General features: G+C 34.5%; 39 protein-coding genes, 10 pseudogenes and 4 other annotated features (1 of these 53 running past the window's edge). Of the genes and pseudogenes, 38 read left to right on the top strand and 11 right to left on the bottom strand.

Going from position 1 to position 57,671, the window contains the following annotated elements:
• Positions 1–462: the end of a sensor histidine kinase gene (locus tag J4P91_RS11125; RefSeq protein ID WP_017149822.1), read on the top strand. Its footprint begins 969 nt before the window's first position; only the last 462 of its 1,431 coding nucleotides appear in the window; the start codon falls outside the window, past its left edge; it ends in the stop codon at positions 460–462.
• 235 nt (positions 463–697) lie between these two features.
• Here the strand turns inward: J4P91_RS11125 and J4P91_RS11120 are convergent, their stop codons facing one another.
• The gene (locus J4P91_RS11120; protein ID WP_207994191.1) at positions 698–1,606 is read right to left on the bottom strand and encodes a LysR family transcriptional regulator; all 909 of its coding nucleotides are present in this window, start codon (positions 1,604–1,606) and stop codon (positions 698–700) included.
• Between the two features lie 183 nt (positions 1,607–1,789).
• Between J4P91_RS11120 and J4P91_RS28855 the strand changes: the two are divergent.
• The 4 genes and pseudogenes from J4P91_RS28855 to J4P91_RS11105 form a co-directional block, all read left to right on the top strand.
• Positions 1,790–1,999, top strand: a pseudogene (locus J4P91_RS28855) (IS6 family transposase); the annotation flags it as partial.
• A gap of 289 nt (positions 2,000–2,288) precedes the next feature.
• Positions 2,289–3,281 (top strand): DUF4046 domain-containing protein, encoded by a 993-nt coding sequence (locus J4P91_RS11115; RefSeq protein ID WP_207994186.1) that lies wholly within the window; start codon positions 2,289–2,291, stop codon positions 3,279–3,281.
• Positions 3,282–3,626: 345 nt separating this feature from the next.
• On the top strand, positions 3,627–4,871 hold the full coding sequence (locus J4P91_RS11110; RefSeq protein ID WP_207994185.1) for an NAD(P)-dependent malic enzyme: 1,245 nt from the start codon (positions 3,627–3,629) through the stop codon (positions 4,869–4,871).
• Between the two features lie 659 nt (positions 4,872–5,530).
• Positions 5,531–5,881 (top strand): DoxX family protein, encoded by a 351-nt coding sequence (locus tag J4P91_RS11105; protein WP_207994184.1) that lies wholly within the window; start codon positions 5,531–5,533, stop codon positions 5,879–5,881.
• A 273-nt stretch (positions 5,882–6,154) separates the two neighbouring features.
• Here J4P91_RS11105 and J4P91_RS28850 read toward each other — a convergent pair.
• A pseudogene (locus tag J4P91_RS28850) lies at positions 6,155–6,414 on the bottom strand (IS3 family transposase); the annotation flags it as partial.
• A 504-nt stretch (positions 6,415–6,918) separates the two neighbouring features.
• On the opposite strand from J4P91_RS28850, the gene proC (J4P91_RS11100) reads away from it, so the two are divergent.
• From proC (J4P91_RS11100) to J4P91_RS28845, 4 genes and pseudogenes are all read left to right on the top strand, one after another.
• Complete coding sequence (gene proC, locus J4P91_RS11100) at positions 6,919–7,737, top strand: pyrroline-5-carboxylate reductase (RefSeq protein WP_017149814.1); 819 nt, start codon at positions 6,919–6,921, stop codon at positions 7,735–7,737.
• Positions 7,738–7,939: 202 nt separating this feature from the next.
• Complete coding sequence (gene brnQ5, locus J4P91_RS11095) at positions 7,940–9,292, top strand: branched-chain amino acid transport system II carrier protein BrnQ5 (protein ID WP_207994183.1); 1,353 nt, start codon at positions 7,940–7,942, stop codon at positions 9,290–9,292.
• Positions 9,293–9,630: 338 nt separating this feature from the next.
• Positions 9,631–11,046 (top strand): amino acid permease, encoded by a 1,416-nt coding sequence (locus J4P91_RS11090; RefSeq protein WP_207994182.1) that lies wholly within the window; start codon positions 9,631–9,633, stop codon positions 11,044–11,046.
• 408 nt (positions 11,047–11,454) lie between these two features.
• Positions 11,455–11,583 (top strand): annotated as a pseudogene (locus J4P91_RS28845) (IS6 family transposase); the annotation flags it as partial.
• A 174-nt stretch (positions 11,584–11,757) separates the two neighbouring features.
• Here J4P91_RS28845 and J4P91_RS11085 read toward each other — a convergent pair.
• Together J4P91_RS11085 and J4P91_RS11080 are read right to left on the bottom strand one after the other, a co-directional pair.
• The gene (locus J4P91_RS11085) at positions 11,758–12,534 is read right to left on the bottom strand and encodes a GIY-YIG nuclease family protein (RefSeq protein WP_017149811.1); all 777 of its coding nucleotides are present in this window, start codon (positions 12,532–12,534) and stop codon (positions 11,758–11,760) included.
• Between the two features lie 896 nt (positions 12,535–13,430).
• Entirely contained in the window at positions 13,431–13,625 is a 195-nt protein-coding gene (locus J4P91_RS11080) for a hypothetical protein (protein ID WP_017149810.1), read from the bottom strand.
• Between the two features lie 159 nt (positions 13,626–13,784).
• Between J4P91_RS11080 and J4P91_RS11075 the strand changes: the two are divergent.
• The 4 genes and pseudogenes from J4P91_RS11075 (at position 13,785) to J4P91_RS11060 (ending at position 16,773) form a co-directional block, all read left to right on the top strand.
• Positions 13,785–14,337: pseudogene (locus J4P91_RS11075) on the top strand (tyrosine-type recombinase/integrase).
• A 301-nt stretch (positions 14,338–14,638) separates the two neighbouring features.
• The gene (locus tag J4P91_RS11070) at positions 14,639–15,055 is read left to right on the top strand and encodes a hypothetical protein (protein WP_017149807.1); all 417 of its coding nucleotides are present in this window, start codon (positions 14,639–14,641) and stop codon (positions 15,053–15,055) included.
• 72 nt (positions 15,056–15,127) lie between these two features.
• Positions 15,128–15,667 carry a hypothetical protein gene (locus J4P91_RS11065; protein WP_207994181.1) on the top strand — a complete coding sequence of 180 codons (540 nt, stop codon included), beginning with the start codon at positions 15,128–15,130 and terminating at the stop codon, positions 15,665–15,667.
• The gene (locus J4P91_RS11060; protein ID WP_207994180.1) at positions 15,664–16,773 is read left to right on the top strand and encodes a S8 family peptidase; all 1,110 of its coding nucleotides are present in this window, start codon (positions 15,664–15,666) and stop codon (positions 16,771–16,773) included. The genes J4P91_RS11065 and J4P91_RS11060 overlap by 4 nt, the downstream gene beginning before the upstream one ends.
• Before the next feature lie 123 nt (positions 16,774–16,896).
• Here the strand turns inward: J4P91_RS11060 and J4P91_RS11055 are convergent.
• Positions 16,897–17,568, bottom strand: a pseudogene (locus J4P91_RS11055) (IS6 family transposase).
• Positions 17,569–17,795: 227 nt separating this feature from the next.
• Between J4P91_RS11055 and J4P91_RS11050 the strand changes: the two are divergent.
• A complete protein-coding gene (locus tag J4P91_RS11050; protein ID WP_207994179.1) occupies positions 17,796–18,569 on the top strand; it encodes a ZinT family metal-binding protein in 774 nt (257 codons plus the stop codon).
• A 385-nt stretch (positions 18,570–18,954) separates the two neighbouring features.
• Here the strand turns inward: J4P91_RS11050 and J4P91_RS11045 are convergent.
• Positions 18,955–19,278 (bottom strand): annotated as a pseudogene (locus J4P91_RS11045) (IS4 family transposase); the annotation flags it as partial.
• Positions 19,279–19,451: 173 nt separating this feature from the next.
• On the opposite strand from J4P91_RS11045, the pseudogene J4P91_RS11040 reads away from it, so the two are divergent.
• Positions 19,452–19,955, top strand: a pseudogene (locus tag J4P91_RS11040) (dihydrofolate reductase).
• A 453-nt stretch (positions 19,956–20,408) separates the two neighbouring features.
• On the opposite strand, the pseudogene J4P91_RS11035 reads toward J4P91_RS11040, so the two are convergent.
• From J4P91_RS11035 to proC (J4P91_RS11030), 3 genes and pseudogenes are all read right to left on the bottom strand, one after another.
• Positions 20,409–21,613, bottom strand: a pseudogene (locus J4P91_RS11035) (IS3 family transposase).
• 730 nt (positions 21,614–22,343) lie between these two features.
• Positions 22,344–22,553 (bottom strand): hypothetical protein, encoded by a 210-nt coding sequence (locus tag J4P91_RS29705; protein ID WP_017149798.1) that lies wholly within the window; start codon positions 22,551–22,553, stop codon positions 22,344–22,346.
• Between the two features lie 829 nt (positions 22,554–23,382).
• Positions 23,383–24,201: a pyrroline-5-carboxylate reductase gene (proC, locus tag J4P91_RS11030; protein WP_207994178.1), complete on the bottom strand. Its 819-nt coding sequence runs from the start codon at positions 24,199–24,201 to the stop codon at positions 23,383–23,385.
• Between the two features lie 504 nt (positions 24,202–24,705).
• Positions 24,706–24,912 (top strand) — a binding site (T-box leader).
• 139 nt (positions 24,913–25,051) lie between these two features.
• On the opposite strand from proC (J4P91_RS11030), the gene proB reads away from it, so the two are divergent.
• The 11 genes and pseudogenes from proB to J4P91_RS10975 all read left to right on the top strand — a co-directional run bounded on the left by proB (position 25,052) and on the right by J4P91_RS10975 (position 36,774).
• Entirely contained in the window at positions 25,052–26,155 is a 1,104-nt protein-coding gene (gene proB, locus J4P91_RS11025; RefSeq protein ID WP_207994177.1) for a glutamate 5-kinase, read from the top strand.
• Positions 26,156–26,335: 180 nt separating this feature from the next.
• The gene (locus J4P91_RS11020) at positions 26,336–27,583 is read left to right on the top strand and encodes a glutamate-5-semialdehyde dehydrogenase (protein ID WP_017149795.1); all 1,248 of its coding nucleotides are present in this window, start codon (positions 26,336–26,338) and stop codon (positions 27,581–27,583) included.
• 209 nt (positions 27,584–27,792) lie between these two features.
• A pseudogene (locus tag J4P91_RS11015) lies at positions 27,793–28,988 on the top strand (IS3 family transposase).
• A 226-nt stretch (positions 28,989–29,214) separates the two neighbouring features.
• Positions 29,215–30,366, top strand: a complete 1,152-nt coding sequence (locus J4P91_RS11010) for an ATP-binding cassette domain-containing protein (protein WP_207994176.1) — start codon at positions 29,215–29,217, stop codon at positions 30,364–30,366.
• A 242-nt stretch (positions 30,367–30,608) separates the two neighbouring features.
• Complete coding sequence (locus J4P91_RS11005) at positions 30,609–30,863, top strand: hypothetical protein (protein ID WP_017149788.1); 255 nt, start codon at positions 30,609–30,611, stop codon at positions 30,861–30,863.
• A gap of 523 nt (positions 30,864–31,386) precedes the next feature.
• Positions 31,387–32,514 carry a conserved virulence factor C family protein gene (locus J4P91_RS11000; RefSeq protein ID WP_017149787.1) on the top strand — a complete coding sequence of 376 codons (1,128 nt, stop codon included), beginning with the start codon at positions 31,387–31,389 and terminating at the stop codon, positions 32,512–32,514.
• Between the two features lie 4 nt (positions 32,515–32,518).
• On the top strand, positions 32,519–32,902 hold the full coding sequence (locus J4P91_RS10995) for a thiol-disulfide oxidoreductase DCC family protein (RefSeq protein ID WP_207994175.1): 384 nt from the start codon (positions 32,519–32,521) through the stop codon (positions 32,900–32,902).
• An 82-nt stretch (positions 32,903–32,984) separates the two neighbouring features.
• Positions 32,985–33,419 carry a BrxA/BrxB family bacilliredoxin gene (locus J4P91_RS10990; protein WP_017149785.1) on the top strand — a complete coding sequence of 145 codons (435 nt, stop codon included), beginning with the start codon at positions 32,985–32,987 and terminating at the stop codon, positions 33,417–33,419.
• Positions 33,420–33,467: 48 nt separating this feature from the next.
• The gene (locus J4P91_RS10985; protein WP_207994174.1) at positions 33,468–34,244 is read left to right on the top strand and encodes a class I SAM-dependent methyltransferase; all 777 of its coding nucleotides are present in this window, start codon (positions 33,468–33,470) and stop codon (positions 34,242–34,244) included.
• 40 nt (positions 34,245–34,284) lie between these two features.
• Positions 34,285–34,499 (top strand) — a binding site (T-box leader).
• Between the two features lie 45 nt (positions 34,500–34,544).
• On the top strand, positions 34,545–36,233 hold the full coding sequence (argS, locus tag J4P91_RS10980) for an arginine--tRNA ligase (protein WP_207994173.1): 1,689 nt from the start codon (positions 34,545–34,547) through the stop codon (positions 36,231–36,233).
• Positions 36,234–36,369: 136 nt separating this feature from the next.
• Entirely contained in the window at positions 36,370–36,774 is a 405-nt protein-coding gene (locus J4P91_RS10975) for a PH domain-containing protein (RefSeq protein ID WP_207994172.1), read from the top strand.
• Between the two features lie 195 nt (positions 36,775–36,969).
• Here J4P91_RS10975 and J4P91_RS10970 read toward each other — a convergent pair whose 3' ends face one another.
• The gene (locus J4P91_RS10970; RefSeq protein ID WP_207994171.1) at positions 36,970–37,302 is read right to left on the bottom strand and encodes a hypothetical protein; all 333 of its coding nucleotides are present in this window, start codon (positions 37,300–37,302) and stop codon (positions 36,970–36,972) included.
• A 257-nt stretch (positions 37,303–37,559) separates the two neighbouring features.
• Between J4P91_RS10970 and J4P91_RS10965 the strand changes: the two genes are divergently transcribed.
• The 4 genes from J4P91_RS10965 to J4P91_RS10950 all read left to right on the top strand — a co-directional run bounded on the left by J4P91_RS10965 (position 37,560) and on the right by J4P91_RS10950 (position 45,255).
• Complete coding sequence (locus J4P91_RS10965) at positions 37,560–38,441, top strand: methyltransferase domain-containing protein (protein WP_207994170.1); 882 nt, start codon at positions 37,560–37,562, stop codon at positions 38,439–38,441.
• Between the two features lie 279 nt (positions 38,442–38,720).
• The gene (locus J4P91_RS10960) at positions 38,721–39,548 is read left to right on the top strand and encodes a DegV family protein (protein WP_207994169.1); all 828 of its coding nucleotides are present in this window, start codon (positions 38,721–38,723) and stop codon (positions 39,546–39,548) included.
• 476 nt (positions 39,549–40,024) lie between these two features.
• Positions 40,025–40,264: a binding site (T-box leader), on the top strand.
• 54 nt (positions 40,265–40,318) lie between these two features.
• Entirely contained in the window at positions 40,319–43,420 is a 3,102-nt protein-coding gene (gene ileS / locus J4P91_RS10955) for an isoleucine--tRNA ligase (RefSeq protein ID WP_207994168.1), read from the top strand.
• Between the two features lie 326 nt (positions 43,421–43,746).
• On the top strand, positions 43,747–45,255 hold the full coding sequence (locus J4P91_RS10950) for a M36 family metallopeptidase (protein ID WP_207994167.1): 1,509 nt from the start codon (positions 43,747–43,749) through the stop codon (positions 45,253–45,255).
• A 66-nt stretch (positions 45,256–45,321) separates the two neighbouring features.
• On the opposite strand, the gene J4P91_RS10945 is transcribed toward J4P91_RS10950, so the two are convergent.
• Positions 45,322–45,801, bottom strand: coding sequence for a hypothetical protein (locus tag J4P91_RS10945; protein WP_207994166.1), 480 nt, complete (start codon positions 45,799–45,801; stop codon positions 45,322–45,324).
• A gap of 216 nt (positions 45,802–46,017) precedes the next feature.
• Positions 46,018–46,230 (top strand) — a binding site (T-box leader).
• Positions 46,231–46,335: 105 nt separating this feature from the next.
• Here J4P91_RS10945 and aspS point away from each other — a divergent pair.
• From aspS to J4P91_RS10905, 8 genes and pseudogenes are all read left to right on the top strand, one after another.
• Positions 46,336–47,634: an aspartate--tRNA(Asn) ligase gene (gene aspS / locus J4P91_RS10940; protein WP_207994165.1), complete on the top strand. Its 1,299-nt coding sequence runs from the start codon at positions 46,336–46,338 to the stop codon at positions 47,632–47,634.
• Positions 47,635–47,885: 251 nt separating this feature from the next.
• Positions 47,886–48,650 carry a vWA domain-containing protein gene (locus J4P91_RS10935; protein WP_207994164.1) on the top strand — a complete coding sequence of 255 codons (765 nt, stop codon included), beginning with the start codon at positions 47,886–47,888 and terminating at the stop codon, positions 48,648–48,650.
• Positions 48,651–48,661: 11 nt separating this feature from the next.
• On the top strand, positions 48,662–49,435 hold the full coding sequence (locus J4P91_RS10930; RefSeq protein ID WP_207994163.1) for a protein phosphatase 2C domain-containing protein: 774 nt from the start codon (positions 48,662–48,664) through the stop codon (positions 49,433–49,435).
• Positions 49,436–49,462: 27 nt separating this feature from the next.
• A complete protein-coding gene (locus J4P91_RS10925; protein WP_017149772.1) occupies positions 49,463–49,828 on the top strand; it encodes an EsaB/YukD family protein in 366 nt (121 codons plus the stop codon).
• 33 nt (positions 49,829–49,861) lie between these two features.
• Positions 49,862–53,872 carry a type VII secretion protein EssC gene (gene essC / locus J4P91_RS10920; RefSeq protein WP_207994162.1) on the top strand — a complete coding sequence of 1,337 codons (4,011 nt, stop codon included), beginning with the start codon at positions 49,862–49,864 and terminating at the stop codon, positions 53,870–53,872.
• Positions 53,873–53,991: 119 nt separating this feature from the next.
• A complete protein-coding gene (locus J4P91_RS10915; RefSeq protein ID WP_207994161.1) occupies positions 53,992–54,261 on the top strand; it encodes a WXG100 family type VII secretion target in 270 nt (89 codons plus the stop codon).
• An 82-nt stretch (positions 54,262–54,343) separates the two neighbouring features.
• On the top strand, positions 54,344–57,019 hold the full coding sequence (locus J4P91_RS10910) for a tetratricopeptide repeat protein (RefSeq protein ID WP_207994160.1): 2,676 nt from the start codon (positions 54,344–54,346) through the stop codon (positions 57,017–57,019).
• 26 nt (positions 57,020–57,045) lie between these two features.
• A pseudogene (locus tag J4P91_RS10905) lies at positions 57,046–57,671 on the top strand (hypothetical protein); the annotation flags it as partial.

The raw sequence follows: 57,671 nt of genomic DNA, 5'->3' as shown, positions 1-57,671 counted from the left end.
TCTGAATTTATTCGTGAAATAGCTGCCGAATATTATGGACTATTTGAAGAAAAACACTTTCGATTTCAATTTGAAATCCCTCCTCAGGAAATACTCGTTTCTTTTAACTATACATTGTTATATCGAGCCATTTCTAACGTACTGTCCAACGCCTTAAAATACAACCCAGAAGGAACAAATGTCTTCGTTTCGCTTATCGAAGATACTCAAAAGGTACATATTAATATCATCGATGATGGCATTGGTATTCCTAATCCTATAAAAGAAAAAGTATTTGAAGCATTTTTCAGGGGAGACCAATCAAGAAAAAGTGATGGGGGAACAGGTCTCGGTTTAACTATTTCAAAACATATTGCGGAGAAACATGGAGGTCAAATTTATTTACATACAGACGAAGGGAAAACGAAATTTCAAATCATTTTGCCTAAAGCTGGTTACAATAAGAATCTCGTACAAGATTAAAAAGACTTATGTGCTTTATTCGCATAAGCCTTTTATTTTTATTTAGTATCCTTAGATTCATATGTTAAAGTACATAAATGGTTATTCCAAAATCCCATTAATTTCAAGTGAATCTGTAGTGGCTTCTCTGATACATGGGTTAATGACAATTTTACGTACCTAGTTGTTAATCAATTGTGCATTTTTTGCTTTACGAGTCCTTCCTAATCTTATGGAATAGGAATTTCCACTGCATTCATGAATTACCTGTTACCAAATTTAAATCAATTGTGGTGGCTTTTAACTGTTCAACAAAAATATGTGTAGCAGTACTCATATACTTATCCTTTCTATAGATAATTCCCACTTCTCGAGAAAGATTAGAATTTAGAATAGGAATAATTCTTATTTTATTATTATTAAGACACTCTAAGTAAGGCCTAGGTAATATGGTTATGCCTATTCCTTTTACGACCATGTTAATTAAAGATTCCATAGTTGTTATTTCAAGGATTGGCCGAGGTAGAAATCCCAATTCATTACAAGATTTATTGATAAGTTGTCTTATAAAGTAGCTTTCAGGAAGTAAAATGGAAGGCGTTGTACGCAATACTTCCAAACTTACCATATCTTTGACCTCTAATGGATGCTCATTAGGTACAGCGAGGGCAAGATCCTCTTTATACAATGAGATAGTTTCTAATTCATTATTATTCATAGGTAAAAAAACAATACCTATATCTAACTTATTTTCTAACAAATTTTTCATAATATCTCCTGTGCGTAACCCAAGCACGGATACCTCAATATTAGGGTATAAATGATGAAAACTCAGTAATGCTGGTGGAATTAAGTAGTTTTCAACTGTTAACAATGTTCCGATAGATATACTTCCTCTCTGGAGTCCGTTTAATTCCTTTATAGCAGTTTGTGCTTGTTCTAATTCATCAAAAATGTTCTGGGTGTGCCTCAGAAGTAGTCTTCCTGATTCTGTAAGTGCCGTCTTTTTACCAATTCGATTAAATAAAGGTGTTCCAATCTCATACTCTAATAAACGAATTTGTTGGCTTAAGGCAGGTTGGGAACTTCCAACCTTTTCTGCAGCTCTCGTGAAGTGAAGTTCCTCGCATACTGCACGAAAATATTCAAGTTGTCTTAATTCTATCCTAATGCCTCCCGATTTTATTATTTAAAATTTATTATGCTTAGAGGAATAAAGTAGTTTAGTAATCTCTTTCTAGGTGAATTTTTATAAAAGTTCACTTATGGAGATATGTAGCATATCATAGTTTTAACCTATTATTATCGTATAAATAATTGAATTGTATTATGATTTGAAATATTAATATACCTCAATAATCTCATTGAGCAAGCACGTCGACACGTGAAGCTCCGTTTCGCTCGTTCCTTAGGATTTCAAATTCCTCGTCATACCTCACGTAAGATAAAAGGGATAGAAACACTTCGTGTCATATGCAAACAAAGACGAAGTCTTCAATCAGACTCCGTCTTTTCAGCGTATAACGAATTACAAAAATTTATTAACAAATACATATAAATTGACCATAATCTTCTCATGTTACTATGTGTTAAAAAACTTTGCATCAGAACCTTAGTTACAAAAATTTTAAATTGAAAATTTTTGTAACTTTTTGTTTTTTCATGTCATCTTTATTATAAATTAGAGAAATGATTCTATTAAATGTTTGTTCTTTCTTCATCATATGCAACGCTTCTACTCCATAAAGTAAATAACAGCAGTTAATAAGGGTGTTTTATTTTGCATTAGGGGAGAAAGGGATATCGCCAAATGTCCTTTACTAGTTTAAATAGGAGGAAGTTTTGAAGTGCAAACAAGAGCAGTGAAAATAGAGGAAATCTATCAAGAAGTATTAGACGGTAAAAGAAGTAGGTTCCCGGCGAATACATGGAAAGAAGATGACAATAGAGATCTATCTAGAAGAGTAACAAAATATTTAATTGAAACAATTTTAAAGTGGAATGAAGAGGATATTAAACAAAAATGGAATACGCCTTTAATTATAAAATATCGATTACTCGGTGCGCTCAAACATGGTTATGATAATAGTCCCTATAAAATGATTACAGACTTATATCCCAATAGATTTAAAGAGTGGGAATTTGGTATGGCACCTTTAAATTTTTGGACTAAAGAAAAAGCTCTTGAAGTATTAAAATGGACTATTGAAGAAAAAGAACAGCTAAGTAAAGTACAACTACTAAAGATATACGGAAAAAAATGGATAAAAGAAAATAAACTCAGTGCGCCATTAGTTATGTATTGGAATGGTAGCCCTTATGCAATGATAAACGCTTTATATCCTAATAAATTTAAAGAATGGGAATTTAGTATGACTCCAAACAAGTTTTGGACCAAAGATAAAGCATTAGAGGCACTAAGATGGACTATTGAAGAGAAAGAAAAGTTAACTCCTGCTCAATTATTACAAGTTTACAGTGTAAAATGGCTAACTATTCATAAATTAATCTCTCCTTGTCAGATATTATGGAAGAACAGTCCGTACTCTATGCTCAATGAATTATATCCGGGTCAAAATAAAGAATGGGAATTTAAATTTACACCTACCGGATTTTGGACCGAAAAAAAAGCATTAGAGGCGCTGAAATGGACTATTGTAGAAAAGGAAAAACTAACAGAGGAGCAATTACTATCTACTTACACACAAAGGTGGTTAATAAAACATAAATTATGGACGCCATTAAGAAGGTATTGGAATGGTAGTCCATACGAGATGTTAAATGCTTTATACCCAAATCACTATTCAAAAGATATGTTAAAAGGTTATAAAAATAAATAATGATTACTAATACATAGGAACGAGCAAAAAGACCATCGCTATCAACCTAACGAAATTGAATACCTCAAAAACAAAAAATTTGAATCTGTTAATAAGGATTAAAAAAGAAATATTAATAAATTTTAAAACGTTAGTTTGTGTCTTTTTTTGTAGCTATTAATATAAACTGAAATTGAATTTTTAGAAGAATATGAAATCAATCAAAAAGAAATGATGGTTATATTAGAAGTCCCACGTATAGTCATAAACTATCAAGTTTAAGATGAGTTAACAAAAAATTTGCTTTAAACAATTCCTAACTTAATTATAGGAAAATAAAAAACTTAATTAGAGGAGCGAAATTATATGTCACCTTTACGCGATGAAGCATTAAAAATGCATAAAGAAAAACAGGGCAAGATCGGTGTTTATCCTAAAGTTAAAGTGCAAAATTCGACAGATTTAAGTCTTGCTTACTCACCAGGCGTTGCTGAACCATGCTTAGAGATTTATAAAGATGAAAGTAAAGTATATGATTATACAATGAAAGGGAATCTCGTTGGAATTATATCCGATGGAACTGCAGTACTAGGTCTTGGGAATATTGGGCCTAAAGCAGCTATGCCAGTAATGGAGGGAAAAGCTTTACTTTTCAAGTCGTTTGCTGAGATTGATGCTTTTCCTATTTGTTTAAACACTAATAATCCAGATAAGATTGTTGAGGCTGTTAAATTATTAGAACCAAATTTTGGGGGGATAAATTTAGAAGACATTGCAGCACCTCAATGCTTTGAAATTGAGGAGCGCTTACGAAGATCTAGTGATATTCCTATTTTTCATGATGATCAACACGGTACAGCTATTGTAACTATTGCTGGCCTAATTAATGCTCTTAAGTTAGCAAATAAAAAAATTGAAGATGTACAAATCGTTGTAAATGGCGCTGGTGCTGCTGGGATAGCTATTGTTAAGCTGTTACTTCATATGCATGTAAAAAATGTTATTTTATGTGACACAAAAGGGATAATATATGAAAACCGACCTGTTGGCATGAATACACTAAAAGAAGAAATAGCTCGTATTACCAACATAGAACAGAAGCGGGGAACATTAGCAGACGCCCTTATTGGTGCTGATGTATTTATTGGGGTATCAGCTGCAGATGTAGTTGATGAGGAAATGATTCGTTCTATGAATAATGATCCTATTATTTTTGCTATGGCTAACCCTACACCTGAAATTATGCCTAATAAAGCAAAAATAGCTGGAGCACTAGTAGTTGGTACAGGTCGTTCTGATTTTCCTAATCAAGTAAATAATGTACTAGCATTCCCTGGAGTTTTTCGTGGAGCTTTAGATGTACAAGCAAAAGAAATTAATGAAGAAATGAAGCTAGCAGCTGTTTATGCAATAGCTGAGTTAATTTCAGAAGAAGAGCTTCATGTAAACTATGTCATTCCAGATCCGTTTGATCCTAGAGTGGTGCCGCATGTAGCATATGCTGTTGCGCGTGCTGCAATGGAAACTGGTGTTTCAAGAAAAAATATCAGTATGGCTGAAATTAAAAACAACCTATTAAGATTAACAGAAGAGGCAAATGTATTGAAATAAGTATTTGTCTTGAGAAAAGAAAATGTCATGGAGCAAAGATTGCATGTATTTGAAACAGGCTATCCCGACTAAGATAGCCTGCTATATTTTTAAAATTTTTTAATTGTTAATGCAGTTATCTTGAAGTTTTGACACCAAGATGATTTTTCTAATACTTAATATTTTTTGTAAAATCATGTACTTTTTGATTAGATTTTGTAGTATTAATTATAAATTAAAGATACGTTTCTATTAGAATAGGTTTGAAAGCGTTTCGACTCCCCTTATAAAGAAATTGCCAATTTCTTTATAAGGGGAGTTTGCATGATGGTTTTTTATTAGCTTAGATTCTTTTACTTACAGGCTATTTATATAGATTAGTAGTGAAAAAGCGGATAAATCCATGTTCTTAAGAAATTTAACAAAAAAGCACTTAATGACTATTGATTATTATCAGAGTGGATTTTTGCAAACATGTAAAGGACGTGTTTATAACTTTGGTTTAAATCAACAAACCCTTATTTTAATAGATGAATAGCAAAAGGTCTTCTACTTAGTTCTTAGCGTATAAAACGTTAAAACATGTATGTTACTCTTTCTATTATCTATAAAATACATATATATCTAGTTATTTGTAAATAAAATGGAAACGAACAAAATCTTAAAAGGAGCGAACTTGAATGATGATTGTTCTTCAGGTAGTTTTAGCAATTTTTATTTTAGTAGGGGGATTCATAAAACTTTTCCGTATACCTTTTCAGATTGAACATTGGCAACACTATCAATATCCATTATGGTTCATGTCTATAATCGGTTTTGTTGAAATTGTTGGGGCAATAGGAATAATCGGTGGTATCTGGAATCAATACTTAGCACTGGGATCAAATATATTATTAGTCGTTCTCATGGTCGGAGCCATTCATGCTCATATTTTTCGGGCACATCAATCTATCTTAATGATTATTCCTGCAACACTCTGTTTAATATTATCTACGACGATAATTATTTGGAACTTAAATGTATTTTCTTAAACTTAATTATAAACTTCCACTTCAAATAATGGGAATTATATAAATAACAATTTTGATTGAATAAATATAATTTTAAAATAAATAATTATTAAAAAATATTATATAAGATTTATTTAAAATGGTGATTAGTTAAAGAGTATTAATGCCGAAAAAATTATCACCACTTTACTTCTTCTTTTAATGATTATGTGAATGGAAAGCCCCTTTATTTCTTAAAATGTACCCTTGTAAAGGACATGCAAAAGCCTAGGCAACTTTAAGAAGGTGATCTCTTTATTGCATAGGGGTGACCTTTTTAAATTCCATTGGTATATGTAGTAAATCATATATTGTTTATTTTCTTTTTTTATTCATCTAGAGTCTTTAATAGAGACTTCATCTTTCAGAGGGCCTAAGAAAGATTCTTTGAGAGAGTTATCCCAACAGTTTCCTCTTCTTGACATAGATTATTGTAACCCTAGTTTCTTAACTGTTTTTTGGATATTAGGAGGCATATAGTGAACTTCTTGATCTGAGTGAATCAATACACCTTTTGCCCGATACTTACTTGTTCGTTACAAAAAGCTAACATCTCTCGCGAAATCTCATAAGGTATTTGAAGATAAAAGATTTTGAATCTCTCGAGCAAATAATTGTAATTCATCAGATACAAAAATAGACATACTAAAACGCCATCCTTTCCTATAATTCTACAGAAAGAATATCGTATTTTTTATTTTAGGGGGGAGTTTGTGTTATTGGCTTGATGGTGATGGGGTAAGATTAAATCAGTCTGTCCAAAATCAGAAAGAATTTATTCACCAATTGTTTGGGCTTACAGCATAAGATACGATTCCGTTAGGAATATATGCGTTTTATTCTCTTTCGTGTTATTTTTGTACCAGAACTCTAATGGGTGGGTTGAACAAGAAATAAGATACTAGTCTCGATATAGTTTACAATGTTTATTTCTACTGTACGGGATATCAACAAATTTTTTCAGAATAATAATTTCAAACCGATAAAATTTATGATAAAAGGAGCAAAAGCGAGTTATTATGAACAAACAAATAGGATTCATCGGATGCGGAAACATGGGTATCGCTATGATAGGTGGGATGATTAGCAAAAATATAGTTCCTTCGGATAAAATAATTTGTTCAGATTTAAATGTCATTAATTTAAAAAGTGCTAGTGAAAAATATGACATAGCTACAACTACTGACAACAATGAAGTAGCTAAAAGTGCTGATATTTTAATTTTATCAATCAAACCAGACCTATACTCATCAGTAATTAACCAAATAAAAGAGCAGATAAAACACGATGTAATAGTCGTAACTATTGCTGCAGGAAAAAGTATTAAGAGTACTGAGAATGCCTTTGGCAGAAAGTTAAAGGTTGTTAGAGTAATGCCTAATACACCTGCTCTTGTTGGAGAAGGAATGTCTGCGTTATGTTTTAATGAAATGGTTACAGAAAAAGATCTAGAAAATATACTAAATATATTTAATAGTTTTGGTCAAACGGAGATAGTAAATGAAAAATTAATGGATGTTGTAACATCTGTAAGTGGTTCTTCTCCAGCATATGTATATATGTTTATAGAAGCCATGGCAGATGCTGCTGTACTAGATGGTATGCCAAGAGCTCAAGCATATAAATTTGCAGCTCAAGCTGTATTAGGTTCTGCAAAAATGGTACTGGAAACAGGAATACATCCAGGCACACTTAAAGATATGGTTTGTTCTCCAGGTGGAACGACAATAGAAGCTGTAGCAACACTAGAGGAAAAAGGTTTAAGAACAGCTATCATTTCAGCTATGAAACGTTGTACTCAAAAATCTGTTGAATTATCCAGTTTAACTAATAAATAAGAAGCTTCGTTTAGGGGTAACGTCACATCCATTAATTTAAGCCATTTTTAAAGTTAAAAGCCTGTTGCTATTATCTTATAGGGGAGGAGGACCGTAACATGGCCTTCCGCTACTGTACTCTAAGCTGGAATAACCTAAATTAGTATATAATTTACATAAACAAATAAAGAGTGTATAAAAATTTGTAATCGGAGGATTTATTATGTCAAAAAAAGTTCCTTCTTCCTTTATCATAATTATAGGATTAATGCTATTTGCATTGTTTTTTGGAGCAGGAAATTTAATTTTTCCACCTATGCTTGGTCAAATGGCTGGAAAGAATGTATGGATAGCCAATGCAGGTTTCTTAGTTACCGGAGTTGGTTTACCATTGCTAGCAATAACAGCATTTGTTTTTTCAGGTAAAAATGATTTACAATCTTTAGCTAGTCGTGTACATCCGTTGTTTGGTATTGTATTTACGACTGTTCTCTATCTAGCAATTGGTCCTTTTTACGCTATCCCTAGATCTGGTAATGTATCGTTTGAAATTGGAATTAAACCTTTTTTATCAAATGATGCAAGTCCTGTTACATTAATCATATTTACAATCTTATTTTTCACAATTGCATGCTTGTTATCACTTAATCCTACAAAAATTATTGATGTAGTTGGAAAATTTTTGACTCCTATTAAATTGACATTTATCGGATTGCTCGTAGTTGTAGCTCTTGTTCATCCGATTGGAAGAATTCAAGCACCTTTTGAAGGGTATACATCACATGCATTTTTTAAAGGTTTTCAAGAAGGTTATTTAACTCTGGATGCTCTTGGAGCTTTTGTTTTCGGGATTATTATTGTGAATGCAATTAGAGAAAAAGGGGCTACCACTAAAAAACAGCTTATGATTGTTTGTGCAAAAGCAATGGCTATTGCTGCTACACTCCTAGCTCTTATCTATACTGCCCTTTCCTATATGGGGGCTTCTAGTGTTGAAAAACTAGGTCGTTTAGATAATGGGGCTGAAGTTTTAGCAAAAGTTTCGGACTATTATTTTGGTTCTTACGGTGCAATTTTATTAGGTTTAATGATTACAGTAGCATGTTTGACCACAAGCGTAGGACTTATCACTGCTTGTTCTTCTTTTTTTCATGAATTATTTCCAAAGATCTCTTACAAAAAATTTGCCATTATTTTGTCTGTTTTCAGTACACTAGTTGCAAATATAGGATTAACACAATTAATTACGATTTCAATCCCTGTATTAATGACTATGTATCCAATTGCTATTACCTTAATATTCTTAACATTTTTACACTCTGTATTTAATGGTAGATTTGAAGTATATCAAGGGAGTTTGATATTAACATTTATTATTAGTTCATTTGATGGCTTAAATGCTGCTGGAATAAAAATCGAAATAATTCATAAGTTTTCCGCCCATTTTCTCCCTTTGTATAGTGTAGGTTTAGGTTGGGTACTTCCAGCTATTATAGGCGGTGTATGCGGTTATATTTTTAGCATATTACGGAAGAAAAATACCCTTAGTTCTGGTGAAATTCGATTAAATAAATAATTTATTATGTATGAGATATCACCATATCCCTATCAAGCTAATAAAACTAAGCATCTCTTTAGAATGAAAAAATCTGTTATTCTTTGTTTTGGGAGTCACTCAAAATATCTACAATCTATTTATAAATAAATTGTAGCTAATTTTTGTTGAACATTGGATGAAGGAGAAAAAAATAGAATCTATTCCTATAAAGATTCTGAAAAAAGTATCGATAAATTTATCGAATATTTTAAATCCACATAATGTAAAGTTTTGGGCTAGCTAATATCTAAGTAAATTTATATATACCAAAAGAGTTAGAAGAACATACCTTATTTTTTAAAGGGGATACTGAGAATATGAACAAGTTGTTTAAAAAAAAATCTGTTACACAATTGTTAGAACATAATAAAGGTAAGACCCTAACAAAAACATTAGGAGCATTTGATTTAATTATGTTAGGGATAGGCTCGATAATTGGAACGGGAATTCTTGTGTTAACTGGATTAGTAGCAGCAAAAGATGCTGGTCCAGCAGTTATTTTTTCATTTGCACTTGCAGCGATTGTTTGTACATTTATAGCATTATGTTACGCAGAAATTGCTTCTACACTCCCGACGTCAGGTAGTGTATATACGTACTCCTATGCAACAATTGGTGAGTTTGTGGCTCATTTAGTAGGTTGGACGTTACTCTCAATATATATCTTGGCAACAGCGGCTGTCGCTGGTGGATGGACAGGGTATTTCCACAATTTAATAAAGGGCTTTGGATTAGAGATACCCAAATCCCTATTAACGATTCCATCGCAAGGTGGCATTGTGAATCTACCAGCGGTAATCATTATATTGATATTAACATGGATGTTATCGCGTGGTACGGAGGAAAGTAAACGTATCAATAATACAATGGTATTGATTAAAATTGGAATGGTTGTATTATTTATTTTAGTTGGTATATTCTATGTAAAGCCAGAGAACTGGGTACCGTTTGCACCATACGGTTTAAGTGGAGTTTTTGCTGGTGGAGCAGCCATATTATTCGCTTTTACGGGCTTTGATATATTAGCAACTTCAGCAGAAGAAGTAAAAGATCCACACCGTAATCTTCCCATCGGTATTATTGTATCGTTAATCATATGTACACTTATTTATGTTATAGTATGCCTTGTTATGACAGGGATGGTTTCCTATAAAGAATTAAATGTGCCTGAGGCAATGGCTTATGTAATGGAAGTTGTAGGGCAAGGAAAAGTCGCTGGTGTAATTGCTGCAGGTGCTGTAATTGGCCTTATGGCTGTTATTTTTTCGAATATGTATGCAGCAACACGAGTATTCTTTGCAATGAGTCGTGATGGACTGTTACCAAAATCACTTGCGAAGGTTAATAAGAAGACTGGAGCACCCACCTTTATAATCGGATTGGCGGGAATAGGAAGCTCTGTGATAGCTGGATTTATTAATTTGAAAGAATTAGTTAATTTAGTTAATATTGGTAGTTTAGTAACATTTGCGCTAGTTTGTGTATCAGTTATTATCCTCCGTAAATCACACCCAAATTTAAAACGTGGATTTATGGTACCGTTTGTACCCGTATTACCAAGCATTTCAATTATATGTTGTGTGTTCTTAATGCTAAATTTACCGTTAAGAACATGGTTGTACTTTAGTATTTGGATCACTATTGGAGCAGTAATATATTTCATTTATTCGATAAAACACAGTAATTTAAATGAGGAAACGATTTCAAAAGCACATGATAAAATCGCGAGATAATAACCACAGGAAATTCTATTAATAATCATATCGATAGTTGGGTAACATAGATATCAGTGAAATTTAAAGAAGCTGACTTCTGTTGAATACAGAAATCAGCTTCTTTATGTTACATAATTTTTTTCGAAATGCCCTTTACGAAAGAGACAGATTAGTATTGTACCTTACTGTGTTAAAGTTCATTTGAAAAAATTTTGTACGCAGTCACTTTAGAATCCTTCACTCAAAAAAATATAGCATCATAAACACCTTAACTTTATTTAAAACATCGTGCCTCTGTTTTAAATTCACATTAGGGGGAAAATAAGAACTTAATACTTTAAAAATTCCGTTTAGACTTTCTTGTATAGATACAGAATTATGCTACTTAAATTCAACCTATGTACAACGACATGAAATTTTTTGCTTACAACTACATCCATTATTTCTAGGATAGAAACGATGCACATGATTAAAAAAGGACAACTTATTTTGAGGGATAAGTCCGTCAAAAATCAAGTAAAGTTTATCCAGAAACTATTTGGAATAGTTGCTTAAAGTCAAACTTCATTAGAAAACGTTTTGCCTTTTTACATATCTTTCTTAAATATTTGCACCAGAACCAAGAAGGTTTTTTACGTTTAACAGAGGAACTCAAAATCTGTCTCTTAAGAAGAACAATATATATAATAGAAGAAACTCGTCAAAAAAAGCGGATTTGCTACTTTAAAGTCAATGGTTTAACCTTAGATTTCTTAAATTCTTTTTACCAGATAAAGCATGCATTATATCTTGATGCTTTATCATCCTCTTATGATTACGTGGTGTACGGAAATCGTTTCGGTGTTCTTTAATTGTAATTAATGTTTGAAGTTCTATGCTCAATACTTTAGCGAGGACATGATGGTTATACCCATTGTCTAACAAAGAAATTATTTCATAAAACATAGTTTTTCCACCAACTAATTTTACTAAGTCATTCTTTAACTTATCTCTTTCTCTTGTCCTTTTCTTTTGAAGTTCTTTTAATTCCAATGCAGACTGATGTTGTTTTTCTGTTTCAATTTTTTGTAGTTTAACTTCTTGTCGTTTCTTTTTTTCTATATCTCTTGCTACATTTTCTATTTTCCCTTTTTCTTTAGCTTCATCAATTTCTAATAACATGGATTTTTTATTTGTCTGTTTAATGTATTGAGTATATAATTCTGGGAACTCCTTTTGAACTTCTTTGTTTAATACTGTTTTATATTTAATCATATAAGTAATCTGTAATAAAGAACGTTTTAATAAACTATCTTCAATGAGGTACGCTACTTTATTAAATAAATGTGCATACTCCTGAGTGTTGGAATAACTGTTAAAATGAGCTGAAACTCTACTCTTTATACTAAAAGCCTTGCCTACATAAACAATGTTGTCGTTATAGTCTGTAATTAAATAAACACCACTATCGGATTTGTTCAATTCATTATTCAGTTCTTCTAGATTCATAAAATGTAATTCACTCATACTTTCTCCTCCTTAGAAGTTTTGAACCATGAAAAGCAGCCAAGGTTTCTTAAAAAAGCACTTGACTGCTCTGGTAACTCTCGTTTTATTAAGGTGAAAATTTATGGTATCCCTTTTTTTACCAATAAATAACATGCATAAAAATATTCAAATTATAAACTAGTTATACTTTTGGAAAACTTTAATATAGACTGTCCTTTTGTCCGATAGTTTTCACTCTTAATACAAATAACATAGAAAAAATAGTCGCTAAATTATAGTCTCATAATTATCAAATGGAAAATACTATCTAAAAATATGAACAAATATTTTAAATAGACTCTTCTGTTGCGATTCCAATGCCGTACTTGTAAAAGTGTTGATATCAGGCACTTCAAGTGAACCTTTATCTATATAAATGTAAGTAAAACAATAATCGTTTGAAGTGCTGTCGAACAAATTCTAATAGAAATGTATATTTAATTTACAATCAATACTACAAAATCTAACCAAAAAAGACAGATTTTTTCAAAGGTTAAATGCTAGAAAAATGGGTTTTGGTGCAAAAATCCCAGGAATCTTGCAAGTATTCTCCTAAACTTTGACATACTGATAGTATGATTCTAAAAAAGGTGCACGATCAGTACGGAAAAGGAAAGTTTGTTCAAATGGAAGCTAAAAAGAATACTGAAAAAGAAAAAGTGTAAATTGGGCAAAGGATTTTATTTTATAACAAAATCGAACGTTTATGTTACAGGAAGTGCTAATAATAATAAATTCTATAACCTTTGAATTTATCAATACATGAATATATGGATTACTTTGCCCCTGGTTATAAGAACGCTGGTACTAGACCAATATGAGATTCCTATCCTCGCTAATGAATACTGAGACGTCCCTTTTCGATTCCTGAAGCATCATTTCATTTTAGAGGGATATTTCCAATCACGATTCCCTTTCAAAACAGTCGAAGAGGTTTCACTTTTTTTAGGTAGGCTTTGTTTCTCTATGTTTTCCAGAGATTTTTGCATTCGTTCAATTTGTTCTTGTAATTCTTTTATTTCAAATTTCATTTCCATAAGTAATCGTAAAATAGCATCTCCTTTATTCATTGCAACATACTTCCTTCGTTTTTCTCTTATTACTTTTAAATATCAGTTTACATTCATATTCCCACAAACATTGACCTTATCCCAATTTCCCTGCTATCCTCAAAATACATACCAAAAGTATATATTCAAAACGCTATAAATAAAGAGATAGAAAAAACCATGAACAAAAAAACACATCTCATTGATGTCCAACCTATCCGAAGTAAAGAACAGATCGGAGACATGAAACGGGCTTTAAAACGCCACTGTTTTTTATTCATTACTGGAATCAATACAGGTCTACGAATAGGTGATCTACTCCAATTAGAAACTAAAAGTGTCTTGGAATTGAAACGTAAAAAAAGAAAAGAGTTCAAACTAAAAAAAAGAAAAACGAAGAAAGAACGGATGGTTAACTTCTATTTTTGACGAAGTATATGAATACGCTCAAGCCGTTCAAAGTATCTAGTTATTCCCATCTCGGAAAGGGGATCAACCAATTAGTAAGATCCAGGCCTATTGACAATTGCAAAAAGCCGGAGACTTTGCCAGTATAGAATCCATTGGTACTCACACCATGCGAAAAACCTTCGGCTATTCGTTCTATAAACAAACCAAAGATGTAGCCATGTTGCAAGAAATTTTAAATCATAGTACACCACAAGTCACACTTAACTATATTGGAATTAATATAGAAGAAAAAGATAATATACTAGACATTCCTGTGTTATGATCAAAAAAATCAAAACATTCTGTATTTAATTAATAAAATACAGAATGTTTTATTGAATTAACAAGTAAATAATCATGTATATACATATATATATACATGATTATTTATAAGATTTAAAGAATATAAAAAGAAATATAATTTTATAAATGTTATATTTATGTGAAATATATAATTTTTATTCAATATCCAAAAAAATGCTTTCATGATAATATTTGTATGTAAACGGTAATGGGATTAAAACTTGTACAAGATTTTTATTTTAATTCTGTTACGTATCACAACATAGGGGAGGAATTTTAAAGTGTCAATTAAAACTAAAGTTCTAGGTGGGGCATTAGCTTTTTCAGTATTAGCTACAACTTTACCTACAGCATCTTTTGCAGCAGAAAACACATCTAATTTTAACACCCAAAAAAAAGCTCCAGCACCAATAACACAAACAGCTACTGAAGGAGATGTTTCAGCACAAGGATGGAAAACAAAATTAGCCGCGCAAGCTATTAGAAAAGCAGGATGGTTAGTATCAAAATTAGGTAACAAAATTTCACCTAAAGCTTCTAAGATTCTATCAAACAACCTTAATAAAATTGCTAACTGGATTGAAAAAGCTGGAGATGTTCAAGAATGGGCATTAGCATCATTTTTAGTGAGTTTAGGAATTCCTCCAGGTGATGCCGCTATAATTGCACATTGGATAGTATTATTCTTTGGCTTATAATATATTATACAAAAAAGATTCAGCATACACTGAATCTTTTTTGTATAAATAAAACAATGGATAGGTGATTTTATGAAAATTTTCTTAGCAATGTTATTAATATCATTCATTATATTAGGTTTTTTTTACTATATCCTCGACAAAAACAGCTCTAAACAAACAAAAAATGAAGAAAGTTTCTTTTTAACTATATTATCAGCTTTTGTCGGTGCGTTTGTAATAATTTTACTTACGATTATTCCATCTATAATACTATTTATTATTTGTCTAGGAATAGAAAATCTTTTTCCTCACTTATTAAAATCAAAAAATTTGTATGACATTCTTTTCCTATCTATATTATCGATAGGAATAACTTTTATATTCGAAATATTCTTTAAAGGTTTCTTTACTGGTTTTTCTAAGTATTTTAAATTACCTCAAGTTATAAATATCATAGGATCAATATTTATATACACAATTACTTTCTATTTAATTACTGAAAAATTTATCAAAGACTTACATCTAACAATGATAGGTTCATTAATTATATCCATTATTATGGTATTAATAGATTTAATATTAGACAAATATGTAAAAAATAAAAAACACTTTAGAGGTTTAAATGTATGAAAAAAACATTTATATATATATCGCTTATACTTATCTGTATAACATTTTCTCCAGTACAAAGTTTAGCATCCAATAAAGAAGATGAAACAAATTATTTGATAACATTCAAAGAAAAAGTAGATCCTAAACTTATAGAAGAGTACACAGGAATAATGAAAGAAGCATATTTTGAAAATATAGCAAACGTACAAATTTCAAAAAGTAAGATTAAAGAATTAATACAAAATCCCAAAATAAAAAGTATAGAAATAAATCAAAATGTTAAAGCTTTAGAGCAAAAAAATGATTGGGGAATCGATTTACTTAATATTCCGTCAATTAAAAATAATACCGGTTTAACGGGGAAAAATATATCTATTGCCATATTAGATACAGGTGTCGATATGAATCATGCAGACATAAATATCAGAAGGAGTATTACATTTATAGAAGGTACAAATGGCTATGCTGATGAAAGTGATCATGGAACACATATATCAGGAATTATAGGTGCAAAAGATAATTCAATTGGCGTTGTGGGTATCGCACCATCTTCAAAAATTTATTCTTTGAAAGTTCTTGACAAAAAAGAAAATGGAAAATATAGCAACATCATTCAAGCAATTGAATGGTCTATAAAAAATAACATAAGGATTATTTCAATGAGTTTCGGAGGATATCAAAAATCAGATGCTTTAGAAAGTGCTATAAATAAAGCACATGAAAAAAATATTATTTTAGTTGCATCAGCTGGTAATACAGGTTTTTTTGATGAAGATACTATTACTTATCCAGCAAAATATAAAAATGTTATTTCAGTGGGAGCTGTAAATAAACAAAAACAAAGATGGTTTGCATCAAGTCAAGGAAACAAAATAGATATAATGGCTCCTGGAGAAAAAATTTTAAGTACCTCACCAAAACAAAAATATACAATAAAAAGTGGTACTTCAATGGCTGCTGCTTATGTAACAGGAAGTATATCTTTATTATTAGAAAAAAAACCACAACTTACCAACATAGAAGTGGAAAATATCTTAAAAAAGACTACTACACCTATAGGTATTTCTTTTGAATATGGACATGGTATTCTGAATATAGAAAAAGCTGTAAATGAAATAAACTAAAATACATAATAATAGCAAGGGAATGCTTGTATACTGATCTGTACTGCATTCCCTTATTATATGTATGCTATATTCGGTTCTGAAACGAGAATAAATTGCATATATTCCTAGCGGAATCGTATCTTATGCTGTAAGCCAAAACAATTGGTGGATGAATTCTTTCTGATTTTGGACAGACTAATCTCGTAAAACAATCTATTCTTTTTAATCATATGCATGGCTTCTAATCCAAAAGGAATGGATGTAGCTGTATAAAAAATTTGAGCCCTAGCATAGAACGGATTCGCTTCTTTATAAAGCAATTATCTTGTTCTACTATGTTATTCAAGTACTTTTGTTGTTTAAGTTGCATACTATTAGGTATGCTTTTTCCTTTTTTCAACTGTTTAATTGCTATTGGATAAGCTGGATTTTTATCGACTGTAATCACACGAGGCTTTGAAATATGAAAAGAACGCAAAGCTTTCTTGAAAAGTCGCTTTGCAGCCTTCTGATTTTTTGTTTTGCTTAGAAAAAATCGATTGTATTTCCTTTCGAATCAACAGCATGATACAGGTACACCCATTGACCTTTTACTTTGATATATGTTTCATCGGCTCTCCAAGAGTCATTTGTTTGTTTAAGGTGACGTTGGATCCGTTTGTCCAATTCAGGGCCATACTGATGAACTCAACGCATCATAGTTGTGTGAGCCATGGATAGGCCGCATTTCTCCATCATTTACATCAAACGAACCGTTAACAAAATAATGTCGGACCGATAATGCTTCCATTTGAACAAATTTTGTTTTTTCATACTGATCACACACTTTTATAGAGTAATAGTATTAGTATGTCCAAGATTTATAGATTCATTGCAATTGTCCTGAAGTTTTTGCACCAGAGCCACTTGTAATAGTCTACGAAGATTTCTGGATAGGATCATCCATTCATCGATATTGGAGTATTTTTCCTTTGATGTTTACACAAAATATATGTATAATTTTAATCGTAATGATTACGATTTAAGGGAGGGGTGTTATAATGAGGATTTCATTTGCAAAGAGGGTAGGCATATTAACTATTAGTTCACTACTAGTATTGGTAGGCTGTCAGGCTTCAGGTTCATCCGAAGGCGAGTCTAATGAAACATCACCATCCTCAGCAGTTGCAGAAGGCTCTTCTGAAACGCAAGAGCAAACATCTGAAAGTCACACACATGAAAGTGAACACGATCACGGCCATGAGCACAGCCATAGTCATGCACATGATGAAGAAACAGAAAAAATTTATGAAGGTTATTTTGAAGACAGCCAAGTGAAGAATCGATCACTCTCCGATTGGGAAGGAGACTGGCAATCTGTATATCCATATTTACAAAATGGAACGCTTGATGAGGTATTTGCTTATAAAGCGGAACATACAGGTAACATGACAGCTAAAGAATATAAGGAGTATTATAATGAAGGGTATCAAACAGATGTTAACCGTATCGTGGTTCAAGGGGATACTGTAACATTCTTCAAAAATGGAGAAGAATATTCTAGTAAGTATATCTATGATGGGTACGAAATTCTGACATATGATGCGGGAAATAGAGGTGTAAGATACATATTTAAACTAGCAGAAAAAGCTGAAGGAGTTCCTCAGTATATTCAATTTAGTGATCATAGTATCTATCCGAATGAAGCTGGTCACTACCACCTGTATTGGGGTGACGACCGTGAAGCTTTATTGGATGAAGTCATACACTGGCCTACCTACTACCCATCAGAAATGGATGGACATGATATTGCTCACGAGATGATGGAGCATTAAATTAGGAGTCAAAATGATTATTTCTTTGACAAATATGTAAGATTCAAAGGTTATCAATCCAGAATCGCACTGTTTAATACTCAAAAAGTTAACCATAAAAAATATTCTCTTATATTAACAAATGCTTTACTGGAATAAAGAGCGCGAAAATAATCAAACATTTAAAAATATTAAGAGCGTGTTTTGATCAATCTTTTTTCAAAACACGCTTTTTCTATTTGGGGTCACCATACATGTCCATCAACTTAAGAATGAAAACAAAATGAACTTTCTTTCATTAAAACTAAAGTGTCCTCAATGTATAAGTATATTCTTAAAAATTGTGCATGCCAAATAAACCTAAATAGGTACCATTTTTGAAAATTATGCAGATTTCTTTTGTTTTCTCAATGATTTTATTTTGTAATAGTGCAGAGAAAATATCTTTTAAAAAGCAAACAGCTTTTTTATTGAAACGCTTATTTAGTCCTTCTGGACTCACAAGAGTTCCCGTAACAGCATGAAGTTGACTACACAGTCGAACTAAAGAATCACTCGCTACTCGTTAACTCATCCAGACACAGAGAACAGCTAAGTCATGTGCTGAAAACTTACGTTTTCGTTGTACAAAACCTAATTTTCTAGCAAGGTCTTCTAAAGATGAGAGACTAAAATGTTGATGCAGTTCTTCAGCAAATAATTGTAATTCATCTTCAATCGAAAGATTCATAAAAACACGCCATCCTTTCTAATTTATTCCATGAAAAAGTGTATTAGACTGAACCTTATTGTTACAATAATATTCTTCCTTCCGGCCTTCTAAAATTTTATAATATAAATATCTTAATTAAATAATTTTTATTATAAATACAGTCCGTATTTCTTTGATAAGGAGATAAAAATATGATAATATCCACAATGGTTGCAGTAGGAGAAAATAATGTAATTGGTAAAGACAATGATCTTCCATGGAGACTTCCGAATGACTGGGCATACTTAAGACGAGTTACTATGGGACATTCTATTATTCTAGGAAGAAAGAATTATGAATCGATAGGAAAACCTTTAGAGGGACGTAAAAATATTGTCCTAATAACAAATCAAAATTATATAGCTGAAGGCTGCCATATAGCTTATTCAATTGAAGATGCTCTCTCTAAATGCGAAGGGCAAGAAGTATTTATTCTTGGAGGAGAGGAAATCTATCAACAATTTCTTCCCTACACTCATAAACTATATATGACCAAGATCCATGCTCCTTTTGAAGGGGATCGTTTCTTTCCAAATATTGATCTTTCCTTATGACAAGAGATACTTATTGAAAAAGGAATTCAAGATGATAAAAATCCTTATGAGTATTACTTTCATGTATACGAAAAAAGAAATGCGGATAAAGAAAAATTTTAATACTTAATACTTAAAACTTAGGAGAATGTTTAATGACTTCACAAACAATGGAACAAGAATAAGAATTAAAAGCAACACTTATAGCATCAACACCAAATGCATGAAAGGTCGCTTTTACAGCAATACGAACTTGTTATTCTTCTAATGTACCTTCAAATTTATTCGAAGGTACGGAATATGAAAAGTATCAACAAAAACAGGCAACAGATGGGGAAAATGGAACCGATACTGATCGTCTATTTCGCCATATTATAGGAAGCGGGGCACAATGGGAAATTGCAAACTTAGCGGAGATACTTCGCCAAATTGTTATAGAATATGAACCTTGGTTGGAGCCATACTTCGAAGCCAGTAAGAAGTAATAACCTCTAATATCTGATAACATTGATTATAAGAATGAAAAATCCCTTCAGTACTTAAATTGTACTCTTTGTAAAGGACATTAAAAAAAGCCTAGGCAGCTCGAAGAAGATGCTCTCTGTATTGCACAGGGGTTATCTTTTTTAAATTCCATTGGTATCTGTAGTGATTGTAGTAAATCATATATTGTTTAATTTCATTTTTTAATTCATCTAAAGTTGTACATGCTTTAATAGAGGCTTCATCTTTAAGATTGCCAAAGAAAGATTCTTGGGGAGCGTTATCCCAACAGTTTCCTCTTCTTGACATGGATTGTTGTAACCCTAGTTTCTTAACTACTTTTTGAAAGTTAGGGTGCGTATACTGAATTCCTTGATCTGAGTGAATCAAGGCATCTTTTGCTTTCTGGAAGTTTTTGTTCCTTTTTAACTTTAGAAGAGTATCTGTAGCTAATTCTACTGTCATACGTTCTGATATATGATGGGCTAAAATTTCACTAGTCGAACCATCTTTAATGACCGACAAGTAGGCTTTCTGACCTTTTCCATAAAATAAATATGTGATATCTGTTAGAAGAACTTTACCAGGGATTTCTTGCTTAAATTGACGATTCAATATGTTTGGCACAACTCGATGTTCTTTTGTAGCTTTCACAATTCGTCGTATACGCTTCAAATTGTAGACAACCTGAAATTGACCCGCCAAAGTCATTTTGATTTGACGAGCCCCTTTCTTGCAACCCTTGAAATGGAAGGCTTTTAGGATGAGCTCTTTTACTCCTTCATCCTTCTTATCTTTTTTACGTCTTTGTTCCTGTGATTTCACAGAGAAATAGTTATAATAACCGCTTCTTGAGACACCAGCTACTCCACATAGGTATTTCACCATATGTTTGAGTTGATATATTTCTATCACCGAGCGAATCAGGATATATTTTTGGCTAGAAGGGAGGACTACTTTTTTAGCCCCCTTTCTATCAAACGAATCTTTTTTAACAGTTCGTTTTCTGCCTTTAGTAAGTTAATTTGAGCTTCTAAGCGAGCGTTCTTCTCCTCCAGAGTCATTTCTCTTTCTCTAGAACGTTTTAAATTTCCAGATCTAGTGTCACGTAGGCCACTAATCCCATTTTCATTGTAAGCTTTTCGCCATCTTTTACTCGCTGCCTTGATTCTATCCATTCCCAAGATTTCTACATCAAACCCACATTCTTCAAAGATTTGTCTTGGAAGCTTGCCTTTCTCTTTTTCGCCAATAAATATACGCTTAATTTCTTTCTCTGTAAAAACCTTTTTACTCATAATTTTCCCCAGTCTTTATATTTTTCTTAATTATATACAAAAAAACCAATAGGGAGACTTTTTTAGTGTCTATCCTATAGGGTACATTTTAACTTTTGAAGGGATTTTTATACATGTTATAATAATTTAGTTTTATAAAACTAAATATAATTGGTTTAGAAAAAAATAACGTTTTTTATACATGGGGATAGTAAAAATTCTTAAGTTGATGGGTATGGGGTACCGCCAGGATTTCGGAAAAACCCCACGCTAAGCAAAAAATACAAAAAAACCGTCTATCAGGACGGCTTTACTTTTTACATAATTATCGTTATTAGAAGTTAAAAGGATTTCTTTTATTTAGAATACAACCAAGGAATAGCGGGAGGGGTGCCCGCTTCAGGTAAAAGATAAACAAAAATAAAAAAGAAACAAATGAATAGACCTGAGATTATAACGAATAAAGAGAGAAATGATTTTATTTTCTTTATTACTCCGTATAAACCACAGATAAAACTTGTTAATCCTATAAATAAATCAACTAGAGCTACTGGATAGACAGAATAATTATCCAAAAAATACACTCTTACAAAACTGAAAAGCGTCATTGATAGAAAAAAGATTACTTGTAGAATTAGACCTAAAAAAGGAATATTCAATATTTAGAACTCCTTGCTAATACTTTGCATTATCGGAAGTCAATATATCTAGAAGCTTATAAGTTTCATAAATATATTGCAAACCTATCCTATTAGAGAGAGTGGTATAGTGGTCTTAGAATAATGTATAAGAGATAAAGTCCGAGAAGAACGGGAGTAATCACACGTGATATTGCCACCAATCTTTGGTTCTCGTACAACTTATTCAAGAAAAAGAAGAACAGGACTATCCAAATTCCTTTTGAAAAAAACGCATATAGTATATTGAATATAGCATCAAAACCTTGTATGAGAAAATTCATTGAGTTTCCCCCTTTTTCCTAATTGTAACATTCAGGAAAAGAGATATGTTGTGTAATTTTGGTTGTATATCATATTCATAGGGGGTTAACATAACATCTCATTATAAAAAGTTGGATATCGTCAGGAATCCTTTTATACCAAGGGACCCAAACTGTTTAGTGCGTTTTTATAGCTTAGAAAACCATTAGCGTACGAAAATCAAGTTTTCTCTTCTATAAAATGTATTAGCGTGGGTTTTATGTTAGTACATTGGTGTACCCCAGCACCATCAAGCTAATATTTTAGATTACCCCTAAACCAAAATTTTTCTTTTTTTAAATTGATTGATAGTAAACAAGAAAGGTTGGTAAATTGCCAACCTTTCTTGTTTGTAGAGTTTTAATTTTCGGTTATCAAACCAATAATAACAAAAATAATATCCTATTTGAATTGTTTTCCATTAAAATATCCTACGTAGTATTCTCCTCATGACTTTTTTTCTAAAGTTTAACGACGTTTGAGAATCTTTGCAACAGACCCTTTTTTGCAATTTACAATGTTAAACATGAATTTATTTTTTGTGAAGGTAATTATACAGGATGTGCTACAGAAAATAGGGAGGGTGTAAGACTAGAAGCTCAAAAGAGGCATGAAAATAGAAATGCATAAAATTATTTTGGAATAATTAAAAGGTAGAACGGACAAAATCAAGTAGGTATGAAATTGTCCGTTTGGGTTGCTATTGGTAATGAGACATCATGTAAATTAAATGTGAACATGGTTTAGAACTGTTCTTAGATATGTGTACTTAGCTAACAACATCTTTATCGGTCTCCTTTAAACTTTGTTTTAATCTTTAGTTAGACTGGATAATTCAACTGACTTTTGAGTACAACGTTTCATAGCTGAAATGATAGCTGTTCTTAAACCTTTTTCCTCTAGTGTTGCTATAGCCTCTATTGTCGTTCCACCTGGAGAACAAACCATATCTTTCAATTCGCCTGGATGTATTCCTGTTTCCAGTACCATTTTTGCAGAACCTAATACAGCTTGGGCTGCGAATTTATATGCTTGATTTCTTGGCATACCTTCTAGTACAGCAGCATCTGCCATGGCTTCTATAAACATATATACATATGCTGGAGAAGAGCCGCTTACAGATGTTACAACATCCATTAATTTTTCATTTACAATTTCTGTTTGACCAAAACTATTAAATATATTTAGTATATCTTCTAAATCTTTTTCTGTAACCATTTCATTAGAACATAACGCAGACATTCCTTCTCCAACAAGAGCAGGTGTATTAGGCATTACTCTTACAACCTTTAACTTTTTACCGAAAGCATCCTCAGTACTCTTAATGCTTTTTCCCGCAGCAATAGTTACGACTATTACATCGTTTTTTATCTGCTCTTTTATTTCGTTAATTACTGATGAGTATAAGTCTGGCTTGATTGATAAAATTAAAATATCAGCATTTTTAGCTACTTCATTGTTGTCAGTAGTTGTAGTTATATCATATTTTTCACTAGCATTTTTTAGATTAATGACGTTTAAATCTGAACAAATTAGTTTATCTGAAGACACTATATTTTTGTTTATCATCCCGCCAATCATAGCCATACCCATGTTTCCACACCCGATGAATCCAATTTGTTTGTCCATAATAACTCGATCTTGCTCCTTTTAAAATCAATTTTATTGGTTTGAAATTATTATTTTGAAAAAATTTAATAATATCCCATACAATATAAAAAAACATTTTAAGAGAGTGTATTACTTTTTGCAATACAAAAAATAAAGAAATCAATTTTATTCAACACTATAAAAGTACATGCACTATAATTTAATATTTTGTGTTATATACCACTCGGTAACATTAAAAATCATGTTGGAGAAGAGCAACACATCCTATCAATCGCATAAAGAAAAAGGGAAGTTGTATGCTTTGACATGAATAGCTCTTTTTGTTGTTCGCTAAGAGATGTTTAGAAGGTTTTATATTTATGAATAAGGCATAAGGTATTGTTATATTAACGTTTTCTAGATATGGTGATGTTAATACAGTGTGTACATAATTTCATACTTAAAACTTGTCACCCTATTAATTTTTCAAAATATTTCTTGACACAAAAATGCACCATATTGCATAATGAATAAAAATTAAATTGGAAATCGTTGAAGGGAACTAGTAAATATGTCTTCTTGCGCAAGAGAGTGGAATTCACCGGCTGAAAGATTCCTCGTATAGAAAGTATCGAACCTATCCCTGAGTCTTAAATGAAAGTTTAGGCGTACGCCTGCGTTATAGGCACCAAGTGGATATTTATATCAATGAAGGTGGTACCGCGGAACAATGACCGTTTCGTCCTTTTTATTAAGGGCGAAGCGGTCATTGTTATTTTGCTCTTTATTACTAGATAGGCAGCATTGATGAGAAGAGACATTGCTGCAAACTACATGTATAGAAACGGAATTTACAAAAAACTTTGAATTTAGACTAGGAGGTACAAAAGTGAAAAAACAACGAATTGTTGTGAAGATTGGAAGCAGTTCTTTGGCAGCTAATCATGGTGGCATCTCTGAGGAACAGTTTTCAGATCACGTTGCTGCTATGGCGCGGCTGAAACAGGAAGGACATGAAGTTTTGCTGATAACATCTGGGGCTGTCGCTGCAGGTTTTTCCGCTCTAGGATATCCAAGCCGACCTGTGACAATAAAAGGAAAACAGGCTGCCGCGGCTGTTGGGCAAAGTCTGTTAATGCAGGCGTATACGGAAGAATTCCGTAAATATAAGATCGTTACCGCGCAACTCTTGCTGACGAGAAGCGATTTCTCCAGAAAAGAACAATACAGTAATGCCTACGCCACTTTAGGGGAGCTACTAGATCGTTCCGCTCTTCCTATAATCAATGAAAATGATTCTATTTCTTTAGAGGAGCTGACATTTGGTGATAATGACATGTTGTCTGCTTTAGTAAGCGGGCTTGTCTTGGCGGATATGCTCATGATTTTTACGGATGTGAACGGTTTATATGACCAAAATCCCCAGAAAAATGCGGACGCGAAAAAATATTATTTTCTCCCTGAGGTTACGGAAGAAATCGCTTCTCTTGCTGGAGATGCCGGCTCAAAACTTGGAACCGGCGGTATGAAATCGAAAATCGATGCTGCAAAGACGGCACTATCTCTCGGAGTGAGTGTATTCATCGGAACAGGACGTGGACAGGAGAAGTTTTTAGATGTTTTGAAGGGGAAAGGTGATGGAACGTATATCGGTAATGCTCCTCAAAAAGTGATTAAGATGAACAAGCAATGGATTGCGCTACATTCGCTTGTTAGCGGACAAATTGAAGTAGATGCGGGGGCAGCCGCTGCTATCATTCAGCATGGAAAGAGTCTTCTTCCAGCTGGTGTTACTAGTGTGTCAGGATTCTTCCAAGCGGGCGAAGTCGTGGAGGTCGTAACGCAACAAGGGCGCGTGATAGGGAAAGGACAGTGCAGATACAGTGCAGAGGAACTGAGGGATTTAAAAGGTATGCAGAGCCATGATATTCAAACGCGAGGCGAAAGGCAAAGCTATGAAGTCATCCATAGAGATAATTGGGTTTCGTTTTAAGAATAGAGTGGACTCATCCAAGTGTAGAGCATAGAGGCCACCGTTATAAATCTGACTCTAATTCTTCAATCAATACAACTAATATCTAGGCAGGAAAGGCTTAAATGGTAGTGCCAAGTGGGCGGAGTGAAACAAGCCTCGAATTTTATACTTTTTAATCTTTAAAAGGAGGAAATGAAAATGAATGAAGTGTTGGCAAAGGGACAAAAAGCGAAGAAGATTGCTGGAGAACTTGTGCTCAAATCCACAGATCAAAAAAACGAGGCACTTGCCGCGATTGCTGATCAATTGATAATAGAAACAGCTTATATTTTAAAAGAGAACAAACGGGATATCGAAGAAGGTAAGGCAAAAGGATTTTCTGCTTCTATCCTTGATCGCCTTATGCTGAATGAACAGCGCATTATTGATATGACAGAGGGTATCCGGCAGCTGATTGATTTGCGTGATCCTGTTGGAGAATATGTAACCGCATGGGAAAGACCGAATGGATTGTCTATTCAGGAGATGCGCGTGCCACTAGGTGTTGTCGGGATGATTTACGAGGCGCGGCCAAACGTAACGGTAGATGCGGCCACAATTTGCTTGAAAACAGGAAACGCAGTGATCTTGCGTGGTAGTTCTTCCGCTACTTTTTCTAACAAAGCCATCGTTGCTGTTATTCACCGAGCGCTCAAACAAACAAGCTTGTCTCCAGAAAGCGTACAGCTTATTGAAGATACGTCACGAGATAGCGCAAAGCAGCTGTTTACATTAAACGAGTACTTGGATGTTCTTATCCCAAGAGGTGGCAAGAAGTTAATAGATACTGTAGTGAGAGAAGCGTCTGTTCCTGTATTGGAAACAGGTGCGGGAAATTGTCACATTTTCATTGATGAAACAGCGGATAAACAAATGGCATTTGATATTATCATAAATGCCAAAAAGCAGCGTCCATCTGTATGTAATGCAATCGAAACGATTATACTTCATGAAAAGTGGGCGCAGCGATTTGGTAGCGAACTATTTTCTTTCTTGAAGGAAAGAGGAGTAGAGCTACGTGGTGATAATAAAGTATTGGCAATTGATTCTTCTATTGTACCTGCTTCAGAAGAAGACTGGGGAACAGAATTTTTATCTCTCACGCTAGCAGTCAAAATGGTTTCCTCTGTTGAAGAAGCGATTAATCACATAAATACTTATGGATCCATGCATTCCGAAGCGATTATTACAGAGAATGAGGAAAACGTCAGCAAGTTTTTCACGTCCGTCGATGCCGCGGCGCTCTATCATAATGCATCGACCCGCTTTACTGATGGTTTTGAATTCGGCTTCGGTGCGGAAATTGGCATCAGTACGCAAAAGCTACACGTAAGGGGACCAATGGGGCTTCCTGCATTGACTTCCACAAAATATGTGATTCGTGGAAATGGACAGATTCGTAGATAATAAATATAGAAGATGCGGAAAAGCTCCATGCCTATTAAGTTAACAAGACAGGTTGAGACCAAAGCAAAAAGGATAGGCTGAAGGTTCTTAAATCGATAACATATTAATAGAAAAAAGGACCGACAATGGTATTATCCCCTTTAAGTAGACAGTGTAAAAAGACCATGTACATACATGGGTGTTACACTATTACTTGGAGGGGATTTTTCGTGGTTAAAAAAGGTACAACATTCAATACGTATTCAGATGGATTAAAACTATCAGCTGTTCAAAGTTATTTAAATGGAGAAGGCAGTTATCAAGCTATAGCTAAGCAATATAATATCAGGAGCTCTACACAACTTAAGGATTGGGTGAAAAAATATAAAGAATTGGGTGATATTACAGATACTCGTGGAAAAAATAGCGGAACTCAAGGTATTCCTAATCCACTAAAAGGAAAACGTGTCCATTTTAACAGTGTGGAGGAAGAGAGAGACTACTATAAGGCACAGGTTGCATATTTAAAAAAGCGTTATCCAAATCTGTAAATGGAGGTGCACTGAGGCACAAGGAGCGATATCGTATCATTGAATCGTTAAAAATGAAATATCCGATCACTTGGCTTACTAAATTCGCAGGTGTACATCGAGCGGGTTATTATAAATGGATCCGTGCGAAAACAGCTAAAAATGTACGATCAGAAGCGGATCAACAATTAAAAAAAGTGATACAATCTATCCACCTGAAGTACAAACAATACGGCTATCCACGTATGAAAATAGCTTTACAGGAGGAAGGTTTCTTTGTAAATCATAAAAAGGTTTATCGATTAATGAGTGAGCTCAACATTCAATCTATTATTCGTAAGAAGCGACGCTTCTTTAAAGGGAATTATTCGAATACTTTTCCGAATGTTTTAAACCGTGAATTTAAAAATCGAAAACAAAATGAAGCGCTCGTTACAGATATTACGTATTTACGAATCCAAGATGGATTTCGCTATCTTTCTGTCGTGCAAGACATTTATAATAATGAAATTGTTTCTTGGAAAATCTCTAGACGCAATGACAATGAACTCGTATTAGATACGCTTGAAAATTTGGTACAAAAAAGAGATGTGCGTGGAACCATTCTCCATTCAGATCAAGGGTTCCAGTACACATCTCATGTCTACAACAAATGACTTTCAGATTTGGGTATCATCGGCAGCCACTCTCGCAAAGGAAACTGCCATGATAATGCCTGCATCGAGTCATTTTTCTCCCATTTTAAATCGGAGATGTTGTATTTACACCATTTTAAAACAGAAGAAGAAGTAGTACAAGCAATTGAGGAATATATCTACTTCTATAACTATAAACGATTCCAAAAACGACTCAACCACCGAGCTCCGATAGAATATCGAATCTTGATGGCTGCTTAGTCTTTTTTATAGCTGTCTACTTGACAGGGCTAACACCACAAACGGTCCTTTTTTTGTTTCTTATCGAAGCATTCTGCTCGTAAAAAGCCTTTAATACAGGGGCATGTTTATAAGTTGAAATAGCCACTTGTAATGAATTCTTTACACTTTTTTTATACTTTTCTAGTCTAATTATTTATTCCTAGCACTTATTCTAAGCCTATCAACATCGAAAGGATGATTACTTATGTCAGAAACGATTCTTAAAGCAACAAATGTTTCAAAAATATATGGCAAACACAAAGCGCTTGATAAAGTATCTATCGAAATTAAACGAGGTATGATTTACGGATTAATCGGGGAGAATGGCGCAGGAAAATCGACATTTATGCGCACCATCATGGGATTAATCACTATCGACGAGGGTAACATCGAGCTGTTTGGGGAAACTGGCATGAAAGGATTGCAATATGCAAGAAGAAGAATGGGACAATCCATTGAAACGCCAGCACTTTATCCTGAATTAACGGCTCGAGAGAATCTACAAGTACAAGCGGCAAACGGTGGTGTAAGTGAACGAGAGATTGATAATTTACTTCACTCCAGTTTTGGCAGCAGGCTATTTCTTGATTTTCGTGAGAAGGCATTGATGGATTTAGTCGATGAATTGAATCAGATGATTGATGCATTTGAAGAAAAAAATCGCCAAGCAAAACAGATGGAAGAAAATGTGAAGTTGTCAATCGCTGGGCTCTCTCATGATTTACGGACACCACTCACGTCCATCAACGGCTATGTTCAACTCTTAAATACGGCCACAGATGAAACAAAGCAGGTGCACTATCTACAGATTATCGAACACTCTGTCAAACGTCTGATTGAGATGACAGATCACTTTTATGACTTAGCACGCATTGAAACTAACCAAAAAGAAATAGCATTATCTTCGATTTCTCTTTTTCCCTTAGTTGAAGAAATCTTTTTGTCCTCTTATGAACAACTCGAGGAAAAGAAAATTGAAATTCAATTTCCTGAACAAATAAATGATCGACAAATAATTGCTGACAAAATAATGCTTATTCGTGTCATCCAAAATATTGTTCAAAATATACTTCGTTATGCCAAAAGTAAAGCGATAATCAGCTACGGGAATGAAGAAAACTATCTAATTTTAAGCGTTAAAAATGATATCAAACCAGATAGTAAAGTGGCCGTAGAAAAAGTATTTATGCGTTTCTATACAGAAGTCACCAGTAGAACGAACACTGAAGCAAGTGGGTTAGGCCTTTATCTATCTAAAAAGCTAATAGAAAAAATGAATGGAAAAATGAATGCGAAGTTGAATGGCAATTGGTTTATTCTTAAAATTCATCTTCCCATCAATAGAAATCAACCTTAATTGTTTGGATTATTTTTTTAAAATTTTGTAATAATGTAAATTACTTTCTCTAATCCAATTATTTAATATAAAATATGTTCATTCATATTCACAAATGAGCCCCTTTTAGTTGGATACTTACGCTGAAGCAGGAAGAATTTGTTGTTCTTTGTGCATTAATTTGTTTTTTTGTGGAAATATATGCCAGTAAGCGTTTGGTTTGAACGTTCTATTTTTTAGAGTATGACAGGAGGAGAATGAATATGGCGAAAATTGAAGTAGGCGAAATTTTTACCCTTAGCGATGAGATAGGGGTTAAGAAGAACAGCGCACAAATAACAGATTGTTATGATTTATCTGACCTTATTGGCAAACAAGTATTAGGCGTAGTAAACTTCCCTCCAATGAGGGTTGCTGATTTTAGTTCAGAAGTATTAGTGATGGGGGTCTATGCAGAACAGGGTGTTGTGCTTATAGAACCTCAACAAAATGTAAAAAAAGGAGACCGATTAGGATAAAGTTAGCCATGTACACATAGCTTTAAATAGTTGTATACCATATTCATATGTGATTAACATAACGTCTCATTATTGGTAGTATCCAAAAAAATCTCACTTCTTATCTTTTTTCAGATAAGAAGTGAGATTTTTTGTTTTGGGGGTGACTTGATTTCTTAGCTTGATGGGCATGGGATTCACCACACCATTTCGGGAAAATTGTGTATTTTGACATGATTTAGACTCAATTACATGAAGCAAGGAACTGCTTATGTATATATGCGTTGCTTGGAGAAAATCTGTTAGGAATGCGTCAGAGTATTGTAAAAGGAATGTATAAAACAGAAAGGATTACGTTTTTGAAGAAGAGAGGAGAACATCATACCAAAAGAGATATATCTATAGAGTCAGTTCTTACATGATATTCATGAATTCTACTAAGACTACAATTGTTATTAGAAAAAGTAAGCGTCTCAGTAGGAGTATAGTAATAGAACATGTTACAATACAGCTAATAACAAGCAATAAAGGAGAGTACATTTACGTGAAGATTAAAGCAATTGAACCGACGCCAAGTCCAAATACAATGAAAGTTATTTTAAATGAAGTGTTACCATCAGGAGCACGTAATAATTATACAAATGAAAATGCAGAACAGGCACCAGAGCAAGTGCAGCATATTTTAAAAATTGAAGGTATTAAAGGGGTATATCATGTTGCGGACTTTTTAGCAGTTGAACGAAATGCGAAGTATGACTGGAAAGTACTTTTACAACAAGTTCGCGCTGTGTTTGGAGAAGAAGTGACAGAAGAAGATGAGAGGGAGCAACTTTCACATTTTGGTGAAGTGAAAGTATTCATTCAAATGTTCTTTACAATTCCGATGCAGGTGAAATTAACAGATGGGACAACAGAAGAACGAGTTGGCTTACCAGACCGTTTTAAAGAAGCGATTATGAAAGTGCAAATGTCAGCACCTAACGTTGTCAAAGAGCGTAAATGGGTGGAGCAAAGTACACGTTATGGCAATTTTGAAGAGATCGGAAAAGAAGTTGTTGAAGAAATTGTAGCTGCTTATCCAGAAGATCGTGTTGAAAAGACTGTAAAAGAATTATTAGATCAAGCGGGTGCTACAGAAGTAACGATTACAAAGCGTGAACCATATAAAGTAACAGAAGAGATGATGGCAGATTCTGATTGGAAAAACCGTTACGCAGCACTTGAGCAAATGGACCCTACTGAAGAAGACATTCCTGTATTGAAAAAAGCGTTAGAGGATGAGAAAGTATCCATTCGCCGATTAGCAACAGCGTACTTAGGTATGGTAAAAGGTGAGGAAGTATTACCGTTACTATATAAAGCTTTATTAGATCGTTCTGTAAGTGTACGCCGTACAGCAGGCGATTGCTTATCAGATGTAGGTGATCCAGCAGCGATGTTTGTCATGATTAAATCATTAAAAGATCCAAGTAAATTAGTGCGCTGGCGTGCAGCGATGTTCTTATTTGAACTTGGTGATGAAAGTGCGATACCAGCATTACGCGTAGCGCAAGATGATCCAGAGTTCGAAGTAGCAATGCAAGCTCGTTTAGCATTAGAACGTATTGAGGGCGGAGAAGAAGCGAAAGGATCTGTTTGGAAACAAATGACGGAGTCTCGTAAAGGAGAATAATCATATGCTCGTTTTCTATGATAGTTGGTGTCCGATGTGCACGGCAGTTGCAGAGCGTACGAAGAAGCTTGATAAAAAAGGTGCGGTGAAGTTTATTTCTTTTCGTGATAAAGATGTTGTGGAAGAGTATCAGCTTTCTGAAGCATTACAAACTAAGATGGAACAAAGACTTTATATTTTCCAAAACGACAAATGGTACGATGGAATTGGCAGCATTTATGTTTTAGCAAAGTTTATCCCAGCATATTGGATTGCGGTTCCATTTATTAAGTTATCTATGCTACTTGGATTTGGAAATAAAGTATACGACTATATCGCCAATAATAGAAAACTTGTTCCTGTTGGACACTGCCGCGAAGGGATTTGCGAAATCCCTTCAAAAAAATGATGACAACGTTATCTTTCTTTTGCACCTATTATAAGAGCGTGATATGATGAATTTGGAATGAAAGTTGAAGGAGAGATACAAGATGTCAAATGCATACGAAGAGTACATGCGTCAAATGGTAATTCCAATGCGCCAAGAGTTAGTGCGTGCGGGATTTGAAGAATTAACTACTGAAGAAGCTGTAAAAGAATATATGGAAAATGCGACAGGTACAACATTAGTTGTCGTAAACTCTGTTTGCGGATGTGCAGCTGGTTTAGCTCGTCCATCAGCTGGTCAAGCGGTTGTACGTTCTGAAAAACAACCTGACCATCTTGTAACTGTATTTGCAGGACAAGATAAAGACGCAACAGCTACAATGCGTGAGTACTTCGGAGATATTCCACCGTCTTCACCATCTATGGCGTTATTAAAAGGAAACGAAGTTGTTCACTTCATTCATCGTCATGAAATTGAAGGAGCAACAATGGAAGAGATTATCAACAATTTAGAACAAGCTTTTGAAAAGCATTGCTAAAAAGGGGGAGTAATTCTCCCTTTTTTCTTTATATATTGAGGTGAAAAGATGATTGTAACAACAGCAGGACGAACAAATGAGGAAATGATGGCTTATGCAAAAGAGGTAGCGGAAGAATTGCAATGTTCTTTTGTAGTACGTAATGATATATCTGTTTCCAAATTACATGAGCAGTTTGAACAAGATGTACTCGTCGTAGGAAAGAATCGATTAGCAATTTATCCAAAAGGTACGGAAGAATCGTTCTTTTTCCATCCTAATTCGGCAATGTTTCGTGTGAAGAGATTAATGCGGGGAGAGCATGATCCATTTGTAGAAGCTGCAAAGTTAGAACAAGGAATGACGGTACTAGATTGTACGCTCGGTATGGCATCAGATAGTATTGTTGCAAGCTATGTTGTTGGAGAAGAAGGAGTTATAACGGGGCTTGAGGGAAATCGTTACATGGCTTATATAATGAATAAAGGTTTAAAGCAGTGGTGTGCGGGTATTTCAGAAATCGATGAAGCGATGCGCAGAATTAGAGTGAAGAAAAACGAGCATTTTGATTTCTTAAAGCGCTGCGAAGACAACAGTTATGATGTTGTTTATCTGGATCCAATGTTTGAAGAAACAGTAATTGAATCAGATGGAATTCGCGGTTTAAAACACTTTGCTTTGTATAACGATGTTACAGATGAAACGATTGCGGAAGCAAAGCGTGTCGCTAGGAAGCGTGTTGTTTTGAAAGATCATTTCCGTAGTACACGATTTGAACGACATAATTTTTTTGTCTATAAGCGAAAAAGTGCAAAATTTCATTTTGGTGTAATTGAACCTTGCTAATTATTTGAAAAGATGTATAATAAGCAATAATCAATCATATAGGATGTCGTAGATGAAGAGAGTAGTCTGGTTCAGAAGTAAAGCGAGCTAGGGATGGTGAGAGCCTAGTACGGAGAAACGGATGAAGCGCACTTCGGAGACGCTGCTTGAAATGAATAGTAGAGTAAGCCGGGGCCCCCTGTCCTCGTTATAAACGGGAAAGTGGTTCGAAGTGAACAACAAGGGTGGTACCACGGGTGATAACTCGTCTCTTTTTTAGAGACGAGTTTTTTTGTGTTTAAAAAATAAGGAGGGAGCAACATGGAATATAAAATTAAATTTGCAAAAAGTTTATTTGAAGTAATTGAATCAGAATTATCATTGGAACAGATTACAGATCTAATTGAAACTCCGAAGCAAGATGAATTCGGAGACGCAGCATTCCCTTGTTTCATGCTCGCCAAGCAATATAAAAAAGCACCGGCAATTATCGCGAAAGAAATCGCTGAGAACTTAAACGATCCATTTTTTACAAAAGTGGAGGCTGTTGGGCCATATGTGAATGTATTTTTCAATCGTCACATAGTAAGTGATGATGTATTAAAAACGATTTTAGCTGAAAAAGAAGAATATGGACAAGGATATTTTGGGCGAGAAAAAACAGTAGTAATCGATTACTCTTCACCAAATATCGCGAAACCGTTCTCCATGGGACATTTACGTTCAACGATGATTGGCAATTCTTTAAAACATATCGCTGAAAAGTGTGGATATGAGGTTGTAGGAATCAATTATATTGGTGATTGGGGAACACAGTTTGGAAAATTAATTACTGCATATAAAAAATGGGGAAATGAAGAGCTTGTAAAAGAAGATCCGATTCGTGAATTATTCAAATTATATGTTCATTTCCACGAAGAAGTGAAAGAGAATCCAGAGCTAGAAGAAGAAGGTCGTGCATGGTTTAAGAAATTAGAAGACGGTGATGAAGAAGCAGTCTTTTTATGGAATTGGTTCCGTCATGAATCTTTAAAAGAGTTCTCTCGTATTTATGAACTTCTTGGTGTTGAATTTACAAACTTCCAAGGAGAGGCTTTCTATAATGATAAAATGGATGACTTTGTTGAGATTTTAGAAGAAAAAGGATTATTAGAAGAATCAGATGGAGCACAAGTTGTCAATTTAGAAAAAGAAGATATGCCACCATGTTTAATTAAAAAATCAGATGGGGCTACACTTTATGCAACACGTGATTTAACAGCGGCACTATATCGTCAAAACACATATGAGTTTGATAAAGCGCTATATGTGGTAGGTGCAGAACAAAGCTTACATTTTACGCAATTTTTCACTGTATTAAAGAAACTTGGTTATCATTGGGTAGATGGTATGGCTCATGTACCATTTGGACTCATTTTAAAAGATGGTAAAAAGATGTCCACACGTAAGGGTAAAGTTGTACTGCTTGAAGAAGTATTGGAGGAAGCGATTACGCTTGCAGAGCAAAACATTGAAGAGAAAAATCCAGACTTAAAGCAAAAAGAGGAAGTGGCTAAGCAAGTTGGTGTTGGGGCAGTTATTTTCCATGATTTAAAAAATGAACGTATGCATAATATTGAATTCTCTTTAGAAAAAATGCTGAAATTTGAAGGTGAAACAGGACCGTACGTCCAATACACACATGCACGTGCTTGCTCCATTTTACGAAAAGAAAATGCCGAATTTGAAACAGAATTATTTGCGTTAAGCGATGATCATAGTTGGAGTACGATAAAATTATTAAATAGATTCCCAAAGGTCATTGAAACAGCCTTTTCAAAAAATGAACCTTCACATATTGCGAAGTATTTATTAGATGTTGCACAAGCATTTAATAAATACTATGGAAATGTTCGTATTTTAGAAGATGATAACGAGAAGGAAAGTAGACTTGCACTTGTTTATGCAGTAACGATTGTGTTAAAAGAAGGATTGCGTTTACTTGGTATGGGTACTCCGGAAGAGATGTAAGTAAAACAATATTATAACTTGAAAATTGTCCAATTACACATAGAAAGAACTTAATTAAATTAGAAGGTTTATATAGTAGAGAAAATAGAGGTAATGTAGTAAACAACTAGTAGATTTCATAATAAGAGGTATTAAAATGTTAACAAACCAGTATTTAGATGAATTATTTGACGAGTTAAAAATCGAAGGCGAAACATACTTTTATTATTTCTACACAATGAAAATGGCATCAACATCAGAGTATTTCAAGTTAGGTTTTGGAGCGTTACTAGAGAATGAGCATCAAATAATATGTTTTACAAATAAAAGAATAATGTTATTAGAGATAACACCTTTACAGGGTAAGTTCAACGGTAACAAGAAGTATATAGACATGAAAGATGTAGAAAGCGCGAAAGTTAAGAGAGGGTGGTTTAAGACTAAAATAACTGTTACATTGACAGGTAACAGAGGAGATATTGTAATAAAATCAAATAGTTTCACAATTGGATTGTCAAATCAAAGAAAGAATTTAATAAGTTTAGAAAAGATGTATGGTTAAAGGTATATTTTTTATAAAAATATGTTCCAATTCAATATATTAAGAGTGTGTTTTAATCAATCTTTTTTTCAAAAAACACACTCTTTCTTTTGATTGTTTATCAAGGTTATTAGTATCAATTTGAACAAAATTCATTCTAAAGCAATATATAATAGTATGAAAATACCAGCTGTAACTATTCCCTAAAGTGTTAATTCATTCCTCAACATTAACTATATAATCTTTTCTCCAGGAAACATCTGCAAAAATTTCTTGGTTTCTATCACTAGAAAGGTATCCACGTATATAAATTGAATGCGTTCCCAATTCATTAGAAAAATCAGCGTGTGTTATTGTAACATCTAAATTTTTTTCTTTTTTAAAATAATCGATAGCAGCCTTTACCGCTTTTGCTTTTATTGCTTCTTCTTCTTGAGGAGACTTTGTAAGTAAAGGATGAGCCGCATTTATGAATTCGATAGCTGTACAAGATGTAACACCAACAAAAATAAGACTCCCTATGATTACGAGTTTTAAATATTTTTTCATTAAGTTTCACCTCTCAACATATCTATTATCCCACACTTTAATATCATATCATTCAAATATGATGAGAAGGATTATTTATTTTTTAATAAAATGACCTTTAGTTTGTCACTAAAAATAATGACTAGAAAGAATCATAACATGAAGTGCTGCATCAAGATTAAGAACTAAAATTCATATCCCTTTTTAAAACAATCTATTAGTACTTCGTAGCATTGCGACAACTTAACATTCTTTATAAACACAAGGAGGTAGCTCGATTGAAAGAGTATGAATGGGATAATAGGTTAGAGTATTTAAGAAATACAAGAGATCTATACTATAATGACGACTATCTAGACTTTTTAGTAAATTCAGTTTGGAAAATTTCTAAACCAGTTCATATTGTTGACTATGGTTGTGGATTCGGCTATTTAGGTCTGAAACTATTACCTTTGCTACCGATAGGATCAAGATATACTGGCATTGATAAAGGAAAGCAGTTACTCAATGAAGCAAGAAACTTGTTTCATCCTCTTCCGTATGAAGCAGAGTTTAATGAGGCAGATGTTACTGAAATAGAATTAGAGAGTAAGTATGATATAGCAATCTGCCATGCTTTTTTATTACATATGAACAATCCGAAGACAGTGTTACAAAAAATGATAGATTCAGTGGTAGATGGAGGTAATATTATATGTTTTGAGCCGCACTGGATCTCGAATATGTCTTCGTACTATTTGAATAATCTAGAGCAATCTGAAATGATCCAGCTTGGTGTTCTTCAAAAATTGTTTGAAAAAGATGCAGAGCGAAATGGAAAAGATGGTAACATTGGAATGAAGTTACCGATATATTTAAGTGAGCTAGGTGTAGAAAAAATCGAGTGCAGGGTTAGCGATAAAGTTAATTTTCTTAATACGAATGAGATGCAAAGAGATAAACAACAATTGTATCACTCACTTAAGGAAGAGGGGATCGGTAATACACCTGCTGAAAAGGATGATTTTATTGGACGTTTAATAAATCGAGGACTGACATATAATGAAGCAATAACACAGTACGAGGCAGAATTAAGATTCTCTAAAGAGTTTACTATAGATTCTTCTTTAGTTTATGCTCCAAGTATGAAAATTACTTTTGGTATAGTGAAAAACAAATAATGTAAATAAAGTAATGAGATAAGGTTTCTAACTTCGTATACGTGTTAGAAGCCTTGTTTTTTAGTTTGATAGTATTTACGAAAAGTAAATATGTCGAAATTGTGTATGAATGCGAATAGATTCGATATTAATTTTGAAAAATTTGCTCAAATAATCCATCTCTTATGGAATAATAGATCTAGTCTTGTTATGATAGCAAGCATAGTCCTTTTTATAACTCGCATGGATAGATTTGTGAGAGAAGTTCAAGAAAAAGGATGCACACAAGGGAGGAACAACATGAAGCGTGTTGCTTGGTTTACTGATAGTACAACTGCAAGCTTTACAACAAGTGAAGATAATTTTGTTATACCTATTGAAATTGTTATTAATGGAACGGCCTATAAAGACTGTGAGGAAGGTGTTCGTGAACGTGTTTACGATGCGTTAAAAGAAGGTGTAACCGTAACTACGTCACAACCTAATCTAGGAGAGATGGTTGCTCTTTTCTCTAAATGTAAAGAAGAATATGAAGAAGGATTTGCTGTCACAATTAGCGGCAAAGTAAGTGGTACCTATCAAAATATGATACTTGCAGCAGAAATGGCAGGATTTCCTTTAATTGTAATAGATAGTGAAACAACAAGTTATCCAATGGATGAACTTTTAACAAAAGCACAAACGTTATACCGTGAGGGTATGACTTTACAAGATATACAAAAAACAATACAACACGTTGAACGTAGTCCTTACTATGTATTTCCAAAAGATCTGAAAGGTTTATATGCAAGTGGACGTGTGAAGGGTGTGCAATTTATACTAGGTAGTCTACTAAGCGTAAACCTAATTCTAGAAGTACACCATGGCGAACTTGTGATGAAAAAGAAAGTTCGTAAAATACAAAAATGTAAAGAATATATGCAAAACGAACTTGAAAGAGAAATTCCGAATGTAGTACATGTTTTTCACGCTAATGATGAAGCAGGGGCAGAAGAATGGATTGCCGATTTCAGAGAAACATTTCCTGAAATGAAGTTTCTACTTTACCCAATTCCTATATCTTTTGCTGTTCATGCAGGAGCTGGAACAATTGCGATTAGCTTTTCGAAAGGGGAAACCCGTGAATAATTCACGGGTTTTTTTGATGTTCTAGTTCTTAGATTCTGTATACATAGCTATAACCTAATGTCGTTTTTTCATTTTCCACAAAAACAAGCAAAGATAGCATAAAAGAAGAACACTAAATATGTAGAAAGCGTTTGTTAATCCAAATAGATCTGATAAACCTCCGCTAAGCATTGACCCGAAAAACAAACCAATTGAGTATGCTGTATTATAGATAGCAAAAAGTATACCATACGCATGAATCCCATTTTGATCTGCAAGGTATGTAAGTTCTGGCAAGGCGGGTGCTAGTAGAAGGCTAAAACTAATTCCGAGGATAGCAAGTACAAATATTTCAAGGGCGGTATGGGAAACGATAAAGAAATAGAAGTTTTTCACGATGTATAAAATTCGAAAATCAGGACAAAAATAAAAATATATTTTTGAATTGATTGACAATTATCTGTTTCATGGAATAAAATAACTGTTAATAAAAGTATACAAATCTGAAGACGAGAAAGAGTAAAATATCGTATTGTTCCCCAGAGAGCCGGTGCTATGCTGAAAGCCGGTGTACAGACTTTATTTGAAAATCATCTCCGAGGAGCCGTGGCTGAATAAAGTAAGCTCGGACGGATGTCTACCGTTACAAAGAACGCGTATGTTAGTACGTTGCTAAGCGCTATTAGTTAAAAGGCTAATAGAATTAGGGTGGTAACGCGGGTAAACCCGTCCCTACTTTTAGGGACGGGTTTTTTGTGTGCTTTTACAAAATTTCAAAGGAGTGATTGTAAATGGAGAAGGTAGATGTAAAAGAATCAGCTGTAGGGAGAGAAACACGAATTCGCAAGCAGTGGAACAAGCAGAATATCTTTGAGCAATCCATTCGAAATCGTGAAGGTGCACAATCTTTCGTTTTTTATGAAGGGCCACCAACTGCAAATGGACTGCCGCACGTGGGACATGCGCTCGGACGGACGATTAAAGATTTAGTAGCGAGATATAAAACAATGACTGGGTATAAAGTACTTCGAAAAGCTGGCTGGGATACGCACGGATTACCGGTAGAATTAGGAGTTGAAAAACAGCTTGGTATTTCTGGTAAACATGAGATTGAAAAATACGGAATTGAACCGTTTATCCAAAAATGTAAAGAAAGTGTATTTACGTATGAGAAGCAGTGGCGTGAATTTACTGAAAGCATCGGATATTGGGTCGATATGGATGACCCGTATGTAACGTTGGAAAATCCTTATATCGAGAGTGTATGGCATATTCTTGGAACGATTCATGAAAAAGGGCTTTTATATAAAGGGCACCGAGTTTCACCATACTGTCCAAGTTGCCAAACATCACTTAGTTCACATGAAGTAGCGCAAGGATATAAAACAGTAAAGGATTTAAGTGCAACGGTAAAGTTTAAAGTATTGAATAGGGAAAATGAATACTTTTTGGGATGGACAACAACGCCATGGACGCTACCTGCCAACGTGGCACTTGCTGTACATCCGGATATGGAATACGTGAAAGCTGAGAAAGATGGAACGGTTTATATTGTCGCAAAAGAGCGTGCAAATGATGTGTTAAAAGAAGGGTATCAAGTATTATCTACTCATAAAGGAGAAGAATTGGTAGGTATTTCATATACACCGCCGTTTCTTATGGATGAAGTTACGAATGGCTATCGTGTTATTTCGGCGGATTTTGTTACAGGAGATAGCGGGACAGGGCTCGTTCATATCGCACCAGCTTATGGGGAAGATGATTATAAAGTTGTACAAAATCAAGGGTTATCGTTTCTTCATGTTGTGGATGAGCAAGGTAAGTATACAAAAGTTGTTCCATTCTTACAAGGGAAATTTGTGAAAGAGTGCGATGTTGATATTGTTCGTTATTTAGCTGGGGAAGGCTTGCTATATCATAAAGAGAAATATGAACATAGTTATCCGCATTGCTGGCGCTGCGATTCACCACTTCTGTACTACGCTGGAGAAAGCTGGTTTATTCGGACAACTGAAATCAAGGAGACCTTCTTGAAAAATAATGATGTAGTCACATGGTATCCAGATCATATGAAGCACGGAAGATTTGGAAAGTTTTTAGAGAATATGGTGGACTGGAATATTAGCCGCAAACGCTACTGGGGAACACCTCTAAATGTATGGGAATGTGAAAACTGTGATCATCAATTTGCGCCGAAGAGTATTGATGAATTAAGAAGGCATAGCGTAGGACATACTGTTGAAAATTTAGAACTGCATAAACCGTATGTAGATGAAGTGAAGGTATGCTGTGAAAAATGCGGCAGTTCGATGACTCGTACGACAGAAGTAATCGATGTTTGGTTTGATAGCGGTTCGATGCCATTTGCACAGTATCATTATCCCTTTGAAAATAAAGAGCTATTTGCGGAACAATTCCCAGCTGATGTAATTGCTGAAGGTGTCGATCAAACGCGTGGTTGGTTTTATAGCTTATTAGCAGTATCGGCTTTATACACTGGAAAAGTGCCATACAAACGTGTATTATCTCTTGGACATGTGCTAGATGAACAAGGACAGAAAATGTCTAAAAGTAAAGGGAATGCATTAGATCCAGTAGAGTTAGTTGAAAAATTTGGTGCAGATGCACTAAGATGGGCTCTCCTTGTTGATAGTGCACCGTGGAATGCAAAACGTTTTTCTGAAAGAACTGTCCAAGAGGCAAAATCAAAACTGGTAGATACCCTTGTGAATGTATATAGTTTTTATGTTTTATATGCAAAATTAGATGAATACAACCCAAAAGGGAAGTATGAGGTTAAGAGAACAAAACTAGATGAGTGGGTGCTATCACGTCTTCATAGTACAACGAAAAACGTAAGAAGCGCATTAGAAGAGTATCAATTTACAAATGCAGCTCGTGAAATTGCCTATCTTGTAGATGAGGTAAGTAACTGGTATGTAAGACGTTCACGCAATCGTTTTTGGGAGTCTGGTATGAATCCTGAAAAGGCAGCGGCATATGAAACTCTTCATGAAGTGCTTGTTACACTTAGTAAGTTACTTGCTCCGTTTACGCCATTTGTAGCGGAAGATATTCATCTTAACTTAGAAGGAAGTAGTGTTCATTTAACGGATTATCCAGCAGCGGATGAAACCGTTATTCAAACAAAGCTAGAACAAGAAATGGATGCTGTTTTACAAGTTGTCGAGCTCGGACGTAGCAACCGAAATCAACATGCATTAAAAGTAAAACAACCATTAGCAGAACTTGTATTACTCGAACATCATGAACAGAAAGTGGATTGGGAATCTTATCGTGACATTGTAATGGATGAACTGAACGTAAAGGCATTTCATGTAGAATTAGATGAAACAAAGTATACATCGTATCAATTAAAGCTGAATTTTAAGACGGCAGGACCGAAGTTCGGGAAGAACGTAAATGCTGTAAATCAGTGGTTAAAACAATTATCGAAAGAGGAGGTACAAAATTTTGTTGTAGATGAAAAAGCAATGTGTAAGCTTGTTTCAGGAGACGAAGTTGCAGTAACACTTGAAGATGTATTGGTAGAACAAGTGCCCAAAGCAGGTTTTTCTAATACGACAAATGGACAATATACAGTTATGTTAGATACGAATGTGACAGATGAATTGTTACAAGAAGGGGTGGCGCGAGAATTTATTCGTGCTGTTCAAGAGTATCGAAAACAATTGAATTTACCTGTTAATTTGCGAGTGGATGTGACGATTGACACAGATGATGAGTTACAAAATACATTAACGAAGCATAAAGGTTTACTAGAAGAAAACTTGTTAGTAAAGCAATTTACATTCCACACGTTAACACAAGAGGATGACGAAATTTCTTTAGGTGAGAAAAAGGTTCGGATTAAGTTAAGCCCGGCTAGTTAAGACACAAAAAGTAGTATGTAAATAGAAAGTTTAATCATAAAATCCTGCATGAATCATGCAGGATTTTGTTTTTATGTTGCGAAAGAGACAAGGATTAATACCTGTTTGCAGTTGAAAATGATAGAACAACACAACTTATATCAAAACATCAGTATTCTTTTTGCTTAGAATAAATGCAGCTTTCGAAAGTATTTATTACTTTGATACACAAATATTGAGAAAATATTACTTTATCTATTGATACAAAAAAGAGAAAGGTAATATAACAAGGCTTATAGAATTACTCGTACATTCAAAATTTATTAAGAGAGTGGAGAGTGGTTCTAATGTTCAAAAAAAGAGTAGTGGCAATTGCTACAGCAATACCGTTAGTACTAGGTACAGTATCTACTGCTTCAGCGGTAGAAGAGAAACAAGTAAAGATAGACAGGTATTCTCCAAAGGAAAAAGCAGCCGAATATTTAAAAGCAAATGCCGTGCAATATTCATTAAAGCCGGATCTATCAGACTTACAGTATATTTCAACAACGGATACACAGGTAGCTTCATATGTTAGATTTCAACAAGTAGTAAATGGTGCTCCTGTATTTTCAAGACAAATAACCGTGACTCTTAATGGAAAAGGTCAAGGATTACTTGCAGTTTCTGATTATCAGCCTGTTCAGAGGGTGAAAGAAATAAAGCAAAAGATTAGTGAAAAAGATGCAGAACAAAAATCAAAGGCATACGTTGGCGGAGAAAGTGAACAAAATTTATGGGCTCCAACAATGAATGAATTTGGGTATGTCATTGAAGAAGGAGTTGCTATTCCGGTATACAGAGTTATAGTCCATTCCAATCAACCATTTGGTGCGTGGGAAACATTCATTGATGCTGAGAGTGGAAAGTTAATTAAAAAGGTTGATATAAACAGGAAAGTGGAGGGAACGGGGAAAGTGTTTATGCCTAATCCTGTCGTATCAAGTGGTAGTTTAACTGGATTAAAGGATAATAATGATGCAGATTCCACTGCACTAAATAATCAATTAAAAACAGTTACGTTAAAAGGCTTAAATGGGACAGGCTCTTTAGTTGGAGATTATGTAACAATTTCTTCGAAGGCAAATACAAAATCTTCAACTCTTCAATTTAATTACACTCGTTCAAATGATAGTTTTGAAGATGTAATGGCGTATTATCATATTGACACTTTACAACGTTACATCCAACAAATAGGTTTTAAAAATATTAATAATCGTTCTATTAAAGTAAATGTAAATGGAACGACAGCTGATAATTCTTTCTACTCTCCATCAACGAAAGCTTTAACATTTGGAACCGGTGGAGTAGATGACGCCGAAGATGCAGGAATTATCGCACATGAATATGGGCATTCGATTCAAGATAATCAAGTTTCAGGGTTCGGGAATTCGGCAGAAGGTGGAGCGATGGGAGAGGGATTTGGAGATTTCCTAGGTGCTACTTATGAAGATGCTACATCAAGTACAGGATATGGAAAAGCATGTGTAGGAGAATGGGATGCGACTTCTTATTCCAGTTCCAATCCAACATGCTTACGACGTTTAGATAACAATAAAGTGTATCCAAGGGATATTGAGAACGAGGTACATGCAGATGGAGAAATTTGGGCGCAAGGAGAATATGAAATGGCACAATCTTTTGGCCGTGATGTAGCGACAAAAATCATTTTACAATCGCACTGGTCATTAACGCCAAATGCTAACTTCCGTGATGGAGCAAAAGCAATTAAACAAGCCGATGCTCTTCTATATGGAGGACAACATGCAGCGGAAATTGACCGGATTTGGGCAGCACGGGGAATTAGTACGAATTAATATTATGAATCAGAAAAGAGCCGTGATTTTTCATTCAATCACGGCTCTTTTCTGAGGGATAAATATTCATTTTTTAGTTTCTTTAAACACAAAATGCTCTTTAAACTTTCTACCTTCCACTTTCAGACCATTTCGCATTGCACGGAAAGGATGCTCTTGCCATGTAATCATGACATCTACTTCGTCTGCTTTTATAGAAACAGGAAAATTCGCATGTTCAAATCCTGTTTTCCCACTTGCTAATCGAGCTTCTTTTAAAGAAAAGAGTTCAGATTTTGTCTTTGTGTTTGGTTCATTTCGGAATACTTCTACTTGAACGTTATATACTTCATCTTTTCCAATGTTTTGTACAGAGAAGTGATACGTGTGAAAGACACCTTTTTTAGGTTGTAACATGTCTTTGTCTGTTTTCTTTACTTCGTCAATATTGACTTTCCATTGTTTTGAGTTTTGCGAGATGGGTAATGATTGCGGAGAATACGCGTATACTTGATTTGTCATTATCATGCATAATAGTAACAGTGTGGAACTTACAATTTTTCTCATGTATAGACCTCCAGAATACATTTACTAATAATATGCGTGATACAATCAATTGCTATGTAATAGAATGAGATGTTTTTGAGATGGGGAGGTTATGATTCAAAGGCATTTCAAAAACTTGAAGAAAGGATTGCAGAATGAGTTTAAAATAAAAAATCAGAAAATAACGAAAAAACACTTGCGTTTTCTCTTTTAAAGGAATAGAATACTCTGTAAATATAAAAAGTGATGAACAGGAAAAGTACATGATGCAAGGGTCTCCAGAGAGCAATCGGTTGCTGGGAAGATTGCGATACCGCATGATGGAAAGACACCTGTGAGCGTTGCTTTGAACGTGATGATTAGTAAAAGCAAACGGTACCTACCGTTATCAGGTCTAAGATGGTCAGTATGGCAATTTGGGTGGTACCGCGGAAAAAATCCGTCCCTATTTCTAGGGGCGGATTTTTGTATTCTTTGAAAGGAGGTGAGTGACCGTGGATGATGACGATGACAACAATAATGTAAATAAATATGAGAATATAGGAGGAAACAATAATGGATCAAACAATGAAGCGGTCACTCGTTCGTGAATGTAAAACGTCTAGTAAAAAGGTGGTTTTACTACAAGGTTGGGTGAAAAAAATTCGTCACTTGGGGAATATCAGTTTTTTATTATTACGTGACCGAACAGGTGTCATCCAATGTGTGTTAGAAAAAGACTTGGCCGGCTATAAAGTTGATGTGGAAAGTGTTGTTCAAATTACGGGAGAACTAGTAGAGACAACGAAAACAGAATTAGGCGTGGAAGTGCTTGTGCGTAAAATACAGTTATTGAATACCTCTGATCCACTTCCATTTGAAGTGAACAAAAGAAAGCTGCAAGTTGGTTTAGATCAAATGTTAAATGAGCGCGTGGTATCACTTCGGCATGAACGGATACAGGCAATTTTCACGGTTCAATCGACACTCGTACAGGCATTTAGTGAATTTCTAATAGAGAACGATTTCACACGTATATTTACACCGAAAATTGTTTCACAAGGAGCGGAAGGTGGAGCGAATGTTTTTAAACTACCTTATTTTCAGAAAGAAGCATATTTAGCACAGTCACCGCAATTTTATAAACAGATGATGGTCGCAGGCGGATTGGAACGTGTTTTTGAAATTGCTCCAGTTTATCGAGCAGAACATCACAACTCTTCCCGCCATTTGAATGAATATATATCTTTAGATGTAGAACTTGGGTTTATTCATGATTTTCATGAAGTGATGACATTAGAGGCAGATGTTTTACGCTATATGTTTGAACAAGTAGGACAGAAATGTGAAAAAGAATTAGAGCTCTTGCAAGTTACGGTTCCTATCATTACAGAAATTCCAAAGATTACACTTGCAGAGGCACAGCGTATTTTAAAAACAAAGTACCAAAAAGAATCACCAGCTGGCGATTTAGATACAGAAGGGGAAAAACTACTTGGAAAATATGTGATGGAAACATACGGTAGTGATTTTGTCTTCATCACACATTATCCGAAAGAAGCGAGACCGATGTATACGATACCGAATAAAGAAAATCAAGCTGTTACGGATTCTTTTGACCTATTATATAAAGGGTTAGAAATTACGTCAGGTGCGCAGCGCATTCATGAGTATGGTATGTTACTTGCTTCTTTTAAAGAAAAAGGGCTACAACCTGAAAATTTTCAGTCTTATATTGACACATTCCGATATGGCTGTCCGCCGCATGGTGGTTTTGGAATCGGTCTAGAAAGGCTTGTTTATAAGTTTTTAGAACTATCAAATGTTCGAGAGGCGAGTGCGTTTCCGAGGGATTGTACGCGTCTTGTGCCATAACCATAATAAAAACTCTTCATATATGGAGAGTTTTTATTATGTATATATAGGAAGAAGTAGAGAATGAAAAACAATATTCGTTTCGTGAAGGAATATTGGAGAGGTATTCTTTTAATCATAAATAATAACATTGTATAAATAATAGGAAAAAAATTCTATAATACATTGAGAAAACGAAAATTCATACGTTATAATAAACTATGAATATAAAGAATTCTTGTATAATTTTTTTATGAGAAAGGGTATGGAACATGTTATATCAAACACAAGCAACACAGCAAACACCAGCGTATATTATTTATTTACTTGATGTGAGTGCATCGATGAATCAGATGATGGATGCAGGAGGAGAGGAGAAGCGACGTATTGATATTGTGACAGATGCTCTTTCCTTAGCAATTCGTCAAATGGTGTTTCGTTCTACGAAAGGCAGTCGTTTGTTGCCAAGATATCGTTTATCTATTTTAGCTTATAGCGATCATGTCTTTGATTTATTAGGTGGTGTGAAAACAATTGATGAAGTCGCAAGATTACGTCCGTTAGAAAAAATTCAAACGCATCGTTTAACAGATACAGCAAAAGCTTTTTCAGTAGTAGAAAAGTTATTGGAAAATGAATTACCAAATTTACAAGAAGGACCAGCCCCTGTTGTTTGTCATATGACAGATGGAGCATCAACAGGTGAAGATCCGGAACCAATCGTACAGCGGATTATGAATATGTCAGTACCAGATGGGAAGGTTCTCGTTGAAAATATTTTTATTTCAGATGAAATTATAAAAGAGCCGATTTCAAATATAAAACAATGGAAAGGCATTATGCCAGATACAAACATTTCGGACGAATATGGTGCAAAGCTCCAGCGTCTTTCATCACCTATTCCTGAAAGTTATCGTGAAATGATGATTGAGCATGGATTTCATATTGCAGATGGGGCGCTTATGATGCTACCTGGCACAAACGCAGATTTAGTATCACTTGGTTTTCAGATGTCTGCTGCGACGCCTGTTCGATAGGAGGATAGCGAATGTTGATACATGCTTTGCCACAATTGGAAGAAACACCGTTGCAAGAAGAGACTACTGAAATTTTTACATGTCGTTATAGTTATTTTAGGGCCAAGGAAGCACAGGAGTTAGATGAAGGTGGACAAGATTTTTTAGCGTTTCAGGTAAGTGGAAATCGTTTTATATTTGCACTTTGCGATGGTGTAGGCATGTCTTTTCATGGAGAGATAGCAGCCCGATTTCTTGGAACAAAATTATTAAAGCTATTTGAAACTTGCTTGGATAAGGAGCAAGATTTTTCTAATTTTTTATACAAGAGTTTACAAGATTGGGAAAAAGAAGCGATGGAGGAAGTGAAAGCGTTTCAGTTACCAAGAGACACTCCTTGGTTACTTCGTGATGTATTGGAAGAAAAACGAAATCATGGCAGTGAATCCATGTTTATTGGTGGAACAATTGAAGTCATTCCAAATCGAGATGAAGTGAATGTAATGTTAGTTGCACATGGCGATTCATTCTTGCAGCTGTTTCAGGAGAATAAGAAGTGTTTTGATTTGATAGAGTATGAGAGAAACACAGAAAATAGATGGTCTACTCATCGCGGAATACTTGGTGGGGAGTTGAAAATTATTTCGAAAACCTTAGCCAGAAAAGAAGCAAATCGGCTTGTCATACATTCGGATGGTTTGATGCCACTCCTTCATTATAATTTTGAAGAAGTAACAGAGGAAATCAAACGGGCGCAGAGCTCTCCAACAAGTGATGATATTTCATTCCTTGATATTTCTTGGTAAGAACATGATGAAAAAAGGTGAATAAAGTTGGAAGAAATTATTGTGACGTACATAAAGCAGTCAAATGAAGAAATAGATATTGCGATTCCAAATGATGTAAAAGCGGAACAAATTATTGAAGCGATTTTACATCATGAAAAGATAGATGAAACATTAAGTGGAATCTATGAAATTCGAGCAGCAAAGGATAAAGAAGAATGGCATTCTATTCGTAATGATGAGACTTTGCGAGATAATGATGTCTGGGATGGTCAATATATTATGTTGCATAAAAAAGGAGCAATCATTCCTTCTTTTGAAATGTTACCAGCAAAAGATCAACATAACGAATCTGTCATACCTGATGTGCCTTCTGATGAAGGAGAAGGTTATGTATGGAAAATGATTGAATAGAATGTTTTGTGAAAGAGGAAGGAGAAATGTTTTGTGCAAAAATCACCATATTTTCAGCGCTCTCCGCGTATGAAAGTAGATATACCAACTGGAAATATCGTCATTCATGATCCGCCTAATATACCGGAGGAGCCGAAGTTTTCCATTGAAACAATGATATTACCAGCGGCGATGACACTTTTAACGCTCGTATTATATTTTGTGATGATGAAAGTGATGAAAATGAATTCAAGCTACTTGCCGTTTATGATGGTTTCTAGTATCCCGATGTTAGGGTCCTATGTATTTACAGCAATAGGGTATTTACGCAATAAGAAAGAACATCGTCAAATGGTTGAACAATTGAAAACAAGATACTTAGAACAAATTCAAAAACACAGGGTAGAGTTAGATACATTAAAGGTCGAACAAGCAAAATATTTAATTACACAAAATCCAAGTCCTTTAAAAAGTGTGCAACGAATTGAAAATCGAGAAAGTAATTTATGGGAAAGAACTCCGGAAAGTCCAGATTTTTTAGATATTCGTATTGGAACAGGATCCAGACCATTTCTAGTTGAGTTAAAAGTTCCCGAACAAAGGGGATATGAAGAAAATACATTAGTTACAGAAGCGCAAAATGTGAAAAGAGATTTTACAACAATTCCTAATGGGCATATTTCAATCTCTCTGAAAAAAAATGATGTAATTGGTGTAGTTGGGAATAAAGAAGATAGATTAAACTTTATTCGAACTGTAACGACACAAATTATGACGCATCATGCTCCAAATGAAGTGAAAATAGCGGCCTTTTATCATGAGCGGGAGAAAAAACAATGGGACTGGATGAGATGGCTTCCGCATGTGTGGGACGAGCAACGAAGCATGCGTTTTTTAGCAGAGAATGAACAGGATGCACAAAAGTTGGCAGAATCATTATTTACACCGCTTAATATGCGCAGAATCTATAATTCTTCGGCACAAGCGGATGCCAAAGTACCATTAATCCCGATGTATATTTTCTTCTTATCTGCAAGAGAATTTTTAGAAGATGATCCTCTTATTCCTATGTTACTCAGAGAAGGAGAAAGTGTGGGCGCTTCTACATTCATATTTGCAGAACAAAAAGAACGATTACCAATGGAATGTGATATTGTTATTAACTTAAATGGAGAAAACGGTGAATTAGTAGAAACATTTTCGAGCTCGGCTGAAAATAGTGGAACGACACGTGCTAGTTTTAAAGTGGATCGTCTTTCATTTGAACGCTGTGAACTAGGTGCTCGTAGTATCGCACCGATTCGAATGAAAAGCTCTACAGCAGCTAACATACCTAAAGTACTAACATTTTTAGATCTATTTCAAGTAAAGAAAATGGAAGAGTTACAAGTGTTAGATCGCTGGAATGAAAATCGCTATCCAACTTCATTACCTGTTCCAATTGGAGTAAGAGAAGGAAATAAACCTGTATTTCTAAATATCCATGACAAAATTGAGAAAAAAGGACACGGTCCACATGGACTAATGGCTGGTACGACAGGATCAGGGAAAAGTGAAGTTATCCAGTCTATAATCGCAGCATTAGCTCTTACATATCACCCTCATGAAATGGCATTTATGCTAATTGATTATAAAGGTGGGGGAATGTCAAATACATTTGCAGGGCTACCACATATTATTGCGTCGATTACGAACTTAGAAGATCCCAATTTAATAGAACGTGCAAGGATTTCGTTGAAAGCAGAGTTAGAGAGAAGGCAAAAGCTGTTCATTCAAGCTGGAAATGTCCAACATCTTGATGAATATTATGAAACAACTTGGCGTGAAAAAGAACCTCTGCCACATTTATTTATTGTTATTGATGAGTTTGCTCAAATGAAAAAGGAACAACCCGAATTTATGGACGAACTGATTAGTGTCGCTGCAATTGGTAGAACACTAGGAGTGCATTTATTGCTAGCGACGCAAAAGCCTTCTGGAGTCGTGAATGATAAGATTTGGAGTAACTCTCGTTTTCGAGTTTGTTTGCGAGTGCAAGATGACGCGGATAGCCGTGAAATGCTAAAAATTCCAGATGCATCTAAAATTAATGTTCCTGGACGTGGGTATTTACAAGTCGGTAGTAATGAGATATTAGAACTATTCCAATCAGCTTGGAGTGGAGCACCATATAATCCAGATGAAGAGAAGGTTGTAGATATTGTTGATTTCACAGAAGTAAAACTTTCGGGTAAACGCATAAAAGTGAAAAAGCGTCCGAAACCTATGACGAATAGTCCAAAGCAATTGCAAGCATTTATTCAATATATACAAACAATATCTGAGAAAGAAAATATTAAACCATTACCAGGACCTTGGTTAGCGCCTTTACCAGAGAAATTATTATTAAATCAATTCTATGAAATAGAGAATTGGAATGCGGATGTATGGAAGCAAAGAGAAGAAGAATTGCAGCTAACGATAGGGCTAATCGACGATGTGGCAAATCAAGCGCAGTATCCTTTGAAATTAGATGTACAAGAGGGACATTTAAATATTTACGGTATGCCAGGTACAGGAAAAACGACTCTACTACAAACAATAATTATGTCGCTTGCATTATCTCATACACCAGAGGAAGTAAACTTCTATGTGGTTGATTTTGGTCGCATGTTTTTAGACTTTAGAGATTTACCACATGTGGGTGGAATTGTACAAGAAGACGAAATTGAAAAAATGAAACGGTTGTTCAGCTTTTTGAAGAAGGAAGTCACATATCGAAAAGAAGGTTTTTCTGATATGGGAGCAAAATCTTTCGCGATGTATAACCGAATGGTAGAAACAAAGATTCCAGCTATTGTCGTAATGATAGATGGTTATATTAGGTTCCGAAGTGAGTATGAGAAGGAAAATGAAATTTTAGAGCAATTATTACGTGAGTCAAGTACGTACGGTATTTATTTTCATTTTTCACTCAACCAAACAACTGATATGTTTGACCGTGTTCGTAACAATATTCCGATGTCAATTTCGTTTGAATTGCAAGATAGAACAGAATATTATAGTTTAGTTGGAAGACCAAACTTCCCATTAATTGATGTACCATCTGGTCGTGGGTTAGCGAAAGGACAGCCCCCAGAACTATTCCAAGCAGCATTACCTTTTATTGGGGAAAATGAATTGGAATATTCTCAGCAATTAAAAACAATTATTCAAAAAATGAATGGAGCATGGACTGGAGAGAAAGCAAAATCAATTCCAATGGTTCCGAAAGAGTTGTTTGTTGAAGACATGCTAGAGCAATCAGAATCGTCACAAATTTGTGCAGGTATCGAAACAGAAGATATTCGCTTGCAAAACTTTTCATTGGAGGAAATGACAAATATTTTCATTGGTGGAAGAATTGAAGGTGGTAAGACATCTTTATTACAAACACTAATTTTTTCTCTTACCTATCAACATGCACCTGAAGAAATTGAATTACTCATGATTGATTTAAGCGAAAAAACAACGGGTATTTTGGCTCTTGGAGAATTACCTCATGTTAAAAAGCGAATTACAGATGGAATGCAATTAAAAGAAATGCTAGATGAGTTGCTAGAAATAATAAATAACAGAGAAGTGGTCATGCCGTCTTTAAATCCAAATGAAAAAATGAAGTTTCCATATTCGAGGATTATGATTGTTATTGATGATATTGATCAAATGCTGGCGTTATTATCTACTGATTTTGATGCGAAAAATAAAATGGAGCAAATTGTTCAAAACGGAAGAAATAAAGGGATCCATTTTGTTGCAGCGGCTACAACTTCAAGTGTAACTAATTATTCACATGAAAAATGGTTTGCGGAAATCAGAAAACGAAGCTTTAGTTATTTATTAGGTACCACGCAAAATAATGATGTGTATTTCTTTAATATAAAACTCCCACATGTAGAAATGGATCAGGAGTTAAGAAGTGGTGAAGGATATTTTGTACGCAGGCAACCTATGAAAGTAAAATGTGCTTTTACACCACTACATTTACTGCAAGATTTAACCAAAAAGATTGCTGGAAAATGGTTAGAATCGGCAGAAAGAATATAAAACTTGGGTAATTTGCAAAAAAATAGTATTTTTTTGTAAATTACCCCTTTAAAAACAGTGTGAATATAGTTTATAATCTAATTGTTACAATATTAATAGATTGAAAGGGGAAATACAGGATGGAAATTAAAATTACACCTGAAGAACTTGATCGAATTGCTGGTAACTTTACAAACGCAGCAGGTGAAGCACAACAACAAATTAATAGACTTGGAAACGACATTGATAATTTAAATGGTCAATGGTCTGGGTCAACACAAGCAAAATTCAATGCGAATTTTAATGAAGCTAAACAAGAAATGAGCAAATACATTCCAATTCTACAAAACATTTCTGCAGAATTGAAAAAGATTGCTACTAACTTCCGTAACGTGGATAACTCATATTAATAGCAGAACAATTGCAAAAGGCCAGGAGCTATTGTTCCTGGCCTTTTCTTTAAAAATCGTCATATGAGAGTAAGGGGATAAAATGGGATTCCGACCAGAAGTAGGAGAAAAAATATCTTTTCATACAGATGTTTATAGCTTTACAAAACATCCAGCAGTTATCGGTATTGAAATGCCATATGGGCAAGAGGGTAGACAAGGGATTGTCTATCAATTACAACATGAAAATAGTGTAGAAAGAATAGCTTTAAAAGTTTTTAAAGAACGCTATCGTGATGAAAAACACCAACTGGCATTTTTAAAACCGCTTTCTCACCTAGTGGGGCTTAAAGTATGTTCGCGCTATATTGTCACAAAAGAAGAACATACAGCTGCGATTGAAAAATCAGAAGAACTTGCTAATAGTATTGTGATGCCGTGGATCGAAGGACCAACTTGGGCAGATATTTTACAAGAACAAAAATGCTTATCAAAGCAACAATGTTTTTCGATTGCCGAGGCGTTTCTTACAACGCTAAAAACAATGGAAGAGAATGAAATTGCACATAATGATTTATCATCTAGTAACATATTAATTCCTTATTTAAGTGATAATCCAATTGAAGGTCAACATAATATTGAACTCGTTGACGTTGAACAAATGTATGGTCCGAAAAGTAAAAGACCTTCGTTATTACCAGCAGGCTCAGCTGGCTATGCGCCAACATTTCTAAAAGGCGGAGTATGGCAAAAAGAAGCGGATCGTTTTGCTGGAGCCATTTTATTAGGCGAAATATTAAGTTGGTGCAGTGAAGAAGTTCGAAATAAGAAATGGACAGATGCAAGTTATTTTAAAACAGAAGAAATGCAGACAGAGTGCGAGCGTTATGTATTGCTCAAACAAACATTACATAAAGACTGGAATAGTAAGGTTGCACATTTATTTGAGAAGGCTTGGCATAGTAAAAGTTTTGCAGAATGTCCGAGTTTTGCACAGTGGTATGATGCGTTCAATAGTATTAGAGAGATGATTAAAATTGATGCGGAAAGAAAATCAGAACAAGAGCAATCTCTTTTTGTATCGAAATGTTTGGAAATTGCAAGATTACTAGAAGAGAAAGGCTTTAAACAAGCAGCTTTATTTGAATATAAAACCATTCTCAATTCATCACATCCATCAACTGCTCTAAAACAAGAACTAACATATTTGATTAAGGCGATAGAGAGTCAAGAACCTGAAATGAATCAAAAACAGGTGCTGCAAGGTTATTTGGAATTAGCTACTGAATTGGAGAGAGAAAACAATGCAGAATTTGCTTGTTTCGTCTATTCGCGAATCATACAATTTCCAAACATTGATCAAGCGTTAAAAAAGGAAATTGAGAGCATCATTGAAGAGATAAAAGAACAACAAGGAACATACCCTACTGAAGAAGTAGCCGCTGCTGTGACAGTTCCAAATAGCATTTTGCAAAACCGTAAACAGACAAAGAAACAAGTTGAATATGATATAGATGATGAAATATTAAATGCGAAAGCATCGAATCAGCCTCTTACTTTAACGCATGAACAAAGAGAACCATCTGCTTTTTCAAAGTGGTGGGGAAAAAATAAAAAACGTATTTTAATCATTGGCTCAATTGTAATTGTAGTAACAGCTGGTTCACTGTCTTATTATTTCTATACAACAAATAAGAAATATCAACAGTTCATGGATCAAGCTCGGCAAGCATATCACGATAAAAAATATAAACTGGCTGAAGAAGCTGTAGCTCAGGCGATTGTCGTGAAGGGGAAAGATGAAGCACATTTACAATTAGCAACAATTTATATTGCGGAAGGAAAAAATAAAATCGCTATCGATTACCTTACGAAGCTAATAAAAGAGAAAGAAATTGGTAAAGACAACAAAGAAGCAGCGTATTTATTAGCTTCAGCAAATTTTCGAGTTGGGAAATTCCAAGAAGCAGTACCGAATTTCGAGCAGGCACTTGCGAATAATGCAAAGGGAATCGAAATGTATAAAAAAGATGCGATGCGTGATTTAGCTGTGAGCCATATGAAAATGAAAGAATTTGAAAAAGCAGAAGATGTCATTGTTAAAATGAGCACAAAAACAGATGAGGATAAGGCAATTGTTTCTTATCTAAAAGGCCAATTGGCAACAGCAACTGTACAATTAGACAAAGCAGAGTCCTTTTTTAAAGAAGCCATTAAAGAAGATGACAAAAATGCTACTTATGTAATTGAACTTTCTAACCTATATGTACTTTGGAATAAGACGAACTTAATTGATAGTGCGAAAAAAGAAGGAAACTACCAGCAAGCATCACAAGTATTACAAACAGCAATCCAAAAGGATCAAAATAATATAGAGCTATTAAATCAATTAGGAATTGTGTATTACGAAGCTGGTCAATTTTACGAAACGCGTGATGGGGGCAAAAGTACAGCAGCTTACCAACAAGCACTACAAGCTTATAACGGTGTTGTCAATAGTGGTATGCGCGACACAAATACGCTTGTAAATATAGGGATTTTATACGATAAAGTGGGACAAGGAAATGAAGCAGAAAGGTTTTTCTCTGAGGCATTTGCACAGAATGATGAAGACCCGCATGTGAATTTTGCATATGGCATGTTTAAAATTAAACAAAAGAAATATGAGGAAGCAAGCCGATTCTTAAGAAAAACTGTACAAGCAAATGAAAACCAAGCTGAAGTAAAAACAGCACAAGACAAACTATCAGAAATGAAAACGAATGGCTGGATTCAATAAAGATGGGAAATGGGGAGAAAGACAGTATGGAAGAAAATAATAATTTAGGTAAGAAAGTCGCAATATCTGTTATGTCAGCAGCTTTATTAGGTACATCTGGTTATCTTATCTATGATAAAGGCTTTAATACAGCTGGAAAAGAAACAGTAAAATTAGCAAGTAATACAGAAGAGAAAAAAGATGATCGAATTACAGGAGGAAACGGCCTGCAATCTATGTTTCCTAATTTACTTGCTGATCCAACAAAAAAAGATGCAAAGCCGGGTGAAAAACCAGGAGAAAAACCAACCGTTAATTTAGCAGATTTAATTGGAAATAATAAATCGCCAATCACACCAGTAACTTACAGTCCAGATGAAGTGTCGATCGAAAAGAAAGAACCAGAAGTTAGGCTATCAGATGCACCAACACCACCAAAACTTGATCTACCAACTAATACGGGAGGACCAGTGGCAGAGCCGAGTAAGAATTTGCCGGATAATGTAGTGGATACAGGGAAGACGCCAACCCCTACAGAGCCGCCGAAGGAACAAGAGGGTAATGGTAACCAAGGAGGCGGTGGAACTACTGGAGAAGGTGGAACTACTGGAGAAGGTGGAACTACTGGAGAAGGTGGAACTACCGGAGGCGGTGGAACTACCGGAGGCGGTGG

Source organism: Bacillus sp. XF8 (assembly GCF_017498755.1).
GTDB lineage: Bacteria > Bacillota > Bacilli > Bacillales > Bacillaceae_G > Bacillus_A > Bacillus_A bingmayongensis.
The sequence above is the reverse complement of the archived record's forward strand: the minus strand, read 5'-3'. Positions and strand labels throughout refer to the sequence as shown.

Excerpts from the sequence above, each read along its gene's own strand:
- J4P91_RS11110 (WP_207994185.1), top strand. The coding sequence starts at position 3,627 with ATGTCACCTTTACGCGATGAAGCATTAAAAATGCATAAAGAAAAACAG.
- J4P91_RS11105 (WP_207994184.1), top strand. The coding sequence starts at position 5,531 with ATGATGATTGTTCTTCAGGTAGTTTTAGCAATTTTTATTTTAGTAGGG.
- proC (WP_017149814.1), top strand. The coding sequence starts at position 6,919 with ATGAACAAACAAATAGGATTCATCGGATGCGGAAACATGGGTATCGCT.
- brnQ5 (WP_207994183.1), top strand. The coding sequence starts at position 7,940 with ATGTCAAAAAAAGTTCCTTCTTCCTTTATCATAATTATAGGATTAATG.
- J4P91_RS11090 (WP_207994182.1), top strand. The coding sequence starts at position 9,631 with ATGAACAAGTTGTTTAAAAAAAAATCTGTTACACAATTGTTAGAACAT.
- J4P91_RS11085 (WP_017149811.1), bottom strand. The coding sequence starts at position 12,534 with ATGAGTGAATTACATTTTATGAATCTAGAAGAACTGAATAATGAATTG.
- J4P91_RS11080 (WP_017149810.1), bottom strand. The coding sequence starts at position 13,625 with ATGAATAAAGGAGATGCTATTTTACGATTACTTATGGAAATGAAATTT.
- J4P91_RS11065 (WP_207994181.1), top strand. The coding sequence starts at position 15,128 with ATGAAAATTTTCTTAGCAATGTTATTAATATCATTCATTATATTAGGT.
- J4P91_RS11060 (WP_207994180.1), top strand. The coding sequence starts at position 15,664 with ATGAAAAAAACATTTATATATATATCGCTTATACTTATCTGTATAACA.
- J4P91_RS11050 (WP_207994179.1), top strand. The coding sequence starts at position 17,796 with ATGAGGATTTCATTTGCAAAGAGGGTAGGCATATTAACTATTAGTTCA.
- J4P91_RS29705 (WP_017149798.1), bottom strand. The coding sequence starts at position 22,553 with ATGAATTTTCTCATACAAGGTTTTGATGCTATATTCAATATACTATAT.
- proC (WP_207994178.1), bottom strand. The coding sequence starts at position 24,201 with ATGGACAAACAAATTGGATTCATCGGGTGTGGAAACATGGGTATGGCT.
- J4P91_RS11020 (WP_017149795.1), top strand. The coding sequence starts at position 26,336 with ATGAATGAAGTGTTGGCAAAGGGACAAAAAGCGAAGAAGATTGCTGGA.
- J4P91_RS11010 (WP_207994176.1), top strand. The coding sequence starts at position 29,215 with ATGTCAGAAACGATTCTTAAAGCAACAAATGTTTCAAAAATATATGGC.
- J4P91_RS11005 (WP_017149788.1), top strand. The coding sequence starts at position 30,609 with ATGGCGAAAATTGAAGTAGGCGAAATTTTTACCCTTAGCGATGAGATA.
- J4P91_RS10995 (WP_207994175.1), top strand. The coding sequence starts at position 32,519 with ATGCTCGTTTTCTATGATAGTTGGTGTCCGATGTGCACGGCAGTTGCA.
- J4P91_RS10990 (WP_017149785.1), top strand. The coding sequence starts at position 32,985 with ATGTCAAATGCATACGAAGAGTACATGCGTCAAATGGTAATTCCAATG.
- J4P91_RS10985 (WP_207994174.1), top strand. The coding sequence starts at position 33,468 with ATGATTGTAACAACAGCAGGACGAACAAATGAGGAAATGATGGCTTAT.
- argS (WP_207994173.1), top strand. The coding sequence starts at position 34,545 with ATGGAATATAAAATTAAATTTGCAAAAAGTTTATTTGAAGTAATTGAA.
- J4P91_RS10975 (WP_207994172.1), top strand. The coding sequence starts at position 36,370 with ATGTTAACAAACCAGTATTTAGATGAATTATTTGACGAGTTAAAAATC.
- J4P91_RS10970 (WP_207994171.1), bottom strand. The coding sequence starts at position 37,302 with ATGAAAAAATATTTAAAACTCGTAATCATAGGGAGTCTTATTTTTGTT.
- J4P91_RS10960 (WP_207994169.1), top strand. The coding sequence starts at position 38,721 with ATGAAGCGTGTTGCTTGGTTTACTGATAGTACAACTGCAAGCTTTACA.
- ileS (WP_207994168.1), top strand. The coding sequence starts at position 40,319 with ATGGAGAAGGTAGATGTAAAAGAATCAGCTGTAGGGAGAGAAACACGA.
- J4P91_RS10950 (WP_207994167.1), top strand. The coding sequence starts at position 43,747 with ATGTTCAAAAAAAGAGTAGTGGCAATTGCTACAGCAATACCGTTAGTA.
- J4P91_RS10945 (WP_207994166.1), bottom strand. The coding sequence starts at position 45,801 with ATGAGAAAAATTGTAAGTTCCACACTGTTACTATTATGCATGATAATG.
- aspS (WP_207994165.1), top strand. The coding sequence starts at position 46,336 with ATGGATCAAACAATGAAGCGGTCACTCGTTCGTGAATGTAAAACGTCT.
- J4P91_RS10935 (WP_207994164.1), top strand. The coding sequence starts at position 47,886 with ATGTTATATCAAACACAAGCAACACAGCAAACACCAGCGTATATTATT.
- J4P91_RS10930 (WP_207994163.1), top strand. The coding sequence starts at position 48,662 with ATGTTGATACATGCTTTGCCACAATTGGAAGAAACACCGTTGCAAGAA.
- J4P91_RS10915 (WP_207994161.1), top strand. The coding sequence starts at position 53,992 with ATGGAAATTAAAATTACACCTGAAGAACTTGATCGAATTGCTGGTAAC.
- J4P91_RS10910 (WP_207994160.1), top strand. The coding sequence starts at position 54,344 with ATGGGATTCCGACCAGAAGTAGGAGAAAAAATATCTTTTCATACAGAT.